This is a genomic window from Flavobacterium sp. (genome assembly GCF_046296355.1).
Classification (GTDB): domain Bacteria; phylum Bacteroidota; class Bacteroidia; order Flavobacteriales; family Flavobacteriaceae; genus Flavobacterium.
Window position 1 is genome coordinate 1 of record NZ_JBKBLM010000004.1, and the last position, 57,671, is coordinate 57,671.

Below are 57,671 nucleotides of genomic sequence, written 5' to 3' on the forward strand. Positions count from 1 at the left end.
CCACCAAACGAAACCGATAAATTGTGTATGTTTAACATAATGATTTGTTACAAAAGTTACAGGTAAAAAGATTGCTATAAAGTACCTTTGTAAACCCGAAGCCCGAGAGCCGTAACTTATAAATTTAAAATTTTTGCAAATGTTAAAAAAAGGATCCAAACTAAATAGTATTTTAACAGGAAGTTGTCCGAAATGTCAAGAAGAAAGCATGTATGTTGACCCAAATCCCTATAACCTGAAAAATATCTACACCATGCACGACAATTGTAGCCATTGCGGACTCCATTATCAAATAGAACCTTCCTTTTTTTATGGCGCTATGTATGTCAGTTATGGATTAACAGTTGGCATCGGTGTCGCGGCTTTTATCATTGCTAAAGTAATTATCGGTTTAACCCTTTTGCAATCTTTTGTAGCCATCATGGTGGCGCTGATTGCATTAATGCCTATAACGGCAAGACTTTCACGCAATATTTACATTAATATTTTTGTGCATTTTGATAAGAATGCGGTTAAGAAGTAGAAGCGAAAGGCTTGGGCATTTTAGGAGTCCATATTCCCGCTGTTCGCGCTACAAGGTAGCTAGCTACCATCTGGGCTAACTAGGTTTTGTCTTCTGCAAAATCAGGATTTCTAACATTTACTTTTCGTCAAACACCGTAGCTGTTTAATCTCGATAAACAACCCATCATGCACAAACCACCCAACCCTTTGTCATTCTGAACGCAGAGAAGAATCACATCATCCTTTGCAAAATCAAAATCCTAAACAATCTCTTTGCGGCAAACACCATAGGTGTTAAATATCGGTAGAAAAAAAATAACGCAATCAATCAAAATCCCGTAGGGATGATATAACAACAATAAAAACCCAATCTCAATCATACCATCCCTAACGGGATTCCCCTATCAATTGTCAAACGGTTTTTACCAACATAAAATCCCTAACGGGATTATTCTAAAAAGAAAACCCCAACTTTCTCAAGTTAGGGTTAAATGGTCTTGTCTAAAAAAATTAATCTTTGATGACTTTAAATACTTTTCTAGCACCTAATTTTGTTTGTATAGTAACAAAATAAACCCCCGATTGACCAACGATAGGTATCTGAAGAGTGCTTAGATTAGAAAAATCATCTTTACTGATGTTCTGTCCTAAAAGGTTACTCACAGTAACAGTAAAATTATCCACTAATGATTCAAAATCAATCGTTATAATTCCATAGGTAGGATTAGGATATAAATTAGCATTTTGCAACACTTCAAAACCGGTTGTAGCCAAATTTTCAGGGTTTAATTTCACTACCCATATATCGTTTTGTCCATGATTCGTTTCAGTAATATCAAAAGAATTTGATGAGTTAGAACCTCCTCCAAGAATAAATGAACCATCAGCTAATTGTGTGACCCACTCTAACCCATCATAGTTGCTACCTCCAATATCTTTTTGCCATTGTATGTTGCCGTTTTCATCAACCTTAACAACCCAAGCGTCATAATCTCCTTTTGTAGCTTCTGTTTTATCCCCCGAAATAGGAGATAAGGTAGTACCTGTGATAATATATCCATTGTCTATACACTGATGTATCTGTGTCAAAGTATCATCATTACTGCCTCCAATTGTTTTCTGCCACATTATTTCACCGGTAGCCGTTAATTTAACAATCCAAAAATCATAAAGCCCTCTGGAATTTTCTGTTTTCAATCCTGATATTGAGGAATTAGACCTACCTCCAACAATATAACCTCCATCGACTGTTTTAATGATAGAAAATGGGCTATCAACACCACTTCCTCCCAAGGTTTTTTGCCATTGTATTACACCATTGACATCAAGTTTAATAATCCAAAAATCACCGGCACCATAACTGTTCTCTGTCTTTTCCCCTGATATATTTGATGTTGACGAGCTAGCAACGATAAAACCATTATCAACGGTTGGTACAATTTTAGTCAAAATATCAAACCCCGAACCTCCGATGGCCTTTTGCCAAATAATATTTCCAGAAATATTCAATTTTAAAATCCATAAATCGGCTCCTCCTCTTGAGGCTTCTGTTTTGTCTCCAGTAATAGAAGATTGAGAGGTCCCTGCAACAACATAGTTACCATCGGTAGTTTCAAAAAAATCAGTTACTGTATCTAATCCTTCTCCTCCCAAGGTTTTATCCCATTGGATGTCTCCATCAGAATTTAAATTTAAAATCCAATAATCATAATCTCCTCTACTGACTTCCGTCTTTTCTCCAGATATATTAGATTCTGAAAATCCTCCAACTAAAACCCTCCCATCAGAGCTTTCAAAAACAGAACTTACTATATCCGTATCAGGACCGAACGTTGTAACAGCCCCTGCACCCATAGTCTTATCCCAGGTAATAGCTCCGTTGACATCTGCTTTTACCATCCAATAGTCATACGACCCTCTAGAGTTTTCGGTTTTATCCCCTGAAATATTAGAATTTGAACTAGCAACTAAAAATAGATTACCATTCTTATAATTAAAGGAATAAAAAGCATCTTCCATATTATTGCCTCCAATCAATTTCTGCCACGCAATCATAGGTGCTTGTGAAAAAGAATGTAAAGAATACAAACATAAAAATAAGGAGATTACTTTTTTCATATCGTAAATCTATTAAATATAAATAGTAAGAGAAGGTCTTTTGATAGCCGCAATTACAAACGCAGTCATACTATACTGTATTGCTTTTTGCCATATCTACAAGCTTATAAACCAATTACGTATAAAACAAAGCTAAAGAAAAAAACCAAAACTTTAACAAAACTTTAAAACTTATCTCACAAACTTTGGCAAACCATTTGCAAAGGGTTTTGTGCGAAATAGTTCGCATGTAATCTATTAATACCTTAAAATTATGAGTTCAAATTCAGAAGTAAGTTACGGAGCACGTATCGGTAACGCAGAAAAATTAGTAGCTGCATTACAAAATTTCAACGGCTATGTTCCGGTAAAACCGGAGTACAGTATCAACAATTACAGTACGCTAATCACTGAAATCAAAAGTGAAAACAACACCGTAGCCACCAACAAGCAAAGCTATTCCCTAGCGGTTGACAATAGGCAAAGAATATTTGACACAGGGGATGATTCCATCAAAAAATTGTTATCTCCTATAAACGGCGCCATTAAAGTGATCTACGGCAGAACCGCCAAAGAAGCCACCGATGCAGCTGCCATCATCGCCAAAATAAGAGGAGCCAATATCAAAAAATCTGCTTCCACTACTCCCAACGAAGAAACCGTAAGCCAGTCTTACCAGTCCTATAACTCCAAAGTACAATTCTTCTCCGACTTAATCGTAAACCTTACCAATTTCGGAAACAATTATACCCCGGCAAACACCACACTTACAGTACCGGCCCTAACAGCCAAATACAACAGTGCCGTTACCGCCAATGCCGAAGTAATGAACACCTTCACCCAATTCGCCCAGGCAAACACCGTCCGTATTACAAAATACGACCTCCTCTCCCAAACAGCCATAAGAATAAAAAGACAGCGTAAAAGCCCAATACGGCTTCAACTCCACAGAATACTTACTAATAAAAGGGTTGAAAATATAGCCAGATGGCGCGGATTTAAAATCCGTGCCCATTTAAAAACAAAAAGCCTGATATAAACAATCAGGCTTTTTTATTATTCATTTTTCCCCTCTCAAAAAGTAAATCCCGAAACTTTGCAACGCTGCGACCCTTGCGTAAAAAACTTTGCGCTCTTTGCGGTTAAAAAAATTGTAATCACCATAAGAAACAACTCTTACTTATTGTTAAGCCTATCTTGTCTATTGTTAAGCCTATCTTGCTTATTGTTAAACCTATCTTGTCTATTGTTAAGCCTATCTTGCTTATTGTTGAGCCTATCTTGTCTATTGTTAAGCCTATCTTGTCAATTGTTGAACCTATCTTGCTTATTGTTAAGCCTATCTTGTCGATTGTTGAACCAATCTTGCTTATTGTTAAGCCTATCCCTGCCTGCCGGCAGGCAGGTTGTCGATTGTTGAGTCACCCAAATGCCTTTTGCCTGTTGCCTTATGCCTAGTTAACCCTACATTGTCGATTGCACAGTCATACAAGCCAGTCTCAATACCACACTAATGCCTATTGCCTATTGCCTTATGCCTAGTTAAAAAGAAAAACTACTTGGCTAAACCATACCTTCTAATATCAGCCGACTTATCCAAAGCCTTTCCGTTTTCAATATAATCATATAAATCCAAAGCCATTGCCGGTGCCAGCATTACACCTCGTGTGCCAAGACCATTCAAAATATGTAGATTTTTATGCAAATGATGTGTTCCCAAAAGAGGTCTTCTGTCTTTCACCGTTGGTCGCACTCCTGCAAAATGGTCAATAATTTCAAAATCACAAGTCAGGATTTCTTTGATTCGGTCAATGAGTTCTTGTTTGCCTTCTTCAGTTGGCAAATCGGTTTTGTCTCCCCAGTTATAAGTAGCACCCACTTTAAAAAGGTCATTCCCCAATGGCAAAATAAACACGCTTGTATTCACAATCACATCCAAATCTAATTTGGGTGCTTTAATGATGAATAATTCCCCTTTCGTACCATCAAGCGGCAAATGTTTAAAAAACGGATTAGCGTGCATCCCAAAGCCTTCAGCAAAGACAATATGTTTCGCTTTTAAGTTTTGGTACCGAAGATTGTCGTCTAAAACTTCTAATTCGCTGTAATCAAAAGCACTTTCAACTAATAAATCAAGATTTCTCAAATAAGCATGATACTGATTTAATAACACTTCGGTATCTACATAACCAGTATGCAAAACTTCGCCATAACCAAAAGGAGCATCAATGCCTGAATATTGCTTATGCACAATTTCCGTCGAAAGAAATGGTGTCAAAGCCGGCTTATCCGAAGCAGCAAACCAATTGTTTTGCTCTTCTATTGAGAAAAACTTTCTGTAAATGGGCAATTTAAAATCAACTTGAGTATTTAGTTTAGCTTCTATTCTTTGATAAAAGATATCAGCTAATTCTAATTGTTCATTGGCATTCCAAACTTGACTAAATCTTTTTAAGATAACCGGATTATACAAACCACCGGCAATTTTGGAAGAGTTCTGCGAATGGTTGTCAAAAACCACAAAGGATTTATGGTTTTGCAAAAGGGTTTCTGCAAAAGCAATTCCCGCCAAACCTGAACCAACTATGATATAATCAAGCATAATGATAAACTAAAAAAAACTCTCACCGTAAAGATGAGAGTTTTTATATTGTAATAGAAATTATTTCTTAGTAATTCCACATATCCGATTCAAAGCTACGAATCTTTTCTTTTATACGCTCTGCTTCCAAAAGTTGCATTTGAGAATTGTCTTTCATGTACTGTTGAATTTCTCTGTCACCGTATACATTCTCTTCCTTGTAAATCTCACCGCTAAACCTACGGGAATTCAACAAGTGATCAAAGGTAATCGGCATCGCGGAATTCTTATCATTGAAAGCTTTGGCCTCATGCAAAATATCTCTTACCGCAGGGAAATAAACCCAGAATAAATCAATAACGTCTGCATTTTCATTACCTGCTTCTTTTGCCTCAGGTGTTACAGGACAAAGCGCTAAAAGTCTATATTTCAATTCACCTTGACGTTTGTCAAAATACCAATAGCCTTTAATTTTGTAACCTGAAATATAACTGGCATCCAACTCTTTTTTATTGATATACTGTGGATCTAATACTTTTGCACCAGATTTATATTCATCAATAAAGTTGTTATACTCATCTATACCGGCTGGAATAGTATCAATATATGTAAAAGAAGACTCCATATCTTTAAATGATTTTTTCGAATTGAAATAATCATCACCATATACTTCGGTAATCTTACCGCTTTTGATATTTTTAACCAAAACATCAAATAGTGATCTTCTTTCTTTTCCAACAAAATTAGTGTCTATTGGATAATACAATGGAAAATTAATTCTTTCATCAACATCCACAAACTCCCAAATGGTTTTACCCATCAATACATCTCTGTCGTGCACATAACCATAAGGTAATGGTTTGTCGTTGTCAGAAATTAACTGAGCAGGCGTTTTCTTTCCAATCTCATCCGGAGTTTTGGAATTCAACAAGTTTGACTGAGCAAAAGTTGAAGCACTAATTGCTACTGCAAAAACTACTGATAAAAGATTTCTAATTTTCATAATTATTATAATATAAGTTATTTAAGTAGGTTTTTATCAACTTAAATTATTGTATTTCGTAAATTACCGGTGCAGCTGTTTGGGTCTTAATAGACTGACCAGATATTTTAGACTTAATATCTGAAATAGTTACTTGATCTCCTTTTGCTGCTCTGGTCAAAGCTGCGGCACATTGAGCATTAACTCTGTTTCCGTTTACAATGATTGCTGGTTGACCTGGCACTTTAAAAGTAAACTGAGTTACTTCAAAGGTTAAGTCGTATAAGAAATCAGGTAAAACAGCTGTAATTTGTGATACTTGTAAACGTTGTTTTGCACCTTTAGTTACTCCAGTTGATCCTGCAATTGCACCAAGTGGAGCTGGGATATTCTTAATTCTGAATACTTTTTTGTCTGAAACAGATTTACCGTCAGCCATTTTACCGGTTGCAGTTACAATAACTTCAGTACCTGAACCAGGATTTAAGTTGTATTTGCCTTTCCCTGCAGGAGATAATCCAGGAGCAGAAGCAGTAACATCACTTTCAGGAATACCTGCGAATGAGATTGTCATTGGGTTTGGTAAACCTCTATATACTACATTCATTTTATCAGCAGAAATATTAGCTGAATTTGGACGAGGGACTACAACATATTTTCCTTCGAATTTCAATGGCACCGGTTTTCCGTCTTCCATGAATGAGAACGTACCGTTAATGGTTTTTTCTCCAACACCACCAGCCGTCATGGAGATAACTGCTTGACCGTTTTCGATTTTACCCGGACCAGAGAAACTGGTTGGTACTGTGTTAGCGTCATATTTACCTAATACCACTTTACCTTTAACTGTTTCACCTTCAAAGAATACATTCTTTTCTAAAATTACCATTGCTTGGAAATTTTTCAAAGAAGCCGCTTGTGCTATAGTGTTTCCAATTAATGCATTGTAGATGTCTTGCTCAGTAGCTTGAACATCATTTTGCATACTAGTCAACTTTGCAATAGAAGCAATTGCAGGGAAACCTTCAAAGTGGTAAGATAAGTATTTCTTTGAAACACCATCTTGATCTTTAACATCTCCTAAATTAAACTTCTCGTTGATTTTATTAACGATAATTTGGTATTTCACATCATTACCAAAAACTGCCGTTACATCTTTTTTATATTTTTCAATTTTTGAGATGATTTCATTTCCTTTTGCAGAGTATTTATCACCTTCAAACCAATTTTCATCGATGTAACCACCTTTGTCCATTGCTTCGTATGGCAACTTGCCATTCTCTTCTCTATCAAATTCTTTAGAAACATCATTCTTGATGGCACCTAAATAATCATAAAGTTCTTTCGAAATAGCTTTAACTTGATTTGCTTTGTCTAAAGGACCTTTGAAACGAGTAGGATCATCTTCAGCTTTTTGCTCTAACGTTCCTAATAAACTTGTATTATACTCTTCAGAGAATTTATTTACGCCTTCAAATTTTTCGTTCATCAAACCAAAAGCCGTTAATACTTCTTTCGACATGTTTAATGCCAACATCGCGATGAAAACCAAGTACATTAGGTTAATCATCTTCTGTCTAGGGGTTAGTTTTCCTCCTGCCATTTTTTCTAATTAGTTAGTGTTTTGTTAATAAAAATATAGTTCAAAAACTAATTATCCTTTGTTACTCATAGCAGATAACATACCACCGTATACATTGTTTAATGTAGACAAGTTAGATGTTAAAGATTGCATTTGATCTTTTAATTTTAGGTTGTTTTCAGCAACTTCGTTGTTGATTTGAGCGTTTCTTTCAGCACTTTGTAACTGCACTTGGTATAAACCATTTAAAGTTTCCATGTTGGCAGCTGCCTTTGTCATCTCTTCAGCATATTTCTTTTGTCCTGCCATAGCATCTACCGTTGGAGAAATTGATTTGGCTGCACCTTCGAAGTTTTTAATACTGTTTCCTAAGCTTTCCATTAATTGGCCATCAATTTTAGCTTCTTTCAACATAGCGTCTAATTTTTGAGACAATAAACCTTGAGCATCCTTTGCCTCTTCTTTTTTACCTCTTTCTTTTGCTTCTCCCCCTGCTAATTCTGGATATACTAATGACCAGTCTAATTCTTTATCTACCGGATCAAAAGCTGACAAACCGAAGATTAATGCCTCAACTGAAAGCCCAATGATAAGCATTAAACTTGCTCCAGTCCAGTGTTGTATTTTGAATAGTGCTCCGATGATTACAACCGCCGCTCCCATCCCGTAAGCGAAATTCATTGCTTTTTTGCTTAATAATGCCATAATAATAAAAATTTTAGTTAGTTAAGTTAAATATAATTAAGTTGGTTTTGAAATTACTTTTTAGGTGCTTTACCATTTTTAGTTACTTGAGTTCCCATGTAATCTTGTACAGTTCTGAAACCGATATAACTTCTTGCAGTATCAGCATATTCAAAATCTCTAGTTCCTACTTGTAAAAAGTAAGCTACGTCTTTCCAAGATCCACCACGAACAACTTTTCTCATGTTTTTTGAATCACCAACAGTAGGGTTCATCGTAGAAACATATTCGTAAGCAGCAGCATCATAAGATGAATCTGTCCATTCTGCAACGTTTCCAGACATGTTATACAAATTGTATCCGTTAGGCTCGTATGATTTTGCTTCAACTGTATATAAAGCTTGATCAGCTGCATAATCTCCTCTGTTTGGTTTGAAGTTTGCCAAGAAACAACCTCTGTCATTTTTAGCATATGGACCACCCCAAGGATAAGTTGCTGATTCTAAACCACCTCTGGCGGCATATTCCCATTCTGCCTCTGTCGGCAATCTGAATGAGTTGATTAAATCAGGTCTGTTTTTCTTCTTTTTTGACTTAATGTATGAATTCTTGTTTAATGTTCTCCATGCACAAAACGCTTTAGCTTGTTTCCAAGTAACCCCTACTACAGGATATTCGCCATAAGCTTGGTGCCAGAAATAATCATTATGCATTGGCTCGTTGTAAGAATATGCAAAGTCTTTAATCCAAACAGTTGTGTCAGGATAAACTTCTTGTTGCTCAGTTCTGATGAACGAACTTCTTTTTCCTACTTTTGCTTTAGCTGCAGCTTGAATATCCATCCAAGAATATCTGAACTTTAATTTTCTCACATCAACAGTTCTAAGACCATTAAATGATTCCGCTACCGGCAAATACATGGTATCCATTACTTCTGAATAGTATTCATCAGGATATTTGCTGGTATCTTTAATAAGTTTAACTTTTTTATTCAATCTTCTACCTGCATATGGATCATCATCAGTCCCAACACTGTAATAATTCTCATACATGTATTTATCATAAGGCGTCATCTTTGCAGGATCTTTGTCATCAAAGGCAAAATCACCAATACTACCACCTTTTCCGCCTTTACCACCCTTACCTGTTGAAGTTTGTCCAACTTCATCGGCAAGTATAGCCAAACGAACTCTGATTGTAGAATCTTTAACCCACTCCACAAACTGACGATATTCACTGTTAGTTATTTCAGTTTCATCCATGTAGAATGATCTAACCGTTACTGTTTTAGTTGGGGCGTCTTGTACATTAGCTAAATCATCATCAGATTTACCCATAATGTATGCTCCACCCGGAATTAAAGTCATACCAAATGGCTTCTCAGGATGCCATTTCTTTCCTTTAACTCCTACTAACTCACCTTTGTCGCTTGACCGTCCACAGCTCGTTAATAAAGCTAAAACTGATGCGAATGCAATGACCTTCTTCATATAAATTGGGGTTATTTGAATGTTTTATTTTTAAGGGCGTAAACCTATTTATTATTTTTCAAAAAAGCAATTAAATAGTATTAAATTTTACCATACTATTTTTAAACATAGACTTTCACTTTCCAAAAATAGAATTTAAAATGCTATTAAAAAAATATTTTATCGACAAAATACACTTTTTATCTGATAAAATACACTTTTTAATACATTTTGTAAGTATTTGTGTATGTATGTGCTTCTTTTTTTATTTATTTTTTAAAATTAAATACTGTTTTTTCGTTGTGCTTTCCACCATCTTTCCGGTATTTCATGATTACAAGCAGCTAAATATTCATCATGCGAACAAGGTAATAACGTATTTTTTTTCAATTTATTGTGTTGCCCCGAAAAAAAGTTTATTTCTATCCACCATCTGTCGGTTTTATTGCTTTTATAAAAAACCAATTCTTCATTTTCCAAAGGAACGATATATTTTAAATAATGCTCTTTGGTACCAAATGGATATTCATTAGAACGATAATTAACACCTTCTGTAAAATACCAAATCATTTGAGCAATCAACACTGCTTCTTCTTTAATATTGTTGTGATTAAATATACCTAATGAACTTACTTTATCACTTATACCGGCATATCTAGATAGGCTACAGATTTCTTTTCCATCAAAGCCGTTTGGAGTAAAGTTAATTAAATTTCCTGAATCTGAGGACTTTACAGAATTTAAATCTATACTAACAATGTCTGCATCGCGGAAAACAGGCTCAGACAAAGCAATATTGTTGGAAATTTCTCCCAATCTGTAAGCATCAAAATACAATTTTTCGATCAAATCGATCTCTTCCTGCGAGTTATAATAGGTTTGGAAACCAATATTACTAAAGTTAAACAGGTTATTCGGCTCGTCTAAGATGATTTTAGACAAATAAGAACCTGAAGAAATACCTTCTTCTTGTTTACCAATATCGAACTTCTTGTCAATAGAAACCAAATTGACCATTTGCTCCAAACTGTCGTAAGCTCTGTACAAAGGATAAGTCAAGTCTTGTGTTCCGCCAATAATTACCGGAATTACTCCTTTGCGAATTAATTTGGCAGCAACCTTTTGCAAGGCAAAAAAAGTGTCTTCTAAGGAATTACCTGGAAGTATATCACCTAAATCTGCCATAGAGCTTTGCCAATTGCCCGGAAACAAACTGTACAATTCTTTGCGAATGGCATTCAGATTGACTTCCTCAAAAACTTTTACATCACCTCTGTTTTCTAAAACGCCAACAATAGCAATCTTAATCTTATCGGTATCCGGAAATTCTTTATCTGTATGAAATGCAACTTTACTGCCCAAGTGTTGAGATGACAATGCCTTTACATATTGTATAATCTCAGAATCAACGGGTGAAAGAAAATCGAATTCCATAGTTTATTTCTTTTTAGCAGGTGATTTTTTTGCAGTAGTTTTTTTAGCAGCCGGTTTTTTTGCAGCAGTTTTCTTTTCAGGTGTTTTCTTGGCAATCATTTCCTGAACTTGTTCCAAAGTCAATTTGGAAGCATCAATATCTTTATTCAATTCGATTTTGATTTTACCTTTAGTAATCACCGATTTTCCCCAACGGGCTTTTTCCACCAAAATTCCTTCTTCCTTCCAATTGTGGATTACTTTATCGATGTCTTTTTGCAACTTCTCTTCAATCAATTCGGCCACATCTGATTGTGACAAATTATCAAAGTTGTATTTTTTATTAACATTGATAAATATGCCGTTCCATTTTAAGAATGGTCCAAAACGACCTACGCCTTTTTGAACATCCATGTCTTTATAAACCGCAATTGGCGCATCGGCTTTGGCTTTGTCATCAATTAATTCCTGTGCACGAACCATGGTTACATCCAAAGGATCTTCGCCTCTAGGCAAGGAAATAAATTGTTTTCCGAAACGAACATACGGTCCGAAACGACCATTGCTCACTTCTATTTCTTCGCCTTTGTATTCGCCCAAGTTCTTTGGTAACAAGAATAAATTCAACGCTTCTTCTAAAGTAATATTACCAATATTTTGCTCCTGACGCAAACTCGCAAATTGCTTTTCTTCATCTTCGGCATCGCCAATTTGAGCCATCGGACCAAATTTCCCTAAACGAACCGATACCGGTTTGCCTGTTTTTGGGTCGGTACCCAATATTCTCTCTCCGCTTTCACGGTCAGCATTTTTCTCTACTTCAACCACATTAGGATGGAACTTATTGTAGAAATCCTGCATCATTTTGGCCCAATCGATATTTCCTTCGGCGATTTCGTCAAAATCTTGCTCCACTTTCGCTGTGAAATTATAATCTAAAATTGCCGCAAAGTTTTTAACCAAAAAGTCATTTACAATGGTTCCAATATCTGTTGGTACCAATTTTCCTTTATCGGAACCGGTGTTCTCCTTTAAAATCTTTTCGTCCACTTTGCTTTCTTTCAACGTCAGCTGAACATATTTTCTTTCTACACCTTCTAGGTTTCCTTTTTCAACATAGTTTCTATTGATGATAGTAGAAATCGTTGGTGCATACGTTGAAGGACGACCAATACCCAATTCTTCCAATTTCTTTACCAAAGAAGCTTCTGTATATCTTGATGCCGGACGAGTATATCTCTCGGTTGCTGTAATATTGTTGTTGGCCAATTTTTCATTGACTTTCAACGCCGGCAACATGCCTTCTTGTTCTTCATCGTCATCGTCGCTTCCTTCTAAGTATACTTTTAAGAAACCTTCAAATTTGATTACTTCTCCTGTAGCTTGGAAAACTTCTGAATGGTTATTGGCTTCAATTTTTACGTTGGTTCTTTCCAATTCAGCATCGCTCATTTGTGACGCCAAAGTTCTTTTCCAAATCAATTCGTATAAACGGGCTTGGTCTCTTTCTACATTCACAGTGTGACGCGACATGTCTGTTGGACGGATTGCTTCGTGGGCTTCTTGAGCGCCTTTTGATTTGGTATTGAAATTTCTCGGTTTGCTGAATTCCGCTCCGTAGTAACTGGTGATTTCTGCTTGAGCCGCGGCTTGTGCTTCTTGCGAAAGGTTCACACTATCCGTTCTCATATAAGTAATGAGTCCCGCTTCGTACAAACGTTGCGCGATTTGCATGGTAATACCAACGGGTAAATATAATTTTCTGGCTGCTTCCTGTTGCAACGTTGATGTTGTAAACGGTGCGGCCGGTGTTTTCTTGGTGGGTTTGGTTTCTAAATCGGCTACTTTATAAGCAGAACCGATGTTTTTTTGCAAAAAGTCTTCTGCTTCTTTTTTGGTGGCGAAGTTTTTCGGCAGTTTGGCTTTCAACACTTTTCCGGCTTCATTCGTGAATTCGGCTGTAACGGAATAAGAAGCTACGGCTTTGAACTCTTGGATCTCTCTTTCGCGTTCAACAATTAATCTAACCGATACGGATTGAACACGTCCGGCAGACAAACCGCCTTTTACTTTTTTCCATAAGACCGGAGACAATTCGTAACCAACTAAACGGTCTAAAACTCTTCGGGCTTGTTGGGCATTGACTAAATTATAATCAATTCCGCGTGGGTTTTCAATCGCTTTTTGAATCGCGGTTTTGGTGATTTCGTGGAAAACAATTCTTTTGGTTTTGTTTTTGTCTAATTTTAATTCTTCCGCCAAGTGCCAAGAAATGGCTTCTCCTTCGCGGTCCTCATCGGAAGCCAGCCAAACCATTTCGGCATTTTTGGCTAATCCTTTTAATTTGGTGACCAAAGCTTTTTTATCGGAGGAGACTTCATATTTAGGTTTAAAACCATTCTCAACATCTACTCCAATTTCTTTGGAAGGCAAGTCGGCAATGTGCCCGTAACTCGACTCTACTTGGTAATCACTACCCAGAAATTTTTCGATTGTTTTTGCCTTTGCCGGCGACTCCACGATAACTAAATTCTTTGCCATATCCCGTTTGTTTCTGCGGACAAAAGTAAACGTTTTTTTTAAAATACCGATTTAGTGTAATTTTTTAACGATGATTGACTCAAAAAAGTTGGATTTACACCTTAATATAATATGCTGTTTTTTACCATTATTTTGAATTAAAATTCCCAACACAAAAGACGCCAACTCATTAGCCCCGATTGCAGAGGAAATCAACTTTGTCAAAGTTTTGAACTTTGACAAAGTTATTGCAACGGAAAGCGGGAACACGGATTCCAAGCGCGCCCAAACCTCTCGCTCCAAAACTTTTGTTAAACCATCTCTGCCATCTTGTCATATTTTATAATTTAGTATTATCTTTGCTCTCCCGAAAGCGAAACATTAGATATGGAAAAGGAAATTGACGAGAAAAAACAAGGTACCAGTATGGTGCTGGAATATAAAGAAGGCAATACTAAAAAACTATTTATAGAAAGCTATGGCTGTGCGATGAATTTTTCGGACAGTGAGATTGTGGCTTCTATTTTGACCGAACAAGGTTATAATACGACTCAGAATTTGGAGGAAGCCGACTTGGTTTTGGTAAACACTTGTTCCATCCGAGACAAAGCAGAGCAAACCGTGAGAAAGCGTTTGGAGAAATACAATGCGGTAAAACGCAGTATCAATCCGGGCATGAAAGTGGGTGTTTTGGGTTGCATGGCGGAACGTTTGAAAGACCAATTTTTGGTTCAGGAAAAAATAGTAGACATGGTCGTTGGCCCTGATGCTTACAAGGATTTACCGAATCTTTTGAAAGAAGTAGACGAAGGTCGAGATGCGATTAATGTTATCCTTTCTAAAGATGAAACTTATGGCGATATTTCACCGGTTCGTTTGAACAGTAACGGCGTGAATGCTTTTGTTTCGATTACGCGTGGCTGTGACAATATGTGTACGTTTTGCGTAGTGCCTTTTACCCGCGGACGTGAGCGTAGCCGTGAGCCACAAAGCATTTTAGAAGAAATCCAAGATTTGTGGAACAGAGGTTTTAAAGAAGTTTGTCTTTTGGGTCAAAATGTCGACAGTTACCTTTGGTATGGCGGCGGTTTGAAAAAAGATTTCGACAAAGCCACTGAAATGCAAAAAGCGACAGCCACTGATTTTGCGCAATTATTAGAACAATGTGCGATTGCTTTCCCGAAAATGCGTTTCCGTTTTTCGACATCGAATCCTCAAGATATGCATGAAGAAGTGTTACATGTGATTGCAAAATATGACAACGTTTGCAATTATATTCACTTACCTGTTCAGAGCGGAAGTACCAGAATTTTAAAAGAAATGAACCGCCAACACACCCGTGAAGAATACATGGCGTTGGTGGATAAAATCAAAAGAATTATACCGGATTGTTCGATTTCTCAAGATATGATTTCAGGTTTCCCAACCGAAACCGAAGAAGATCACCAAGATACATTGAGTTTGATGGAATATGTCGAATATGATTTCGGTTATATGTTTGCTTATTCAGAAAGACCCGGAACTTTGGCAGCAAGAAAAATGGAAGACGATGTTCCGGAAGAAGTAAAGAAAAGACGTTTACAAGACATAGTAGACTTACAACAAATACTAAGCGAAAAGCGAACCAAACGTTTCTTGGGACAAACAGTAGAAATTTTGATTGAAAAAGAATCGAAGAAATCCGATAAACATTGGAGCGGGAGAAACTCTGAAAATATGGTGACCGTTTTCCCGAAAGGTGATTACAAAGTTGGTGATTTCGTTATGGTTAAAATAAGCGATTGTACAACAGCCACTTTGATTGGTGAAGCGGTTGGATACAGCGAAATGAATTAATAATTATAAATGGAATCAGTTCAAAACATAAAACAACGCTTTGAGATTATCGGGAATGACCCGAAACTCAATCGCGCCATAGAAAAAGCGATTCAGGTTGCTCCTACTGATATTTCTGTATTGGTTGTGGGTGAAAGTGGTGTTGGTAAAGAAAGCATTCCTAGAATTATCCATTCGCTTTCACATAGAAAACACGGGAAATACATCGCGGTAAACTGTGGTGCGATTCCCGAAGGAACCATTGACAGTGAATTATTCGGACACGAAAAAGGTGCTTTTACCGGTGCCAATAACGCCCGTGAAGGTTATTTTGAAGTAGCCGATGGCGGAACGATTTTCCTGGATGAAGTAGGTGAATTACCGCTGACAACACAAGTGCGTTTGTTGCGTGTTTTGGAAAATGGAGAGTTTATTAAAGTCGGTTCCTCGCAAGTGCAAAAAACGAATGTTAGAATTGTAGCTGCGACGAATGTGAATATGTTTGATGCCATTGAAAAAGGCAAATTCCGTGAGGATTTGTATTATAGATTGAGTACTGTTGATATTCCTTTGCCGCCGTTGCGCGACAGAAAAGACGATATTCATTTATTGTTTAGAAAATTTGCTGCTGATTTTGCACACAAATACAAAATGCCACCGATAAGATTGAGCGACGATGCCGTTCAATTTTTACAAAAATACCGTTGGAGTGGCAACATCCGCCAGTTGCGTAACGTTGCTGAACAGATTTCGGTTTTGGAAACCAACCGTGACATTTCGTTAGCAACTTTACAATCCTATCTTCCTGTAGAAGGCAGCAATTTGCCTTCGGTGATTAGCGGAAAGAAATCGGATACTGATTTTTCGACGGAAAGAGACATTTTGTACAAAGTCCTTTTCGACATGAAAAGCGATTTGAATGATTTGAAAAAACTGACTTTGGAACTGATGAAAAACGGCGCTAAATTACAGGATATCAATCCGAGTTTGATTCAAAAAGTCTATGGCGCCAAAGAAAACGAAAGCGAAATTTCGTTTGAAGAAACCCCGAGAGTCAATGTAATTCCGACGCAAAGTCAAGCACACCAAGAAGAATTCGAAGAGGATGATGATCAAAATTACCTTGATGCAGAAACGGTGGAAGAAGAAGAAATATTGAAATTAGAGCAAAAAGAAATTGAGCTCATCAAAAAATCATTGGAACGCCACAAAGGCAAACGAAAAGCGGCCGCAGATGAATTGGGAATTTCAGAAAGAACTTTGTACCGAAAAATTAAGCAGTTTGATTTGTAAAATAATTGGACAATAAAAACCGAAAAAGAATATCTTTGGAATCGAGATGAAAAACACAAAATACATTTTACTTTTAATAATCGCCATCAGCCTTAACAGTTGTTCGCACTATAACTTTACAGGAACCGGAAAGATTGATGCCAAGACATTTCAGGTAAATTATTTTCAAAATTCTGCCGAATTAGTCGAGCCGGGAATTGAAAGAACCTTCACTTTGCGATTGCAGGATTTGATTCAGAATCAAACCAATTTGAATTTGACGAATTCCAACGGCGATTTGATGTACGAAGGAGAAATTACCGATTACCGAATTACTCCAATGACCGCAACAGCCGATCAGAAAGCAGCCCAAAACCGCTTAACAGTTAGAGTAAATGTTCGTTTTACAAACAAAAATAAAGAAACGGATAACTTTGAAAAGTCATTCTCCTTTTTCTACGATTACAGCGGAGACAGCCAATTGGTTGGTTCGCAATTAACCGAAGCTTTAGACGTGATTTTTGAAAGAATTACCCAAGATATTTTTAATGAATCCTTGGCTAAATGGTAATTTACAAATGAATTTAACTGATTATACATACTTACTCAACAAACCCGATGCCATCAACGATAGGTATGCGGAAACCTTAGACAATGTGCTGAGTGCTTTTCCGTATTTTCAAAGTGCGCGTGTGTTGAAGTTAAAACATTTGTACAATCAGGATAGCTTCAATTACAATTATGCTTTGAAAGTTTCTGCTGCTTACACTACTGACAGGAGTATTTTATTCGACTTTATCACTTCGGATTCTTTTGTTTCAGTACAAAAAGGGTTGTATGAAAAAAAACTCGAAGAGTTGATGAATATGAATGTGGTGGGCATGGAAGAAGTGGTTGTAACCTACAAACCGGTTGCTATTGACCCATTGGAACAATCGATTTTAACTTCCATTAAAGAAGCAACAACTTCTGAAGAGCAAAAAGTGGAAGAAAAACTAGGCGTTGGCAAACCTTTAGAATTCTCCAAAGACGAAAAACACTCTTTTCAGGAATGGTTACAATTGTCACGCTTAAAACCCATTGTTCGCGAAGAAACCACAAAAAGTATTACTCCTGAGGAAGAAGAAAAGAAGAAAAAACAGGAATTAATCAATAAGTTCATAGAAAATAATCCAAAGATTACACCTATTGCCAAAGATGCTATTGTACCTGTAATAGAGCCAATTACAGATGACGCTTCTTATTTGATGACCGAAACTTTGGCCCGAGTTTATTTGGAACAAAAAAAATATTCCAAAGCGATACAAGCTTATGAAATATTAATTTTGAAATATCCGGAAAAAAGTAGTTTCTTTGCAAACCGAATTTCGGATATTAAAATTTTACAAGAGAATAACAATTAATTACAATATATCATGTTTACCATTTTTCTAGCATTAATAACTTTAGTTTGTTTCTTATTGATTATTGCCGTTATGGTTCAAAATCCTAAAGGTGGCGGTTTATCTTCTTCTTTGGGTGGATCTCAAATGTTGGGTGGCGTTCAAAAAACTACCGACTTTTTAGATAAAAGTACTTGGACATTAGCCGCTGCATTAATCATTTTGATTTTGTTATCAAGCTTAAGTTTCCCAAGTATGGTTGGACAATCTGATTCAAAAGTGATTGACCAAACAGAAGTAGCTCCAAAAACAGCTGCGCCAACAACACCGGCAACTACTGCTCCGGCTACTCCGACAGAAGAGAAAAAATAATAAAGAGATATCTTTATCCCAATGCCAGCGCTGACATGCTGGCATTTTTTTTAGGAAAAAATGGCAGATGCATTGGCTTGGCATAATTTCTGAAAAATTGAAAACAACATTATAATAACACAAAATATAAAATACTATGGCATTAAACATTAAACCTCTTTCAGACAGAGTGATTGTGGAACCGGCTGCTGCTGAAACGCAAACGGCTTCCGGAATTATTATTCCCGATACGGCAAAAGAAAAACCGCAAAAAGGAAAAGTGGTAGCGGTTGGAAACGGTAAAAAAGATGAACCCATAACGGTTAAAGTCGGCGATACTGTTTTATACGGAAAATATGCCGGAACCGATTTAAAATTCGATGGCAAAGATTATCTGATCATGCGTGAGGATGATATACTTGCAATTATCTAATTAGTATTAAGATTTGAGAATTAAGTATTAAGACTAAAAACAAACACAAAACATTATGGCAAAAGATATAAAATTCGACATTGAAGCACGCGACGGTTTAAAACGTGGTGTTGATGCCTTAGCGAATGCAGTAAAAGTGACTTTAGGACCCAAAGGAAGAAACGTAATCATTTCAAAATCATTTGGTGGACCAACCGTAACCAAAGATGGTGTTTCGGTAGCTAAAGAAGTAGAATTGAAAGATCCTTTGGAAAACATGGGTGCGCAAATGGTGAAAGAAGTAGCTTCTAAAACCAATGATTTAGCCGGAGACGGAACAACAACCGCTACTGTTTTGGCACAAGCTATCGTAAAAGAAGGTTTGAAAAACGTGGCTGCTGGAGCCAATCCAATGGATTTAAAAAGAGGAATTGACAAAGCAGTTGAAGCTATTGTGGCTGACCTTGGCAAACAAGCCCAAGTGGTCGGTAGCGATTCTGAAAAAATAAAACAAATCGCCTCAATTTCGGCAAATAATGACGAAGTAATTGGGGAATTGATTGCAACGGCTTTCGCCAAAGTAGGGAAAGAAGGTGTAATTACAGTAGAAGAAGCTAAAGGAACCGACACTTATGTAGATGTTGTTGAAGGTATGCAATTCGACAGAGGTTATTTGTCACCCTATTTTGTAACCAATCCGGAAAAAATGGAGGTGGAATTAGAAAGACCATACATTTTATTATACGACAAAAAAGTATCTTCTTTAAAAGAATTACTCCCTGTTTTAGAACCGGTAGCCCAATCCGGAAAACCATTATTGATTATAGCAGAAGATGTGGACGGAGAAGCTTTATCAACTTTAGTAGTAAACAAATTGCGAGGTGCTTTGAAAATTGCAGCCGTAAAAGCGCCTGGATTCGGTGACCGAAGAAAAGCCATGTTGGAAGACATCGCTATCTTAACCGGAGGAACGGTAATCGCTGAAGAAAGCGGTTATACTTTAGAAAATGCTACTTTGGAAATGTTGGGAACAGCCGAAAAAGTAACTATCGACAAAGACAATACAACAGTAGTAAACGGTGCCGGAAATGCGGACATGATTAAAAATCGTGTGAACCAAATCAAAGCCCAAATGGACACTACAACTTCTGATTACGACAAAGAAAAATTACAAGAACGCTTGGCTAAATTGGCCGGTGGTGTTGCTGTACTTTATGTTGGCGCCGCTTCTGAAGTAGAAATGAAAGAGAAAAAAGACCGTGTAGACGATGCTTTACACGCCACTAGAGCAGCTGTAGAAGAAGGAATTGTTGCCGGCGGCGGTGTGGCGCTTTTAAGAGCAAAAAGTGTTTTAACCGATTTGAAATCGGAAAATGCCGACGAAGCTACCGGAATCCAAATTGTTTCTCGTGCGATTGAATCTCCGTTGAGGACTATCGTCGAAAATGCAGGTTTAGAAGGTTCAGTAGTCGTAGCAAAAGTATCCGAAGGAAAAGGAAATTATGGATACAATGCCAAAACAGACGAATACGTTGACATGCTAAAAGCCGGCATCATCGATCCTAAAAAAGTAACTCGTGTAGCCCTTGAAAATGCGGCTTCAGTTGCCGGAATGATTTTAACTACCGAATGTGCTTTAGTAGAAATCAAAGAAGAAAACGCCGGTGGCGGAATGCCAATGGGCGGCGGAATGCCGGGAATGATGTAAAATCTCCTTTGGAAATAAATTCCACTATTTAAAATACGAATACCAAAAACGTCTCGAAAAATCGGGGCGTTTTTGGTATTTATTTTGTAAACAAAATTTTATATTTTTGAACAACAAACCAGATTTGTCTTGCCATGCCGAAAAACACTTTCTTCCTTTTTATCCTAATGATGTCCAACATCATTTTCAGTCAAGAAGCAATTGATGAGAATAGATCAAGAATTATTTCGGCTCTTGAAAATTATTTTTTCTTAGAAAGAGAAGCTATTCATCTTCATTTGGATAAAACAACCTTCCTTACCAATGAAAAAATTTGGTATCAAGGTTATATCATTAATCGCAAAACCAAGAAACCCTTTTTTACCACCAATGTTTTTGTCGTACTTTATGATGAAAAAGGGAAACAGGTTTCGGAAAAATTAATTTATGCCTATAACGGTATTTTTTCAGGTGTCATCGATTTAGATGCCAAGATGACTTCGGGCAATTATTACATCCAAGTGTACACTAATTGGATGAATAATTTTAGCGAAGATGAATCGGGTATTTTTAAAATCAACATCATTAATCCAAGTGAAGGAGTCAAAAATGACAAAAAAATAGACGATGACTCCTTGGAATTATATCTGACGCCCGAAGGAAAAAACTTGGTAGCCAATGTCAGCAATACCATTGGCATTAGAGTAAAAGATTGCCGTGGCAATTCGCCTGAAAATCTCGAAGCAACACTACAAAATGCCAAAGGGGAAACCCTCAAAAACATTCATATCAATGCTGCCGGTTTTGGAAAGTTTGAAGTCAATCCTGAAGACGATTTTGACAAAGTTGTCCTAAAACACAATGATAAAACAATTGTCAAAACACTACCATACAAACAGAGCGTCGGATTTGGTTTAGAGGTTAATAATTTTTCTTTTGAAACAAAGACCATTATTAAAATTAAAACCAATCTTGCTACAATAGAATCCTTTAAAGCCCAAAAAGCCTATCTGATTGTCCACCAAGACAGCAAACATTTTATCTATGACCTTGTTATGGACAAAAACAGTTTAGAACAAACCATCTCTCTACAAAATACCGATTTATTTTCGGGAATTAATACCATACGAATTGTAGATAGCAATCTCAAAGAATGGGCAAATCGTGTGATTTATAATGCCCCAAAAAAAGAAACGCCAATCAGTATCACAAAAAATTACCGCAAGGAAGATAAAATTGGATTTGTAGGCTACAGTAGTGCGCCTAATACAAGCTTCAGTATAACAATTGTTCCGACAGAAACCAAATCATTAAAAGAAAACTATAGTATTTTAGCTGGTCTTGGCATAAATCCCTATATCACAGAATCTTTACCAAATGCCAATTATTACCTCTTTGAGCCTAAGAGAATTAAAAATTATGAATTGGATTTATTTCTATTGAATCAAGCGGTTCCCAAATACGATTGGGAGAACATCAAGACGACAAAACCCGCTACTAACTTTAGTTTTGATATCGGACTTACTTTAAAAGGAAACATCAATAAAAACGTCAAAAACTACAGCGATTACAAAGTCAAAATAACTTCTTTTAAAGACCAAATTATAAAGTCGACTGAAATCAATGAAAAAGGAGAATATGTTTTCGAAAATTTAATACTGACCGATTCTACCACACTAGCCATGACTTTGCTCAAACTACCTAACTTTGAAATTATTGACACTAAAATAGGACACCAGGTTTTAAACCGAAAAAAACCATTTTATAAACCGTTTAAGCCAAACATGAGCCAAGTATGTCCCGAAATTAAAGCGGAAAACACCATCGTCGACCTTGACCTCCCGAAATTTTCCTCTCAAGCCATACAATTGGAAGAAATTAAAGTGGAAAAAAAATTAACCTATCAAAGATCCATTGGAAATGGCCATCTTATGGGTTATAAAGTAGATGAAATAATGGAGAATATCGATTTGCTCAGTTTTATCGAACGAAATGGTTTTACAGTCATCAGAAGATTTGGCGATGCCACGATTTACAGTCGGGTCATAAACACCTTAAACGCCGAAAGACCAACACCACAAATTATCATAGACGGAAGAGTACTTATGAATCAGTTTGAATTTACTACCATGCGAATGTCAGACTTTGACGAAATCTACATCAGTTCGAATGCCTTGGTTCCAGGAATGCTTAACCGTTCAGGAATTATAAAGGCTTATACAAAAAAGAATTTTAAACCAAACCATATCAAAGCAGACCCAAATAATGTACTAATCAAAGAAGCCTTTTCATTGTATCCGATTTTTAAAAATGCCGACTACAAAAACACAAATAATTTGGGATTTGACCATTTTGGGTTAATAGAATGGGCATCATTATTAAACAGCGGTGAAGAAGGACAATTTCTTTTTAAAATAACAGATTACAACAAACCCACAGTAAAAGCCATTATCGAAGGAATGACTCAGGAAGGCAAACTAATACACGATGAAATAATTATTGAAATGAAATAAAAAAAGCCTAAATTTCTTGAGGCTTTTTTTATTCTTCAGTTTCCGTTTTCGGAGTCTTTTTAATCATTTTAAGAAAGACTGGAAAAGTGGAAATCAAGATGATGGCAATTACAATCTTTTCAATGTGATGTTTTAAATCGATATCAAACTTCTCTAAAAACATCCCGTACAAATAATGTCCGGAAAAGATTAAGATAAATGACCAAAGGAAAGAACTAACCACATTGTAGAACATAAATTTCTTTTTGTCCATGGTTACAATTCCGGCCACTATTGGAGCAAAAGTTCTCACAATCGGTAAAAAACGCGCAAAAATGATGGCCTTTCCACCATATCTTTCAAAAAAATCTTTAGACTGAATTAAATATTTTTTCTTGAACCAAAAACTATCTTCTTTTTTATACAAATAGTAACCACTCTTAGAGCCAAACCAATAGCCAACCATATTCCCGACAATTCCGGCTATGGCAACTAAAACAGACAATAATGTAACATTAATCAAATCGCTTTCAATGAAAGTAAAATTCTCAACTAAATCACGGCTGTAAATTCCGGCTAAAAATAACAAACTGTCACCAGGCAAAAAGAAACCTGCAAACAAACCGGTTTCGGCAAATACAATAAACAACACAATCCAAAGTCCAACTCTCACACCGCCAAGTGTCATGGTTATGTAGAATTCAGGATTAAGGAGTTGCATCCAATCAAAATCACTCATGAATTATAAAATTAAATAGGTAAAAAATCGAGCGTGAAATTAGTGCTTTTTTTTGGGATTCCTCATGCTTTTAACTTAAAACTAAGCATCTTTTTAAACCAAAAAAAAACTCCTTAAAAGTTAAGGAGTTTTTAAAATTATTTTCTTTCATACAGACAACAACCATGAAGTTTTTCATACTCTTCTTCCGTTGCTTTAACATCTTCAGTATCATGACCAACTTTGGCAATGGCTTTCTTAACATCAACCAAAGAACATTTTTCTTCATTAATAATCAAATGCAACATATGGTCGTCAATATGCCAATCTGCACTCTTTACACCCGAGACGGAAAAAGCCGCTTTCTCTATTCGTTTTTTACACATTTCACAATTGCCATTGACTTCAATAGTATGTTTGGCATTTTTATTTTTTTTCTCTTGAGCTTGAGTTGTAAAAGCTACAAAAAGCAACATCATTCCTAAAACTATATTTTTCATAATCTATATTTTAAATTGTTATTTTATTTTAAATCTTAATCCGGCATAATACATGGCGCCGAAAACAGGCGCATACACAATTGATGTATCAAAAGTAGATCCAAAAGGATTATCTGCACCCAAAACCGCTTGGTCTTGTGTATAATTTCCAATGTTTTCGCCACCAACATATACCTCAAATGTGCTTGAAAAAGTGCGTGTAATTTGTGCATTCATTAAGCTAAAGGTAGGCGAAAATTCAGGAAAACTGTCCGCTACAGCATTACTTCTTGTATTGGGCAATTGTTGTTTGCCTAACCAATTCCATGTATAATCAAATTTCCATTGCTGTCCTTTTTCTTTGATATGTGTTTCAAATTCTAAGTTTCCAAAGAAACGATGTTTCGCTTGCAAAGGTCTTTGATAACTACCTGAAAGATAATCGGTAGAAATGTCATAGTATTTATAAGCCGTTCTCAAATTCAAGTGTTTGATAATTTCTAAGTTAAAATCCATTTGCAAACTGTTGGCATAAGATTTTCCATCTAAATTATAAAACAAAACTTCTTGAGGCGAATTCATCACATCAACCACCGCTTGATTTTGAAAATCAGTTCGGTAAAAGTCAATGGTTGAGTCGGCTTTCATTCCGAAAAGCATAAAATTTTGTGTAAAACTCAATCCGTAATTCCATGCAATTTCGGGATCTAAACCATATATTTTCCCATTGGTATCCAAGACTGAAAAAGTTCTTGAACTGGCAAAAAGGTTTTGATTTTCGGCAAAAATATTGGCGGCACGCTTGCCTCTTCCGGCAGAGAATCTAATCACTGATTTGTCTCCGGGATTATATTTAACGTGTAATCTTGGGGTGAAAAATGCCCCTAACCTATTGTGGTAATCCATTCTTCCTCCTAAAATGTAACTGAACTTGTCGTTGTCATCATAAGTATATTCGAAGAAAGCACCAACCGAATTGTCTATTCTGCTAACGTCATTCGAGTTCACAAATTCAGCATATTTATCATAAGAAAAGTTCAATCCTGTGGCGAATTTGTGCATCGTGTTACTAATAATCGAATTAAAAATCAGGTTCGAATAATAACTTTGCTGTTTGATATCATATTGGTTCAAACCGAAATACGATTCTTGATTGTGGGTGGTAAACGCATTTTGAAAACCGATACTTTGGTATGGCATATCTTTAAAAACATAGCCAATTTTAGAAGTGAAATCCAAACGCTCGGTATTGATTTCAGAACCCCAATAATTGGTGGTCAATCTATCTCTGTCGGGATCAAATTCAAGTTGTCCGGTTTGCTTTTCGTCGTTCATATAACGAACATTCAAAAACGAAACCCAACCCGATTCCGGATCATAATACTGCCAACGATTCGCGATATTCAATTGTTTTCCCAAAGGATTGTCCATAAAACCATCATCATTCATATCGTTTTTGGAAACGCGAGTATTGCCGTGAACGAATAAACTCGTCGACCATTTATCAGAAACTTTTTTATTAAAATGGGTATTGATTTCGAAACGACTTCCGGTATCGCCATAAGCATTTAAAAAGAATGGAATATCGCCCAAAGGTTTGATTAACTCGGTATTGATTTGACCCGAAATGCTTTCGTAGCCGTTAACAACACTTCCGGCGCCTTTGGTAATTTGAATACTTTCTACCCAAGTTCCAGGTGTAAAAGACAAGCCATAAGCTTGCGAAGCGCCACGAACTGAAGGAATATTTTCCTCGGTAATCATGATATACGGACTGGTTAATCCAAGCATTTTGATTTGCTTAGTTCCGGTCAAAGCATCCGAAAAATTCACATCTATTGACGGATTGGTTTCGAAGCTTTCGGCCAAGTTACAACAAGCAGCTTTTAGTAGTTCTTTGCTCGTGACCAAAGTAGTATTGGCCGCGCCTTTTATTGATTTTTTTATTCCTTTTCGGTTGCCTTCTACGGTCACGGTTTTCAAAGTGTCTTGTTTCAAAGATTCCTGTGAAAATCCCAAAGTAGAAAATAACAACGTTAGGAATAACGGTATATTTTTCATTTTGTTGATTTAAAATTAATTCTATTTCAAATGATTCTCAGTAGAAATAATGAGAACCTGAACGGAATTCAAAATAAATCAGGCGTAAAAAGTGTATTGGCAGTAGAGTTGGTAGAGCGGCGGCGCATTAGAATCGCAGTAAAATGCCACTTTTTCATCCACAAATTGGGGAGCATCAGCTACCGAAAAAAAGTGATTTTTGTATTCAGAGAAATAAGCCGGTTCAAAATCAAGAGAAATGGTCTTGATGATGATTTTTTCGGTCTTGTTTTTTAAGTCAACTTTCTTATCAGAACAACAGTCTTTGTGAGTCGTTTCAACATTGGCACAGCAGGTTTTTTCAACCACAACCGGCATTTCGCAAACTTCTTCCTTAGAAAAAACAGAAGAGATAGAAGCTATTTTCCCTTCGCAATAATGCACACTAAACGCCAAGCCTGAATTGGAAACCAATATCAGCAAAGCGGTTAAAATACTAATGTGCTTTTTAAAGTTCATGACGCAAAGTTAGTAATAATCAATTACCCAAAACTTAAAATGTTCTTAAAACTTACAAATCAAACTCTTGTCCCATCAAAGGAACTGAGCAATCAATCCCATATTTTTCTTGAATTTTGATGCGCAATTCATCTGCCGGTTCGTTTTCGCCATGGACTAAAAACACTTTCTTTGGTTTAGGGTTTAGTTCCGAAAGCCAATTAAGCAAATCATTTTGGTCACCATGTGCTGATAATCCTTCGATTTCTAAAGTTTTGCCCAAAACCGGGTAATATTTGCCATAGATTTTAATGTCTGTTGCGCCTTCGAGTAGTTTTCTTCCGCGAGTTCCTTCCGCTTGATAGCCAACAATGATTACTGTAGTTTCGGGCAAACAGATGTAGCGTTCTAAATAACTCAATACTCTTCCACCGGTAATCATTCCACTGGCAGCGATAATTACTTTGGGTTGTTTGTCAAAAATAGTCGCAATGGTTTCCTGATATTCTGAGTTCATGGTAAACATTTTACACATATCAACGCATTCCTGTTCGGATAATTTGTGCCAATTTCGGTTTTCCATAAAGACCTCTAAAACACTAATGCCCATTGGCGTATCAATCACATAAGGAATATTGGGAATCCTATCTTCTTTTTTAAGTTGCCAAAGTAGGAACATCAAAGTCTGCGCACGTTCAACCGCAAAACTCGGAATAATAACTGTTCCCCCATTTTCAACTGTATTGTTGATGTAGGTTTCCAATAACAATTTCACATCTTCTTCGGGATGAATTCGATTGCCGTAAGTGCTTTCTAAAAAAACATAATCTGCTTTCTTTGGTTTTACCGGTGCATACATCAACACATCATCATCTCGACCGATATCACCCGAGAATACTAAAGCTTTATTTTCTAAAGTCAATTCAATACTACAAGCACCTATAATATGTCCGGCATTAGTAAACTTGGCCGTGATTTCTGCATCCAAAGCCACTTCTTCATTAGGTTTAACAACTCGAAACAGCGGAAAGACTTTTTCGGCTTGGGCTAAATCGTATAAAGGTTCGGCTTTTTCGTGTTTGGAAAAATGCTCTTTGTTGGCTCGCTCAGCTTCTTCTTCTTGTATTTTGGCACTGTCTAACAAAATTAATTTGGTGATGTCTTTTGTCGGACTCGTGCAATAAATTTTGCCTTCGAATCCTTGATTGACTAATCTTGGCAACCAACCGCAATGGTCTAAATGGCCGTGTGTCAACAACACAAAATCGATGGTATTGGATAAAATCGGTAAAGGTTCCCAATTGAGTTCACGTAAAGGTTTAATCCCTTGAAACAATCCACAATCTATCAAAATTCGGATGCCGTTACTTTCGATTAATGTTTTGGAACCGGTTACTGTTCCTGCGCCGCCTAAGAATTTAATTTTCATTTTAAATATATTTACAAAGCTCGGAAGCTTCTTTAATCACATTTTTGATTCGAATCGGACTAAGTCCGATTTTTTCCAAAGTTTCAACATTATCGACAACTTCCTTTGCCAAGATAATATCAAGGACTAATAATTTGTCTTTTTCCGCCAAAGTCAAAGTGGTCAGGCAAGTGACCGGATACAATTGTCCTTCATCAATTCTTTTTCGCAAACTCATTTTTTCAGGATAATCCCAACTCAGCAATTGTAATCCGGAGCAATGCGCAAAAGTCAGTGCATCACCTGTAAATCGATTATTGGTTACAATCCAACAACCGGAAATTTTATCTTTTCGAGTAAAAATGATATGATTTCTGTCTTTTAAATCGTTAAAACGGGAAAGTATGTACATCGGCACTTTTACATCTGAATTGGTTTCACTTTTGGGATGAAATTTACATTCGACCATTTCTACCCAATCATTTTTCTTAATGGCAACGTCTATTTCATGTCCTACGCATTTTCCGGACAAAAGAAGGTTGGTTTGTGCCAAATAGCCTTCCGAGATAAATAATCGAGCGATATATTTTTCAAAGAAAAAACCAGCTGGACCAAGCATTTGAATGGCTGTTTTGAGATTATAGCGCGCGGCGTTTGCATTGGAAACTTTTTTCAACAATCCGAAAGCCAACTTGTAGATTTTTTTGGTAGAAATACCTTCGTAGATTTGTTTATCAATTTCTTGTAAAATATCTTCTACTACATGCTTATTGGCGCCCGATTTGAGCAGAGAATTTTTAAGTTTGTCCCGATTGAAATCAACGATATTCCCAGAATGCTTTACTATTTTCATGGTAAACGAAATTAAATTTCAGTTTAAACAACCTTAGTAAAGTTACGAAAAATCGCTTACTTTTTGGCTAGTTTTTGGTAATAAAACGCCGGAATAAAAAGCATTATAAAAATCGGCTGGATTAGAAATCTTCTGAGGTAGAATAGGGTCATTTTGTTTTCTTCACCAAAGAAAGTCAGCACAAAAATGAAGCTTATCATTAGCATTGACCCTAAAATCATATAAAGCAACATCGAGAACTTAACGATTTTGGTGTCTTTAAAAATCACATACAGCAAAAACAACGAAATCACCGAATTGAAATAAAACCGCATGCCCAAGCTGAAAAAAAGCTTAAAAACATTGAACTGCGGCAACTTCGCATGCGCATATTCGCTTTTGAAATAAGCCAAAAACGGATCATAAAACAAATTGTCTTCGAAAAGCCTGATGCAGATTAACAATCCAATCAGAAACAAAGACCAAAACACTTTCGATTTATTTTTTAGTAGCAGCTGTAGCATGTAATGAAAATTTATTGACCCAAACGACCCAAAGTAAAAATACAATTCCGTAAATAACTAGTGGAAAAACAATGCCGTGAAGTATGTGTTCGTATTCCGGGAAACTGTATAGTGCCATACAAAGTAAAGCGATTCTGGTGATATTTAAAACATGAATTAAAACACTTCCGAATAAAATAAAAAGAAGCGTTTGCTTCCATTTTCCGGTAAAAGCAATCACAAAAGAAATGAATAGAATAATTACACTCAAAGCGTTACAACCTTCAATAATTCGGGATATATATTGACCTTTGTAAATGATTTTTATGCTTGGTTCTGTTGGATGTGACTCAATGTAAGTTTCGGTATCAAATAAAGTTAGAACAGATTTAGTTTGATTAGCCACTAATTGTGAAAACGAATCGATTTCATTTTTCGCAGTATCAAATCGATTCAAATAAGTTTGATAAATGATGGTTAAGACCAAATACGTCAGCAAAAATTTCCCCAGAAAAATTAAAAACGGTTTGTATTGCTGTAGCAGATTCTTCAAAATGGAATTTTTAACAAATTTATATAAAATAAAAAAAGCGCAGTCGTTACTTTTGCATAAAAATTTGAAAATGAATTTCGAAAACTTAAAACCTCAAGTAATTACTATTCTTTCTGATGCGAATGCGGAAAGAGATACAAAATTAAAAACACTTTGTCAATTCTTATCGGACAATGTTGATTACTACAATTGGGTTGGTTTTTATTTTGCCAATCATGAAAACCGAACATTACATCTTGGACCTTACGTTGGTGCCGAAACGGATCATACGGTAATTCCGTTCGGAAAAGGCATTTGTGGACAAGTCGCGGAATCTAACGCGAACTTTGTTGTTCCCGATGTATCGGCTCAGGACAATTACATTGCTTGTAGCTTTACAGTGAAATCGGAAATCGTTGTCCCGCTTTTTGTTAACGGTGTAAACATAGGCCAAATCGATATCGACAGTCATGTGATTGATCCTTTTACCGAAGCCGATGAAAGATTTCTAGAGTTTGTAAATGAGGAAGTTGCCAAACTTTTTTAAGTTAGACTTATCTTTTTACTTGCCTAATCAAAAAAGAAGATTATCTTTGCACACGAATTGAGAAAACCTCAATTCATACATAATAATCATTTAAAATAATATTGGAATGTATTTAACTAAAGAAACAAAAGCTGAAATCTTCGCTAAACACGGAGGAAAAGCTGAAAACACTGGATCTGCTGAAGGGCAAATCGCTTTGTTTACTTTCAGAATCTCTCACTTAACAGAGCACTTGAAAAAAAATCGTCACGATTACAACACTGAGCGCTCGTTAGTACTTTTAGTAGGTAAAAGAAGAAGTCTTCTTGACTACTTGAAGAAAAAAGAGATTAACAGATATCGTGAGATTATCAAAGAATTAGGTATTAGAAAATAATACATATCTAAAGAGGTGCTTGCGCGCCTCTTTTTGTTTTATAAATAAAGAAGAAAAGTTTCGGTTTTTCATTGGGTTACACACAACAACTACTACAACACAACTAATTCTGTCGACAGGCGGAGACCAATGTAAAATTAAAAAAGAATAATTTATGATTCCACAATTATTTGTAGAAACTATCGATTTAGGTGATGGCAGAAGCATCACAATCGAGACAGGACGATTGGCAAAACAAGCTGACGGATCTGTAGTAGTAAGAATTGGAAAAACTGTTATTTTAGGAACAGTAGTATCCGCAAGAAAAGCAAGTCCGGGTATCGACTTTTTACCGTTAACGGTAGATTATCGCGAAAAATTTGCCGCAGCAGGTCGTTTCCCTGGTGGTTTCTTCAAAAGAGAAGCTCGTCCAAGTGACAACGAAGTATTAACCATGAGATTAGTTGACCGTGTTTTACGTCCGCTTTTCCCATCAGATTACCATGCAGAAGTTCAGGTTATGATTCAGTTAATGTCTCATGATGATGAAGTAATGCCGGATGCCTTAGCAGGATTAGCCGCTTCAGCAGCGCTAGCTTTGTCTGACATTCCATTTGAAACTCTAATTTCTGAAGCCAGAGTGGGAAGAATTGACGGTAAATTTATCATCAATCCATCTCGTGCCCAATTAGAATTGTCTGATATCGACATGATGATTGGTGCTTCTACTGATTCTATCGCGATGGTAGAAGGAGAAATGAAAGAGATTTCAGAAGCAGAAATGGTAGAAGCCATCAAATTTGCTCACGAACATATTAAAGTACAAATTGCAGCCCAAGAAAGATTGGCTCAAGCGTTTGGAAAAAAAGAAGTTCGTACCTATGAACAAGAAAAAGAAGACGAAGCTATTTACGCTAAAGTAAAAGCAGCGGCTTATGATAAAATTTACGCTATTGCTAGCAAAGGTTCAGCTAAACACGAACGTTCAGCTGCTTTTGATGCGGTAAAAGAAGAAGTAAAAGCATTATTTACTGAAGAAGAATTGGCAGAAAACGGAGATTTAGTTTCTAAATATTTCTACAAAACCAACAAAGAAGCAGTTCGTAACGTAACTTTAGATTTAGGAACTCGTTTAGACGGAAGAAAAACTACTGAAATTCGCCCAATCTGGTGTGAAGTAGATTATTTACCATCGGTACACGGTTCGGCTTTATTTACTCGTGGAGAAACTCAAGCTTTGGCTACAGCTACTTTAGGAACATCTAGAGAAGCCAACCAAATTGATTCCCCATCTGAACAAGGAGAAGAAAAATTCTATTTACACTATAACTTCCCACCATTTTCAACAGGAGAAGCTCGTCCGTTAAGAGGAACTTCAAGAAGAGAAGTTGGTCACGGAAACTTGGCTCAAAGAGCGTTAAAAAATATGATCCCTGCTGATTGTCCTTATACAATCCGTGTGGTTTCTGAAGTATTAGAATCGAATGGTTCGTCTTCTATGGCAACTGTTTGTGCCGGAACTTTATCATTAATGGACGCTGGTGTTCAAATGATTCGTCCTGTTTCAGGAATTGCTATGGGATTGATTACTGACGGTGATCGTTTTGCAGTTTTGTCTGATATCTTAGGTGATGAAGATCACTTAGGCGATATGGATTTCAAAGTAACCGGAACTTCAGAAGGAATTACGGCTTGTCAAATGGACATCAAAATTGACGGATTGAAATACGAAATTATGGAGCAAGCTTTGGCTCAAGCTCGTGATGGTCGTTTGCATATCTTAGGAAAATTGACTGAAACATTAGCCCAACCAAGAACTGACGTTAAAGTTCACGCTCCAAAAATCATTATGAGAACCATTCCTGGTAACTTCATTGGTGCTTTAATCGGACCTGGCGGAAAAGTGATTCAAGAATTACAAAAAGCTACGGGAACTACTATCGTTATAAACGAAGTAGATGAACAAGGTGTGGTTGAAATCTTAGGAACTGATCCGGACGGAATTGCAGCTGTATTAGCGAAAATTGATTCTATAATTTTCAAACCGACAGTTGGCGAATCTTACGAAGTGAAAGTAATTAAAATGTTAGACTTTGGCGCTGTTGTAGAATATACCGCTGCTCCAGGAAATGAAGTTTTATTACACGTTTCGGAATTGGCTTGGGAAAGAACAGAAAACGTTGCCGACGTTGTAAAAATGGGCGATGTGTTTATGGTAAAATACTTAGGTGTTGACCCTAAAACCAGAAAAGAAAAAGTGTCGAAAAAAGCACTTTTACCAAGACCTCCAAGAGAAGAGAAAAAAGACGCTCCACAAGGTTAATATTCTAAATATATTAATTCATAAAAAACCCCGATTCAGCAATGAGTTGGGGTTTTTATTTTAGATAAACAGAAAAATTAACAGTTTATCGATTATTCTTTTACTTGGCAAATATGTTAAATATCTTTAATACACTAACCAATAACATCTTATGTCATGAAAAAATTATTTTTTATCCTTCTCACGGTAGTTATAGCACTTTCCTGCTCAAGCGATGATTCCTCCGGTCCAGCTTTATCAGACACGCCACAAGCCAAGGCAGAATTTGACAACAGTGGCTTTGGGATTTATAAAGGCGTATTCGTTGGCTCTTCAGGAACTATTTTAATCAACATTAATAATGATGGAGAAGTATTTGCTGAACTTATCATTAATGGTAACAGTACAACTTATACAACTACAGAAACAATATATGAAGACTCTACAATAAATATAACTTTCACTAACGGCAGTTCATCTTTTGACTTTTATGTAGATTATACAGGATATTCTCCAGAAGTTTATAATTTATCAATTAGTGGGCATCCAAACGCAAACATTTTTATTGTCAAAGAATTCTCAAACACTTTGGTAGAATGTTTTCAAGGCACTTTCAATGGGGATGACTCAGGCGTTTTTAATCTGATTGTTTACAATGGTTCTATTAGAGGTTTAGCAAAATCTAACGATTCAACAGAATCAATATTCTTATATGGTTCAGTGACAAATAATAATTTGGCAGGATCATTTGAAGGTGGTGGATTTATAGGCTCTAGAAACGGAAATAACATCAGTGGTGATTGGGAAAATGATTTCGCTGAATCTGGCGGATGGTCAGGAAGAAGAAAACTTTAATTCTTTAAAAATATTACGCAATAAAACCCCAATTCAAATCCAGAATCGGGGTTTTTAAATTTATTATTAAAAAATTGTAACTTTTTTGGTTTTTTGCACGTACAACCAACTGAACACTTTAAAGTAAAGGAGATACATTAAATGAGACAACTCAAAATCACCAAGCAGGTAACTAACCGTGAAACTGCTTCCTTAGACAAGTACCTACAAGAAATTGGAAAAGTAGATTTAATTACTGCCGATGAAGAAGTTGAATTAGCCCAAAAGATTAAAGCCGGAGATCAAAGAGCTTTGGAAAAATTGACAAAAGCTAATTTACGTTTTGTCGTTTCTGTAGCAAAACAGTACCAAAATCAAGGTTTAACATTACCCGATTTGATTAACGAAGGAAATTTAGGTTTGATTAAAGCTGCTCAACGTTTTGATGAAACCCGTGGTTTTAAATTCATTTCATATGCCGTTTGGTGGATTCGTCAATCTATTCTACAAGCTCTAGCGGAACAATCTCGTATTGTACGTTTGCCTTTGAATAAAATTGGCTCTATCAATAAAATCAACAAAATGTACGCCTTATTAGAGCAATCTAACGAACGCGCACCTTCTGCTGAAGAAATTGCCAAAGAATTAGACATGACTGTAAATGATGTAAAAGAGTCTATGAAAAACTCAGGTCGTCATTTATCTATGGATGCGCCACTTGTTGAAGGAGAAGATTCTAACCTTTACGACGTTTTACGTTCAGGAGAATCACCAAATCCGGACAGAGAACTGATTCACGAATCATTGCGTACCGAAATTGAGCGTTCTTTAGAAACCTTAACCCCAAGAGAAGCCGACGTAGTTCGTTTGTATTTTGGTTTAGGTGACCAACACCCAATGACTTTAGAAGAAATTGGAGAAACTTTCGACTTAACCCGTGAGCGTGTGCGTCAAATTAAAGAAAAAGCCATTAGAAGATTAAAACATACTTCCAGAAGTAAAATTTTAAAAACATATTTAGGATAATCCTAATTACGACAACAACAGTCTGATTAACTGTTCGTTTTTTGATTGATGATTGAAACTCCGGCTGATTACCGGAGTTTTATTTTTTGCACGGCAAATAAAACTCCAGTCTGTTCGCTACGCTCGGGTTTCCGGAGTTTTACTTTTTTATTTCTTTTCTATTTGGGCGTTGCCTTCGGCCGGGCTATCCACTACAATCTTTTTGATTTCCCTTTGGGTAATCAAAAAGGATTTCCGTTCCTATCCCTAACGCAATCTCTTTAAAACAGAATCTTTTGTTATCTTTGCGCCAAACAACACACATAACTACAAACTACAAATGAAAAACACAATTATTGCACCATCAGTGCTCGCAGCCGATTTTGCCAATCTACAACGCGATATCGAAATGATCAATGCCAGTGAAGCCGATTGGTTCCACATCGACATTATGGATGGTGTTTTTGTTCCGAATATCTCTTTTGGAATGCCGGTTTTGGAAGCGATTTCAAAACACGCTAAAAAAACAATCGATGTTCACTTAATGATTGTTGACCCTGACCGATACATCAAAACTTTTGCCTCATTAAGCGCTAATATTTTAACGGTGCATTACGAAGCTTGTCCTCATTTACACAGAACGTTACAAGCCATCAAAGCCGAAGGCATGAAAGCTGGTGTAGCGTTGAATCCGCATACGAATGTGGCACTTTTGGAGGACATTATCAAAGACATTGATATGGTTTGCCTTATGAGTGTAAATCCCGGTTTTGGCGGACAATCTTTTATCGAAAACACTTACTCAAAAATTGAAAAGCTAAAAGAACTAATCATCCGCAAAAATGCATCAACTATCATCGAAATTGACGGTGGTGTTACCGATAAAAATGCCAAAAGATTAGTGCAAGCCGGAGCCGATGTTTTAGTCGCCGGAAACTTTGTTTTCAAAGCGGAAAATCCAATGCAGACTATCGTTGATTTGAAGAAAATCACAACGTTATAATCTTCTTAAATAGAATTTCTTAGTATTAATTTGGAGTTGTTCTTTACATGCAACTTCAAATTAGTATTAATCATTTCGGCCAAAATTTTACCCATTTCTTTAAAATCTGTAGAAATGGTTGTAATGCCGTTTTCTACTACTTTTTTAAGAGAAGTATCATTATAAGAAATGATTCCGTAATCAATTCCCAATGCCAAGTTTTGAATCTTAGCTTGTTCAATCACATTCACCAAATGTCGATCGCTCGGAATAATAAACAAACTACCTTTCTTAATCTCATCTTTTTCAAAAGTCGAAACAACGGAATGCTGACAATTATTTTCAGAACAAAATTTTTGAAATCCGGTAACCATTCCAATCGGTTCTTTATCTCCGGGAAAGATCAAAATCAACTCTTCGTACTTTTTGATTTTATCCAATCCATTCATTAAAGCATTATACATATCTGCCACAAAATCCTGATAAACCGCCGGATATTCCTTAAATGCTTCTGTGGTTTGGTCTAAAATATAAGTGTGGTTCAATGGCAATGACTTAATAATTTCCGTTGGAATTTCCAAATTAGACGGCATAATAATGTATTTCGAATAATTTCCTTTACTCTCGTTGACCAATTTTTTAAACATCTCCAAATTGAAATGGTGAAAGAAAATATCAATTTGAAAGTTCTTATTCACATGATATAAAAAGGACGTATACAAATCTTCTTTAAAAGCATTTAACTCATCAAAGAGCAGAAATATCCTTTGTTCCAAAGTAAATTCAATGCTTTTCACATAATACCCTTTGCCCAGAACCGCATAGATAATTCCGCGTTTCTTTAATTCGTCATAGGCTAACAAAACCGTATCGCGAGAAATAGAAAACTCCAAACTCACTTTATTCACCGAAGGTAATTTCTCATCGCGTTTCAATCGTTTTTCCGCAATAGCCATTTCAATCGACAACACAATTTGCTTGTATTTCGGTTGGGCCGAATTTGGATTTATATTGATGATTTTCATCTAAATACAATTAACTGGTGGTAAGTTACAAAAAAACCGGTAGGTAGTGGTATGTACAATAAGAATAAAACAATAATTTCGTTATCAGATTGATAAAAAAGTCATGATAAAAAATCATATTTCACAAATATACGATGCGTTAAATACGAAATTGTACGGTTTAATGCCTGACAACAAGGAGGTTTTATGCTATACTTTAAGCAACAAAAAAGGCATGGAATTCTCCATAATCAATTATGGTGCAACAATTACCTCAATAAAAATCCCAACTTCAAACGGACAAAAAACGGATGTAGTTCTGGGTTTTGACACTTTAGAAGATTATATCAATTCTTTTGATTTACCAAGTGCACCTTATCTCGGAACGGTTGTAGGAAGATATGCCGGACGAATCAACAACGCTTCTTTCAAATTAAATGGAGAAAAAGTACAACTAACCAAAAACCACAATTCCCATCAAATTCATGGTGGATTAGAAGGTTTTAGTCGAAAGTTTTGGGAAGTCACTTCAATCCATTCTGATAAAAACCCATCGATTACCTTAGAATATACAAGCATAGATAACGAAGAAAACTTTCCGGGAGAACTAAAGGTAAAAGTGACTTATACTTTAACTGAAAGTAATGAACTCAAAGTAACTTTTCAAGCCAAATCTACCGAAGACACTATAATCAATTTAACCCAACACAGTTATTTCAATCTTGACGGACATTCGAAAGATATCAAAATGCAAAAGCTCTTTATCAATGCCAAAAACCTATTAGAAACCACTCAAGAATTGATTCCAACCGGAAATTATACCAACTTAAAAAATCATGCTTTCGATTTTTCTAACCCAAAAAATTGTCCAACATCCATAGACAACACTTTTGTTTTAGAAAGCAAAGAAGCGGTAACACTTTACAGCGAAAACACTAAAATAAAAATGACGATTTTAACCAATCAACCCGGAGTTCATATTTATGTCGGCGGTAATTGTTTTGGCCAAATCAAAGGAAAAGAAAACGCCGATTACCATACAACCAGCGCCATTTGCTTTGAAACACAGAACTTTCCGGACGCACCTAATCACAATCATTTCCCAAGTGCAATCCTGAAAAAGAATGAAGAGTATTTACACCAAACCACATTCAAATTTGAAAATTTATGATCATGAAGAAGCTGTTTTTTATTTTATTGTCAATCTTATTATTTTCATGTTCTTCAGACAGTAATTCTGAAAACGAACCAATAATAGAAGACGAATTTATTCGTGGTGCCGATATGTCTTACTTACCTTTAATTGAAAGCGAAGGCACCGTTTACAAACACGATGGCGCAAATCAAGACCCAATTGTAACCTTAAAAAATGCGGGCTGCAATACTATTCGAATGAGGCTTTGGCAAAATCCATCCAACGCACATTCCGGAATGGTCGAAGTAAAAGCCTTTGCTCAGAGAGTGAAAGCTGCCGGATTAAAAGTGTGGCTAACCGTTCATTATTCAGACACTTGGGCTGATCCGGTAAACCAAACCAAACCTGCTGCTTGGCAAACCATGAGTTTTACAGCCTTAAAAACAGCAGTTTCAGATTACACAAATTTGGTAATGACCGAAATCAACCCGGATATTTTTCAAATCGGAAACGAAACCAACGACGGCATGCTTTGGCCTGAAGGCAGATTGTCTACTAATGAAACCCAATATTTAGAACTGGTTTCAAGTGCGACTGCAGCCATCAGAGGCCAATCTACCACAACCAAAATCATGTTACACCACGCCGGAACATCAGGCGCAGATTGGTATTACAGCAAAGTAGCCAACATCGATTATGACTATATCGGTCTTTCCTATTATCCGATTTGGCACGGAACTGATTTGGTGGCTTTGCAAAACACAATGAACACTTTGGGACAATTGTATGACAAAAAAGTGATTATAGCCGAAACAGCTTATCCGTTCACTTTTGGATACAACGACTACACTAATAATATAATTGGTTTGTCCAACCAAATTCTCCCTGCTTTTCCTGCTACAGAAATCGGTCAGAAAGCATTTCTTTCCACAATAAAAAACACCATAAACCAGAGCACTCACGGCATTGGATTTTGCTATTGGGGTGCTGAATGGGTAGCTTTCAGAGGACCAACATCAACCAACGGTTCGCCATGGGAAAACCAATCGCTTTGGGATTTTAATAACAATTCACTTCCTGTTTTGGAGGTTTTTAATGCTGAATAATTATGAAACTAAAATCAATCATCTTTTTGATACTTCTGATAACTGAAGTAAGCTTTGGACAAAATAAAAAAGCCGCTTTTTCAAAAGGTGCCGATGTCGGTTGGTTACCCCAAATGGAAGCCACAGGCTATAAATTCTACGATTCAGATGGCAGTGAAAAAGATTGTCTGCAACTGTTAAAAGACCGTGGCATGAACTCTATTCGGCTTCGTGTTTGGGTTAATCCCAGTGATGACAAAGCCAGTGGACATTGTAGTAAAGAAGAAACCGTTACCATGGCATTGCGCGCCCAAAAAATGGGATTCCGAATCATGATTAACTTTCACTACTCTGATTCTTGGGCTGATCCGGCGAAACAGTTCAAACCCAAAGCTTGGGAAAAACATTCTTTTCCTGAATTACTTAACGATGTTTATAATCATACTTTTGACGTAATCAATGCTCTAAAAGTAGCTGGCGTTACTCCGGAATGGGTACAAGTAGGGAACGAAATTCCGGGCGGTATGATGTGGCCGGATGGAAGCACAGAAAATTGGCCTCAACTCGGACAACTTTTAAACAAAGGTTACGATGCGGTAAAAGCCGTGGACAAAAACATCAAAGTAATTGTTCATGTCGATGAAGGAAACAATAACGCTAAATTCAGAAAGTTTTTCGATAACGCAACGGAACAAAAGGTGAGATACGACGTAATTGGATTATCTTACTATCCGTATTGGATTAAAAAAGATTATTCTGAAACCATAGCCGATTTACAATTCAACCTAAACGATATGGCCAAACGCTACGATAAAGAAGTCATGGTAGTTGAAGTTGGTGGTGAAGATGACAAAGTGCAAAATACTTACGAACTTTTAGCCGCAACCATTAAAGCCGTAAAAAGTGTTCCAAACAACAAAGGAATTGGCGTTCACTACTGGGAGCCACAAGGCGCCAGAAGTTGGAGTCATTATGCTTTGAGCGCTTGGCAAGCCGACGGAAAACCTTCTCCTGCTTTGGACGCTTTTAAAGAAAATTAAGATATGAAAAAAACACCATACCAATTTATTCTTGTCCTCTTTTTAATCGTTGACCTTTCAGCGAATGCACAAGAAAAAATAAGTCTCGACGAAGATTGGAAGTTCCATTTCGGGCATGCCGCTAATCCTGAAAAAGATTTTGATTATAGCAAAACCGCCTTGCTTCATAAATCAAATGTATTTGCTACTACAGTGGTCAACCCAAAATTTGTGGATACTGCTTGGGCATCCGTAAACATTCCTCATGATTGGGTTGTCGAACTTCCTTTTGTCAATTCTCCACAAGTAGAAATGGACAGTCACGGTTACAAACCGGTTGGCGGAATGTATCCTGAAACGAGTATTGGTTGGTATCGCAAACATTTCACAGTAGACAAATTAAAAAGCAACAAGCGCTTCGAACTTCAATTCGATGGCATCTACAGAAATGCTGAAATTTGGATTAACGGGTTTTATGTAGGCACCAATTTCAGCGGCTATGTTGGCAATTCTTATGATGTTACCGATTACATCAATTTTGAAGGAGAAAATGTAATGGTCGTTCGCGTTGATGCCACACAATATGAAGGTTGGTTTTATGAAGGCGCCGGAATTTACCGCCACGTTTGGCTAAACATAACCGATAAAGTATTTATTCCGAATGATGGCATTTTTGTACATGCTGAAGTAAAAGGGAAAAATGCCACTGTAAACATTGAAACTACAGTTCAAAACAACAATTTACAAACTTCCAATGGTTCTGTCTACAGTTATATTACGGATAGAAGCGGAAAGGTTTTGGCCAAAACTGCTGAACAAAAAATTACTTTGGGTATCCGAAAAGACGTTACGGTTAAGCAAAAATTAAATTTGAACAACGCTCACCTTTGGTCATTAGACGATCCTTACTTATACCGAGTAATATCTGTGGTAAAATCCGGAAATCAAATAGTGCATCAAACCAAAACACGTTTCGGAATCAAAACCGTAAAATTCGACGCCAATAAAGGGTTTTTCTTGAATGGCAAAAAAATCAAGATTCAAGGCACCAACAACCACCAAGATCACGCCGGAATTGGCAGTGCATTACCAGATTACATGCAATATTATCGCGTAAAATTGTTGAAAGAAATGGGATCAAACAGCTACAGAGCAAGCCATAATGCGCCCACTTCCGAACTTTTAGACGCATGTGATAGCTTAGGCATGTTAGTTTTAGATGAACAACGTTTGTTAAACAGTAGTCCGGAATATATTGACCAATTCAAACGATTAATCAAACGCGACAGGAATCATCCGTCCGTATTCTTGTGGTCGATAGGCAATGAAGAACAAAACATTCAAGGTAACGATTATGGCAAAAAAATTGCCCAAACCCTTTTGGCGATTCAACAAGATTTAGACCCAAGCAGAACCAGCACTTATGCCGCTGATATGGCCAATGCTTACAAAGGCGTAAACGAAGTTATTCCGATTCGCGGCTTCAATTATCGGGAATATGCAGTAGCTGATTACCATCGAGATCATCCTAACCAACCTTTGTTGGGAACCGAAATGGGAAGTACAGTAACGACTCGCGGCATCTATGAAAAAGACAGCATACGAGCTTATGTTCCCGACCAAGACATTACCCATCCATGGTGGGCAAGCAAAGCAGAGACTTGGTGGAAACTCGCTGCCGAAAATGATTTTTGGCTTGGTGGTTATGTGTGGACCGGATTCGATTATCGCGGTGAACCAACGCCTTACAAATGGCCGAATATCAGTTCGCATTTCGGGATTATGGATGTTTGCGGTTTCCCGAAAAACATTTATTACTACTATCAAAGTTGGTGGACAGATAAAGATGTATTACACATTTCTCCGCATTGGAACTGGCCGGAAAAAGTAGGTAAACCAATCGAAGTTTGGGTAAATTCGAATGCAGACGAAGTAGAGTTGTTTCTAAACGGAAAAACTTTAGGCAAAAAAACAATGCCGAGAAACAGTCATTTGAAATGGCAAGTCGATTACGAACCGGGAATACTGGAAGCCATTGGTTACAAAAAAGGCAAAAAAATAACTTCCAAAGTCGAAACCACCGGAACAGCTTACAATGTAGTACTGTCACCTGACAAAACCACTTTAACCGCCGACGGAAAAGATGCTTCTGTCGTCAATATTTCTATCAAAGATGAAAAAGGACTTGAAGTACCGACTGCGGATAATATGGTGAAATTCTATCTTTCGGGCGATGCCAAAATCATTGGCGTCGGTAATGGCGATCCAAGTTCGCACGAACCGGATAAATGTCGTGATGGTGCTTGGCAAAGAAGTGCGTTCAACGGAAAATGCCAAGTGATAATTCAAGCCGGAAAAACGTCAGGCTCCATAAAATTAGAAGCAAAAGCTAGCGGATTGGTTTCAGCTTCAACAATTATACTTTCCAAATAATGAAGAAGAAACTCATCCAACATACAACGGAACATTTTGAAAAAATCTTTCAAAAAACACCCGAAACTATTTTCCTTTCACCGGGAAGAATCAATATCATTGGCGAGCACGTTGACTACAATGATGGTTTTGTAATGCCTGCCGCTATTAACAAATACATCTGTTTTGCCATTTCGAAAAACGACAATTCAGAATGTACATTAGTGGCCAAAGATTTAAACGAAACTTACAAATTTGATTTAAACGAAGAATTAAAACCAATAGACAAAATGTGGGTCAACTACATTTTAGGCGTGTTGCACCAATTGAAAGACAAAGGTCTAATCAATGGTTTCAACATCGTTTTCAGCAGTACAATTCCAATGGGCGCCGGACTTTCTTCTTCAGCCGCATTAGAATGTGGCATTGGTTATGCCATGAACAAGCTATTTAATTTGGGTTTAACTAAAGAAGAAATTGCCTTGATTGGTCAAAAATCCGAACATACTTTTGTGGGTGTTAATTGTGGCATAATGGATCAATTTGCCTCGGTTTTCGGGAAGAAAAATAGCGTTATTAAACTCGATTGCAATACTTTGGAATATCAATATTACAAAGCCGATTTCAAGAAATATTCGTTACTTTTATTAGACAGTAATGTAAAACATACCCATTTGACTTCAGGCTACAATGTCAGAAGGCAAGAAGTAGAACAAGGTTTAGCGATAATAAAAAACCATTTTCCACAGGTGAAAACTTTCAGAGATTGTAATGAAAACATGGTTTTAGGATTGAAAGAAACTTTGGGTGATGTTATTTTCAGACGTTGTCATTTTGTGGTAAAAGAAATCCAACGCGTCTTAGATGCTGCGGATGCTTTGACCATTTCTGATTTCAAAAAATTGGGCCAATTGATGTCGGAAACGCATGAAGGTTTGTCCAAAGAATACGAAGTAAGTTGTGCCGAAATTGATTTTCTAGTGGATGCCGTACAGCATGAAAAATCAGTGCTCGGCTCCAGAATGATGGGCGGCGGATTTGGGGGTTGTTCCATCAATTTGATTGAAAAAGGAACAGAAAATGACTTAATCGAACGCATTTCATTACAATACCGAAACGCCTTTGGTATCGAATTAAAAGCTTACAAAGTAAAAATTTCAAAAGGCACAACGCTATACAAAACCAACAATGACATCATTCAACAATAACGAACATCCACATAGAAGATACAATCCTTTGCTCGACGAATGGATTTTGGTTTCCCCACATCGCGCCAAGCGTCCGTGGCAAGGTCAAAAAGAAACGGTTCATGAAGACAATCGTCCGGAACACGACAAAGATTGCTATTTATGCGCCGGAAATGTTCGTGCCAATGGCGTAAAAAATCCCGATTATACCGATTGCTATGTCTTTGAAAATGACTTTTCGGCTTTGCTGAAAGAAGAAGTAACTTTTGAAAGTAAAGCACAATCACTGTTCCAATTAAAACCGGAACGCGGTATTAATAAAGTGGTTTGCTTTTCACCCAAACACAATCTCACGCTGCCTGAAATGGAAGTTTCAGACATCGAAAAAGTAGTCCAAACTTGGGCAGCGCAATACATCGAATTGGGCAGTCATGATTTTATCAATTATGTCCAAATTTTCGAAAACAAAGGCAGCGTTATGGGTTGCAGTAATCCACATCCGCATGGGCAAATTTGGGCGCAATCTTCGTTACCAACACAAGTCGATAAAACGCAAAAAAACCTTCGCGCGTATTACGAAAAAAACAAAACCAGCTTGCTGAAAGATTATTTGGACCAAGAATTAAAAAAGGAAGAACGCATCGTTTTAGAAAACGAGCACTTTGTGGTTTTAGTTCCGTTTTGGGCGACTTGGCCTTATGAAACGATTATTATCAGCAAAAGACATTTTGGCAATATCATCGCAATGAGCAATGAAGAAACCAAAGCTTTTGCGGAAATCATCAAAGGCATAACGATGAAATACGACAATCTTTTCGAAACGTCTTTCCCCTATTCTTCCGGAATTCACCAAGCACCGACTGACAGGGTTTCGCATCCTGAATGGCATTTCCACATGCATTTTTATCCACCGTTATTGAGAAACGCTACTGTGAAAAAATTCATGGTTGGCTACGAAATGCTGGGCGAAGCACAACGCGATATTTCACCTGAACAAAGTGCCAAAATTTTAAGAGACTTACCAAACCAACATTACAAAACTAAAACCACCTAGTATGCAAACTTTAGCCACCCAAGATTATATTGTTTTCTTCGCGTATTTCGTCATTATTGTCGGCTACGGATTTTGGATTTACAACCGAAAAAAGAAAGCACAAACCAGCAGTAACGATTATTTCCTGGCTGAAGGTTCGCTGACTTGGTGGGCGATTGGCGCATCATTGATTGCGAGTAACATTAGTGCGGAACAATTTATTGGGATGAGCGGAAGCGGTTTCAAAATGGGATTGGCAATTGCGACTTACGAATGGATGGCAGCGGCTACGTTAGTAATTGTTGCGATTTTCTTTATGCCGGTGTATTTGAAGAATAAAATCTTCACGATGCCTCAATATCTCAATAAGCGATACAACAGCAATGTGGCGATGATTATGGCGGTATTTTGGTTGTTGCTTTATGTCTTGGTAAACTTGACTTCTATTCTGTATTTAGGTGCTTTGGCGATTAGCAGTATTTCAGGGTTGAACATTACTTTTTGTATGATATTCTTAGCTTTCTTTGCCGTGATGATTACGTTGGGCGGCATGAAAGTAATTGGTTATACCGATGTGATTCAGGTGTTCTTTTTGATTTTGGGTGGATTGGTAACGACTTATTTGGCTTTGAATTTAGTGGCTACCGAATTTGGTTCCGAAGGCGTAATCAACGGATTTAATTTAATGCGAGAGAAAGCGGATGACCATTTCCACATGATTTTCGACAAATCGAATGCAAATTACATGGATTTACCGGGATTGTCGGTGTTGATTGGCGGAATGTTGATTATCAATTTGAATTATTGGGGTTGTAACCAATACATCACGCAAAGAGCTTTGGGCGCCGATTTAAAAACGGCTCGTGGCGGCATCTTATTCGCAGCTTTCTTAAAACTATTAATGCCTGTCATCGTGGTTTTACCGGGAATCGCCGCTTATGTTTTATACCAAAACGGGCATTTCCAAACCGAAATGTTACAAGATGGCAGTGTAAATCCTGATAGAGCGTATCCTATTTTATTGAACTTATTACCGGTTGGTTTAAAAGGATTGTCGTTTGCGGCTTTAACCGCTGCGATTGTGGCTTCGTTAGCCGGAAAAGCCAATAGCATTGCGACGATTTTTACTTTAGACGTTTATAAAACCAAATTGAATGTCGATGCCGATGAGAAAAAATTAGTCAACATTGGAAAACTGACCATCATAACGGCAATGATAATTGCAGTAGTGGTTGCACCGTTTTTAGGGATTGACAAAAAAGGAGGTTTCCAATACATTCAGGAATATACCGGTTTTGTGAGTCCGGGTGTTTTTGCGATGTTTATTCTTGGTTTCTTCTGGAAAAAAACGACTTCTAATGCGGCACTTTTTGCTACCATTGGCGGTTTCTTATTCTCTATTCTATTCAAGTTTATGCCGGCTTTTGTCGATTTGTCATTCTTGAATCCGATGGGATTTGCGGTGCCAAATGCCGATGGCGTTTACGAAATTCCGTTTATTGACCGTATGGGATTTGTATTTGCGATTTGTGTGATTGGAATGTACTTTATCAGTATGTATGAAACTCGCAAAGGCGTTAAACCAAACGGTTTAGAAGTTGATAAAACGATGTTTAAAATGTCGCCAAGTTTTACCGTTGGAATGCTGGTAATCGTATCTATTTTAGCGGCTTTGTATACAATGTTCTGGTAGGAATTAGTGTTTGTGATTCAGCATTTTGCTGACATTCTCAAACAGTTCCGGGAATTGTGTTTTAAATTCATTAGGCGTTTCAAAATAATGCTCAATGATGACTGAAATGAATTCGAAATGATTGGTATAAGCATAAATCCGAAAATACTCGGAATCGATTAGCTTTTGTCTGTTGGGCGCATGATTAACTTCTTTGTGAAGTCGGTCATGTTGCTTCCGAAAAGCCAACGAACTGCCGTCATCGCTGCGCAAACTATGGTGATGGATGACATGAGAAAACTCGTGAATGCCTAAGTTTAAGTTGTCATTACCGATTTCATATCCGGCTATAAAATCTTTCCACGAAAAGACCACAGCTTTCATTCTCGGATTGAATTCGCCTTTGTGGTATTGCTCGGTATGGCTGGAATAATATTCTTCGGGGTAAATAATGATTTTGTCAAAAGAATTTATCAGATAACGTCGCATACCGAAGGTTAACATCACATAAGTACCGGCAATCAGGGTTTGTACTTCTCTGTCGATTTGAAAATCCTCTCTTGGGATAAATTGATAGGTTTCTTTAAAACTCGCCAACCTATGGTGAAAATATACTTTGTGTTTCTCTGAAAGTTTTTGGTAAAAAGGGAATTTTTGTCTGAGAAAAGATTCTTCTTCAAGGCTTATTTTTTTTGGATTCAAATACAGATGAATATAAAGTGGTCTGTGGAGAAGAGCGATTGAGATATCATCGAGCACACTCATGATGAACATAAAAAAGAAGAAGAAAAAAGCGCCCAAAAGAAGTAGGCCAACCACTATGATAAAAATAACTTCCATTGGCTAAAGATATAAAAAAAGCCCAAGTAATTCTTGAGCTTTGTGTGACCCTGAAAGGAGTCGAACCTTCAACCGCTGGAGCCGAAATCCAGTGCTCTATCCAATTGAGCTACAGAGCCATTTTAAAGTTTGAAGTACGAAGTACAGAGTTTGAAGATAAATCTACTTCGTACTTCGTACTTCCAACTTCGCACTTTGTACTTTTAATTATGTCAATAATTTTTTAACAATAGTCGAAATGGTTTTACCATCGGTTTTACCGGCTAAGGCAGCTGAAGCTTTCCCCATAACTTGTCCCATGGATGCCATACCTGAGAAACCGCCTTCAGTGATAATTTTTGCAACCGTAGTTTCTACTTCTGCTTCAGATAATTGTGCCGGCAAAAACTTTTCGATTACGGCTACTTGAGCCAATTCGGGTGCGGCTAAGTCGGCACGGTTTTGCTCGGTATAAATGTTGGCGCTGTCTTTTCTTTGCTTAACCAAACGTTGCAACAATTTAATTTCATCTTCAGAAGATAAAGTATCGCTGGCACCGGCTTCGGTTTTGGCTAAAATGATGCCTGATTTTATGGCTCTTAAAGCTTCTAAAGCAACGGTGTCTTTGGCTCTCATGGCGTTTTTCATTTCGTCCATGATTTGTGTTTCTAAACTCATCTTGATATTAGATTTTAAATATTAGATATTAAATATGATTGGCTTTTAAGCCCCGATGGGAGCAAGTATCCTCGAAGAGATACTGCGGACAGCGGGAAAATGGATTACTGAAACTGCCCGAACCTTTCGCTTCCCAAACTAAATTTGGGACTAGCCTAAAAAGCACTGCGAAGTTAAAAAAAATAACCCGAAAATCTCAGTGAAATTTTCGGGTTATGCATTAAGGGCAAAAACTGTAGATTAGTCTACATTATCATGCAAGAAGGAATTATTGGTTCTGATTTGTAAATCATCGTTACTATCAGTTCCCAATGACATTCTTGAGTTTGAGCTATTGTCGGCGTTGTTTGACAGTTCAACTCCTAATCTTTTGTAAGCCGGTTCTTTTTCCATTTCCTCAATTCTTGACGGATTGTTGTGGAATTTGTAATTGAACTCTTTTAATTTTCTTCTGCGCTCGTCGGCTCTGTGTTTCAACGTTTCTTCGATAGTCATTTCTACCGGAGAAGCGTCGTCGAAGTAATTAACTGAAGTGGTTTGAGGTTTCTCGGTTTCCACAACTTGTTTCATGGTGATGTTTAACTCTTCAGCGATTGGCTCTTCTACGATTTTTGCGACCGGTTTAGAATTCAATAAGTCGTTTTCTAACTCCATGTACTCTTCCAAAGAATATTTGATTACGCCACCTTCGTTCAATTCCGTTACCGGAACGAATTGTACAGGCTCGTTTACCACTATTTCATTGGCCTCAGACAAATCGAAAACGATTCTGCTTTCTTCCACTTCTTGAACCACTTCTATCGTTTCCACTTTTTCAAATACAGGCGTTGCAGCCGGCATATCAAAAGTAAAAGTGATTTGCTCTTCTTCGATGATGTCTTGTGGTTCAACCACTTTCATTTCACGAACTTCAGGTGTGGTTACTTTGTAATCGATGTCCATGATAGGCGATACGATTTCGAAAGTCACGTCTAAATTGCGGATGAATTGGTTCATCGCGATTAATTCGTTGTCATTGATAGCCGTTGGAGCTGCTACTATGGTTTCAATTTCTTCTTCGATTAATTCGAATACGATTTTTTCTTCTTTAACTTCTGCTTTAGGTGTATCAACAATAGTTTGGAAAACTTCTACCGGTTTTTGGGTTAAGTCGCGCACCAATTTTTGATCGTCTTCTAAAGCGTGAACTATTTTCTTGGCTTCAATGTTTAAAAGTCCGTTTTGTTGTTCTTGATTAAAACCTGTAGCAATTATAGTTACTGCGATAGAATCTCCTAACGTTTCGTCTTCACCAACTCCCATGATGATGTTGGCATTGTGACCGGCTTCCGATTGGATATGGTCGTTGATTTCTCCAATTTCGTCAATGGTGATTTCGTTATTACCAGAAACGATAAGCAACAATACGTTTTTGGCACCAGAGATTTTATTATCATTTAACAATGGAGAATCTAAGGCAGAAATGATAGCATCTTTTGCTCTATTTTCGCCATTAGCCGTAGCAGAACCCATGATGGCTCTTCCGCTATTTTCCAATACTGTTTTCGCGTCTTTTAAGTCAATGTTTTGCGTGTAGTGGTGTGTAATTACTTCCGCGATACCACGAGAAGCAGTCGCCAACACTTCATCAGCTTTTGAGAAACCGGCTTTGAAACCTAAGTTTCCGTACACTTCTCTCAACTTATTGTTATTGATAACAATCAAAGAATCTACTTGTTTTCTTAATTTTTCAACACCCAACAAGGCTTGTTCCGAACGAACTTTTCCTTCAAACTGGAAAGGAATCGTGACGATACCAACGGTAAGAATGTCTCTTTCTTTGGCCAATTGCGCAATTACGGGAGCCGCACCAGTTCCTGTTCCACCGCCCATACCGGCAGTGATGAACACCATTTTGGTATTGCTGTCCAACATTTTTTCGATGTCGCCCACACTTTCCAAAGCGGATTGTTGTCCAACATCCGGGTTAGCGCCTGCGCCAAGACCTTCGGTTAAGTTCACACCCAACTGAATTTTATTGGGTACCGGACTGTTTTGAAGTGCCTGTGAGTCGGTATTACAAACGATGAAATCTACACCTTTGATTCCCTGTTTGAACATGTGATTGATAGCGTTACTTCCGCCGCCACCAACACCGATTACTTTAATCACATTTGATTGATTCTTTGGTAAATCAAATGAGATGCTTCCAAATTCTGAGTTGCTTATCATACTATTTTGGTGTTAGGTATTTATTCTGTTTAATCTATTCTGCGTTATCTAAAAAATCTTTAATCTTGTCCACATAGCGGTCAAAAAACGAGCGTCTGATTTTGTCTTCTGTAGTTTCCGCTTTAGGCTTTTCTTCAACGGCTTCTTCATTAACAATTTCTTCTTCTTTGGGTTCAAAAACCGGTTGTTGTACTATTGGTTTTGGTGCTTCCGGCGCTACCTCTTTTAATTCAATTTTGTAAGCACTGTTCGAATTGTTTTCGATACTGTTCATTACCAATCCTACTGCGGTAGCATATAACGGACTCGAAATTTCTTCTCCCGAATTACCTGCCAAATGTTCGTTTGGATAGCCAATTCTCGTGTCCATTCCCGTGATGTATTCCACCAATTGCTTGATGTGTTTCAATTGTGAACCACCACCGGTTAATACGATTCCGGCAATTAATTTTTTGCGTGGATCTTCGTGTCCGTATGCTTTGATTTCGGTGAAAACCTGTTCGATAATCTCCACTACTCTGGCGTGAATGATTTTCGATAAATTCTTAAGCGAAATCTCTTTGGGATCTCTTCCGCGTAAACCCGGAATGGAAACAATCTCGTTGTCTTTATTTTCTCCCGGCCATGCTGAGCCGAATTTAACCTTCAATAACTCTGCCTGTTTTTCAATAATTGAACAACCTTCTTTAATATCATCCGTAATTACGTTTCCACCAAAAGGTACGACCGCTGTGTGACGAATGATACCATCTTTGAAAATGGCTAAATCTGTTGTTCCCCCACCGATGTCAATTAAGGCAACACCAGCTTCTTTTTCTTCCTGACTCAAAACCGCATCGGCTGAGGCTAATGGCTCTAAAGTCAATCCTGACAATTCAATGCCCGAACTTTGAATACATCTTCCAACATTTCTGATAGAAGAGGCCTGTCCGACTACCACGTGGAAACTTGCTTCCAATCTTCCACCATACATTCCGATAGGTTCTTTGATTTCAGATTGCCCGTCAATCTTGAATTCTTGTGGCAATACGTGGATAATTTCTTCTCCCGGTAGCATCGCCAATTTGTTTACTTGGTCGATTAACAATTGGATGTCTCTTCCGCTGATTACTTCTTCAGGGTTTGTTCTGATTACGTAATCGGTGTGTTGTATACTGCGAATGTGCTGTCCGGCAATGCCCACTACCACATCGTTTATTTTGTAACCTGAATTATTTTCTGCTTCAAGAACTGCCTGTTGAATGGATTGAATCGTTTGCGTGATATTGTTAACAACGCCACGAGCCACACCAAGACTTTTGGATTTTCCGACACCCAAAATTTCCAATTTTCCATACTCATTTTTCTTGCCAATCATGGCCACAATCTTGGTTGTCCCAATGTCTAATCCGACTGCAATATTCTCTTTTTCCATAATCTTCTATTTAATGCACACCACTTGCTTGGTAAACTTCAAATTAATTCTTCGGTACTTGTCCAAAGTGCTATCTAAAACCGCCTTCTGAAAAAAGGCTTTGTAATTCTTAAATTTTCTCTCGATGTTAATAGTTCTCCCGAAATCAATTTGATAATCGTAATTTCTGTTCGCCATAATTAAGCCACCGCTAGGCAAAACCTGTACACCAATGATATTTTTCTTCAAAAAATCATCTTCCGCAATCATCCCTAAAACTTCAGATAATTTTTCCTTTTTTACTGCTGTAATTTCCCCCGATAATAGTGGCACTCTGGCGGTGTAATTCTCCGATAACGGCATTTTATTCCCCTCATTATCAATATAAAAAGAACCCGTTTCGTCAAACACTCTGCCTACTGGTGTTTTTTGTTCCACTACTGCTTTTAAAACCCCATCAACACTGACAAATACATCTGCTTTTTGAATCATTTGATGACTACTGACGGATTTTTCCAATTTATTCAAATCTAAACCATCTTTATTGATAGTTTTTAGGTCCTGATTTTTTTCTATTAACAATTTATTAACCATTTCAGGTTTCAAAAAAAGACTGTTTTCACCTACAAAAACCACTTCGGTTTTCGATATTTTTCGCAGGGCATTTCGGTGCGAAGTGAACGAAAATAGGAAGATAACGACCGAAATCATTAGCACTAATCTGATATTTGTCCAAGTGAAAACCTTCATGATAAAGCCAATTTAATTTTTGGAACCAATTCACCAATATCTCCTGCGCCGATGGTGACAATTATTTTAGCGCTGCTTTCTAAAATTGACGGAATTAATTCACCTTTTGTAACCAATTTTTTATTGTTATTTTCCATTTTTGAAAGCAACCAACTTGAGGTAACTCCTTCCATCGGTAATTCTCTGGCGGGATAAATATCTAACAGTAAAACTTCATCGAATTGCGACAAACTTTTGGCGAAATCATCTGCAAAATCTTTGGTTCTACTGAACAAATGCGGTTGGAAAATCGCCAACACTTTTTGGTTCGGATACAACTCACGAACGGCTTGATGCACTGCGTTAATTTCTGTCGGATGATGCGCATAATCATCTATGTAAACCAAGTCATTTGTTTTGATTTGGTACGAAAATCTGCGCTGAATTCCTTTAAATGAAGCCAAGGCTTTAGCAATGGACTCGGTCGGGGTACCAAAAGTCTTAGACATTGCTAAAGCCATCAAGGCATTCATTAAATTGTGTCTTCCGGGTAAACCGAATTTCAAATCGGTAATTGTTTCAGATGGCGTTTGCACATTAAAAACATAGAATCCGTTTTCAATTCGGATGTTGAAAGCTTTATAGGTTGAATCTTCATTAATTCCGATGGTTAAACCTTCGAGCGGCAAACCTTTTGGAACGAATAAATTGTTTTTATCTTCTACTTTATGGGCAAATTCACGGAATGAATCTTCAATCGCGGTTGCATCGCCATAAATATCCAAATGATCTGCATCCATTGAGGTTACGCAAGCAATATTTGGATGCAAATGCAAAAATGAACGATCGAATTCGTCAGCTTCTACTACCGTAACTGTTTTTCCGTTTCCGATTAAGTTGGAATTATAATTTTCTACAATTCCGCCTAAGAAAGCGGTAACATCTGCGCCACTTTCGTAAAGAATATGTCCCAAAATACTGGATGTGGTTGTTTTTCCGTGCGTTCCGGCAACGGCGAAACAAAACGTGTCTTTGGTGATGATGCCTAAAACCTCGGCACGTTTTTTTACCGTATAATTTCTTTCCAAAAAGTAATTCCATTCCGAGTGCGACACAGGCACTGCAGGTGTGATGATTACTAAAGTGTTTTCGGTGTAATAATCGCTTGGAATTAAACCAATATTATCTTCAAAATGAATATTCATTCCGGCCGCAATCAATTCGTCGGTTAACATGGTTGGCGTTTTGTCATACCCTGAAACATTTTTGCCAATGTTTTGGAAATAACGCGCCAAAGCACTCATTCCGATGCCTCCGATGCCGATGAAATAGACGTTATGGATTTGGTTTAGGTTCATTTAGTTACTGAGTAGCTGAGTCACTGTGTGGCTGAGTTACTATGCTTTTATTAATTTAATTATTTCTTCTACTATATCTTTGGTGGCGTTGGGTTTGGCCAATTTTTTAATATTTTGACTCAAATCTTTCTGCAATTCTTCATTTGAAATCAAATCTGAAAACGTGGTTTCAAACTTTTCATCCAATTCGTTTTCTTTTAAAAGAATGGCGCCATTTTTATCTACTATGGCTTTGGCGTTTTTGGTTTGATGGTCTTCGGCCACATTGGGTGACGGAATGAAAATGGTTGGTTTCCCGACCAAACACAATTCCGAAACAGATGAAGCTCCGGCTCGTGAAATCACAAAATCGGCTGCGGCATAAATCAAATCCATTCTATCAACAAAGGCAACGACTTGGACATTTTCTCTTTCGTTGAAATGTTGGTATTCGTCGAAATACAATTTCCCGCATTGCCAAAAAACCTGAATACCGCTTTCCAAAAGAAAATCTAGTTCTTTCGCAATTAATTGATTTACTCTTCTGGCGCCTAAACTTCCGCCTAAAACCAACAAAGTTTTTTTATTGGTGTCTAATTTAAAGTAGGCTTTACCTTCTTCTGTTTTAGTTGCCACATCAAGCAAATCCTGACGAACGGGATTTCCGGTGAATACTATTTTCTCTTTTGGAAAAAATCTTTCTAAATTTTCATAGGCCACACAAATGGCATTGGCTTTTTTGCTCAACAGTTTATTCGTAATTCCCGGATAGGAATTTTGTTCCTGAATGACGGTAGGTATGTTCAAGCTATTCGCCATTTGCAATAACGGTCCGCTGGCAAAACCACCGGTTCCGATTACCACATCGGGTTGGAAACTTTTTAATATTTGACGTGACGTCCACAAACTGCTTACTAATTTTAAGGGAAACATGGCATTTTGCAACGTCAATTTTCTTTGCAAACCGGTTATCCAAAGTCCGTTGATTTGGTAACCGGCTTGTGGTACTTTTTGCATTTCCATTTTGTCTTTGGCGCCAACAAAAAGGAACTCTGCTTCCGGGAAACGAGACTTTAATTCATTGGCAATCGCAACCGCCGGATAGATATGTCCGCCTGTTCCACCACCGCTTAATATGAATTTTAATTTGCTCATTTTTTATTTTCCTTTCAAAATTGGTTCCAATGGATTGGCTTTATCTTCGATAGAATAGCTTTCCAATTCGGCTTGTAATGCTGCTTTTTCTGCTTCTTCCTCTTCTTGTAATTGTTTGTCAATCATTCGTTGCAAAGCGTCTTCGCGTTTTTGCTTGTCGGCTAATTCTTCAGCGATTTCTTCTTCTTTTTTCGTCACACTTAAAATAATGCCGAGTGCGATACAAGTCATCCAAATGGAGCTTCCACCAGAACTAATCAAGGGTAACGTTTGTCCGGTTACGGGTAATAATTCTACCGCTACTGCCATATTGGTCATCGCTTGAAAAATAATTGGGAAGCCTAAACCGATGACGACGAGTTTGCCAAAAAGCGAATTGGATTTATGAGCTGCGACAACGAATCGGAACAACAAAAGTAAGTACATAAACAAAACTAAAATCCCTCCGAACAATCCGTATTCTTCAACAATAATCGCATAAATGAAATCGGAAGATGATTGTGGCAAGAAATTTTTCTGCACACTTTTTCCCGGACCTAAACCGTAAACACCGCCTGATGCGATGGCGATTTTGGCTTTTTCGATTTGGTAATCATCTTCATCGGGCTTATCGCTGGTGAAATTATCGATACGGTTTATCCAAGTGTCTACACGATTAGGGAAAGCTTCCGGAAATGCTTTGGCTACTAAGATGAAAAATGTCAGTCCTATAATTCCGGCACCGATTATGATTCCAATATATTTCAATGGATATTTTCCAATAAAAGCCAACATCAAAACCATTGAAAATATCAACGCTGCAGTGGATAAATTGGCCGGTAGAATTAGGATTACCGTGATAAAAACCGGTGTCCATAAATCCCATAAAGAGGATTGAAAAGTGATGGGTGTTTCTCTCGTTTTGGATAAATATCTCGCTACAAAAACGTATAAAACAATAGAAGCCAAAGCTGATGTTTGGAATGTAATTCCGATGAACGGAATCTGAATCCAACGGCTGGCATTGGCACCATCGATAATCGTTCCTTTGAGTAATGTATAAATCAACAATACCCAAACGACAGGCAATAACAAACGTGAAATCGTTCGGAAATAGTGATACGGTACTTTGTGGATTTTGTAAAGAATAAAAAATCCAACTAATACTTGCGCGCCGTGTTTTAATAAATACGTCAACGCATTTCCTGAACCGTGACGCATGTAAGCCAAATTACTACTCGCACTAAACACCGGCATAAACGAAAACAACGCCAACAAGGCCACGAATGCCCAGATGACTTTATCTCCTTTTAAGCTGTGAATTAGTTCTTTCATTTTAATATTAAATTTTAGATTTTAGATTTTAGATATTAAATATTTATATGTTTTGTTGTTCAATCTGTTGTTTACTGTTTTTAAGGTTGAAACGAAAATTGCCACTAGTTCACTTGATTCTTTTAGAGGAAATGCTAATTCAGATTTACTTATCCAGTTCATTTCGGCTATAATTTCAAGCCAAAATTGAGCTTCATCAACTTCTTCTAAAACAATATTCAACTTTGCTACAAACTCTTTATCACTTCTTGCTCTACAAACCGCTCTATAATTTGCTCCAACAGAAGTTGAGCTCTTGGCCAATTGATTAATGACAACTCTTGATGAAATTGAATTCGGCATTTTCTCGACTAAATTTAAAATCAGTAAAGAGAATTGCTTAGTTCTATTTTTTAACTCATCGTTTGTCATATTTGATATTTAATATCTAATATTTTATATTATAAATTCTGTACGGCTACTTTAAACTGGTTTCCTCTGTCTTCGTAGTTTTGGAACAAATCAAAACTCGCGCAAGCCGGAGATAATAAAACCGCGTCACCTTTTTCGGTTAAATGTTTGGCTGTGTTAACTGCGTCACGCATGTTGTCTACTTCTACCATCATATCGACTACATCACTGAACGCGTCGATGATTTTTTTGTTGTCTAAACCAAGGCAAATAATGGCTTTTACTTTTTCGCGAACTAACGGCATCAACTCGCTGTAATCGTTTCCTTTATCAACTCCGCCGACAATCCAAACGGTTGGAACCGTCATGCTGTCTAAAGCAAAGAAAGTCGCGTTGACATTGGTCGCTTTGCTATCGTTGATGTACTGCACATTTTGAATTTTGAGTACTTTTTCCAAACGGTGTTCTACGCCTTGGAAATTGGACAAACTCTCGCGAATGGTTTGCTTTCTGATTTTCATCAATTGGGCGACAGAAGTGGCAGCCATAGCGTTTTTCATGTTGTGTTTTCCTTCCAAAGAAATGTCCGCTGTTTTCATTTCAAATTCCTCGTTGTTGATGATGATGTCCATAGTATCGTTTTTTATAAAGGCTCCGTTTTCAAAAGTTTGTAATAGTGAAAATGGAATTAATTGTGCTTTTGTTTTGTTGTTTTGAAACCATTCTGAAATCGCTTCTTCATCGGCGTCATAGATGAAGAAATCGTCTTCAGTTTGGTTCATTGTTATTCTAAATTTTGATGCGATATAATTTTCATATT

At 37.2% G+C, this 57,671-nt stretch carries 50 protein-coding genes and 1 tRNA gene (1 of these 51 running past the window's edge); 23 read left to right on the forward strand and 28 right to left on the reverse strand.

Annotation, left to right across the window (positions count from 1 at the left end):
- Positions 1-139 precede the first annotated feature (139 nt).
- Positions 140-523, forward strand: coding sequence for a DUF983 domain-containing protein (locus tag ACK4HO_RS03420; RefSeq protein WP_409662590.1), 384 nt, complete (start codon positions 140-142; stop codon positions 521-523).
- 491 nt (positions 524-1,014) lie between these two features.
- On the opposite strand, the gene ACK4HO_RS03425 is transcribed toward ACK4HO_RS03420, so the two are convergent.
- Complete coding sequence (locus ACK4HO_RS03425; RefSeq protein WP_409662593.1) at positions 1,015-2,622, reverse strand: T9SS type A sorting domain-containing protein; 1,608 nt, start codon at positions 2,620-2,622, stop codon at positions 1,015-1,017.
- 253 nt (positions 2,623-2,875) lie between these two features.
- Here ACK4HO_RS03425 and ACK4HO_RS03430 point away from each other — a divergent pair, with 253 nt between their 5' ends.
- A complete protein-coding gene (locus ACK4HO_RS03430; protein WP_409662595.1) occupies positions 2,876-3,640 on the forward strand; it encodes a hypothetical protein in 765 nt (254 codons plus the stop codon).
- Positions 3,641-4,156: 516 nt separating this feature from the next.
- Here ACK4HO_RS03430 and ACK4HO_RS03435 read toward each other — a convergent pair.
- From ACK4HO_RS03435 to topA, 7 genes are all read right to left on the reverse strand, one after another.
- Positions 4,157-5,203: an NAD(P)/FAD-dependent oxidoreductase gene (locus ACK4HO_RS03435; RefSeq protein WP_409662598.1), complete on the reverse strand. Its 1,047-nt coding sequence runs from the start codon at positions 5,201-5,203 to the stop codon at positions 4,157-4,159.
- 67 nt (positions 5,204-5,270) lie between these two features.
- Entirely contained in the window at positions 5,271-6,185 is a 915-nt protein-coding gene (gene gldN, locus ACK4HO_RS03440) for a gliding motility protein GldN (protein WP_409662601.1), read from the reverse strand.
- Positions 6,186-6,231: 46 nt separating this feature from the next.
- A complete protein-coding gene (gene gldM / locus ACK4HO_RS03445) occupies positions 6,232-7,767 on the reverse strand; it encodes a gliding motility protein GldM (RefSeq protein ID WP_409662604.1) in 1,536 nt (511 codons plus the stop codon).
- A 51-nt stretch (positions 7,768-7,818) separates the two neighbouring features.
- Positions 7,819-8,451: a gliding motility protein GldL gene (gene gldL, locus ACK4HO_RS03450; RefSeq protein WP_409662607.1), complete on the reverse strand. Its 633-nt coding sequence runs from the start codon at positions 8,449-8,451 to the stop codon at positions 7,819-7,821.
- Between the two features lie 53 nt (positions 8,452-8,504).
- Positions 8,505-9,920 (reverse strand): gliding motility lipoprotein GldK, encoded by a 1,416-nt coding sequence (gene gldK / locus ACK4HO_RS03455; protein ID WP_409662610.1) that lies wholly within the window; start codon positions 9,918-9,920, stop codon positions 8,505-8,507.
- Positions 9,921-10,181: 261 nt separating this feature from the next.
- Positions 10,182-11,333 (reverse strand): formimidoylglutamase, encoded by a 1,152-nt coding sequence (locus ACK4HO_RS03460; protein WP_409662613.1) that lies wholly within the window; start codon positions 11,331-11,333, stop codon positions 10,182-10,184.
- A 3-nt stretch (positions 11,334-11,336) separates the two neighbouring features.
- Positions 11,337-13,853 carry a type I DNA topoisomerase gene (gene topA / locus ACK4HO_RS03465; protein WP_409662616.1) on the reverse strand — a complete coding sequence of 839 codons (2,517 nt, stop codon included), beginning with the start codon at positions 13,851-13,853 and terminating at the stop codon, positions 11,337-11,339.
- A 366-nt stretch (positions 13,854-14,219) separates the two neighbouring features.
- On the opposite strand from topA, the gene miaB reads away from it, so the two are divergent.
- The 8 genes from miaB to ACK4HO_RS03505 all read left to right on the forward strand — a co-directional run bounded on the left by miaB (position 14,220) and on the right by ACK4HO_RS03505 (position 23,264).
- A complete protein-coding gene (miaB, locus tag ACK4HO_RS03470) occupies positions 14,220-15,668 on the forward strand; it encodes a tRNA (N6-isopentenyl adenosine(37)-C2)-methylthiotransferase MiaB (protein WP_409662619.1) in 1,449 nt (482 codons plus the stop codon).
- A 9-nt stretch (positions 15,669-15,677) separates the two neighbouring features.
- Complete coding sequence (locus ACK4HO_RS03475; RefSeq protein WP_409662621.1) at positions 15,678-16,940, forward strand: sigma-54 interaction domain-containing protein; 1,263 nt, start codon at positions 15,678-15,680, stop codon at positions 16,938-16,940.
- Positions 16,941-16,986: 46 nt separating this feature from the next.
- Positions 16,987-17,490, forward strand: a complete 504-nt coding sequence (locus tag ACK4HO_RS03480; RefSeq protein WP_409662624.1) for an LptE family protein — start codon at positions 16,987-16,989, stop codon at positions 17,488-17,490.
- 7 nt (positions 17,491-17,497) lie between these two features.
- Positions 17,498-18,322, forward strand: a complete 825-nt coding sequence (locus ACK4HO_RS03485) for a tetratricopeptide repeat protein (RefSeq protein ID WP_409662918.1) — start codon at positions 17,498-17,500, stop codon at positions 18,320-18,322.
- A gap of 12 nt (positions 18,323-18,334) precedes the next feature.
- The gene (gene secG, locus ACK4HO_RS03490; protein WP_409662626.1) at positions 18,335-18,673 is read left to right on the forward strand and encodes a preprotein translocase subunit SecG; all 339 of its coding nucleotides are present in this window, start codon (positions 18,335-18,337) and stop codon (positions 18,671-18,673) included.
- A gap of 136 nt (positions 18,674-18,809) precedes the next feature.
- Positions 18,810-19,085 (forward strand): co-chaperone GroES, encoded by a 276-nt coding sequence (gene groES, locus ACK4HO_RS03495; RefSeq protein WP_409662629.1) that lies wholly within the window; start codon positions 18,810-18,812, stop codon positions 19,083-19,085.
- A gap of 55 nt (positions 19,086-19,140) precedes the next feature.
- A complete protein-coding gene (gene groL, locus ACK4HO_RS03500) occupies positions 19,141-20,772 on the forward strand; it encodes a chaperonin GroEL (RefSeq protein ID WP_409662631.1) in 1,632 nt (543 codons plus the stop codon).
- A 134-nt stretch (positions 20,773-20,906) separates the two neighbouring features.
- The gene (locus ACK4HO_RS03505) at positions 20,907-23,264 is read left to right on the forward strand and encodes a hypothetical protein (protein WP_409662633.1); all 2,358 of its coding nucleotides are present in this window, start codon (positions 20,907-20,909) and stop codon (positions 23,262-23,264) included.
- A gap of 28 nt (positions 23,265-23,292) precedes the next feature.
- Here the strand turns inward: ACK4HO_RS03505 and ACK4HO_RS03510 are convergent, their stop codons facing one another.
- From ACK4HO_RS03510 to xrtF, 8 genes are all read right to left on the reverse strand, one after another.
- Positions 23,293-23,982 carry a DedA family protein gene (locus ACK4HO_RS03510; protein WP_409662635.1) on the reverse strand — a complete coding sequence of 230 codons (690 nt, stop codon included), beginning with the start codon at positions 23,980-23,982 and terminating at the stop codon, positions 23,293-23,295.
- Positions 23,983-24,119: 137 nt separating this feature from the next.
- Positions 24,120-24,461, reverse strand: a complete 342-nt coding sequence (locus tag ACK4HO_RS03515; protein WP_409662638.1) for a heavy-metal-associated domain-containing protein — start codon at positions 24,459-24,461, stop codon at positions 24,120-24,122.
- Between the two features lie 18 nt (positions 24,462-24,479).
- Complete coding sequence (locus ACK4HO_RS03520) at positions 24,480-26,501, reverse strand: TonB-dependent receptor plug domain-containing protein (protein WP_409662641.1); 2,022 nt, start codon at positions 26,499-26,501, stop codon at positions 24,480-24,482.
- A 78-nt stretch (positions 26,502-26,579) separates the two neighbouring features.
- Positions 26,580-26,999 (reverse strand): HYC_CC_PP family protein, encoded by a 420-nt coding sequence (locus tag ACK4HO_RS03525; RefSeq protein WP_409662644.1) that lies wholly within the window; start codon positions 26,997-26,999, stop codon positions 26,580-26,582.
- A 52-nt stretch (positions 27,000-27,051) separates the two neighbouring features.
- Positions 27,052-28,407 (reverse strand): MBL fold metallo-hydrolase RNA specificity domain-containing protein, encoded by a 1,356-nt coding sequence (locus tag ACK4HO_RS03530; protein ID WP_409662647.1) that lies wholly within the window; start codon positions 28,405-28,407, stop codon positions 27,052-27,054.
- Position 28,408: 1 nt separating this feature from the next.
- The gene (locus ACK4HO_RS03535; RefSeq protein WP_409662651.1) at positions 28,409-29,239 is read right to left on the reverse strand and encodes an ATP cone domain-containing protein; all 831 of its coding nucleotides are present in this window, start codon (positions 29,237-29,239) and stop codon (positions 28,409-28,411) included.
- 56 nt (positions 29,240-29,295) lie between these two features.
- Positions 29,296-29,742, reverse strand: coding sequence for an exosortase F system-associated membrane protein (locus tag ACK4HO_RS03540; RefSeq protein WP_409662654.1), 447 nt, complete (start codon positions 29,740-29,742; stop codon positions 29,296-29,298).
- Positions 29,717-30,274, reverse strand: a complete 558-nt coding sequence (gene xrtF / locus ACK4HO_RS03545; protein WP_409662657.1) for an exosortase family protein XrtF — start codon at positions 30,272-30,274, stop codon at positions 29,717-29,719. The genes ACK4HO_RS03540 and xrtF overlap by 26 nt, the downstream gene beginning before the upstream one ends.
- A 70-nt stretch (positions 30,275-30,344) precedes the next feature.
- On the opposite strand from xrtF, the gene ACK4HO_RS03550 reads away from it, so the two are divergent.
- The 6 genes from ACK4HO_RS03550 to rpe all read left to right on the forward strand — a co-directional run bounded on the left by ACK4HO_RS03550 (position 30,345) and on the right by rpe (position 36,299).
- A complete protein-coding gene (locus tag ACK4HO_RS03550; protein WP_409662659.1) occupies positions 30,345-30,800 on the forward strand; it encodes a GAF domain-containing protein in 456 nt (151 codons plus the stop codon).
- Between the two features lie 106 nt (positions 30,801-30,906).
- A complete protein-coding gene (rpsO, locus tag ACK4HO_RS03555) occupies positions 30,907-31,176 on the forward strand; it encodes a 30S ribosomal protein S15 (protein WP_187659741.1) in 270 nt (89 codons plus the stop codon).
- Positions 31,177-31,330: 154 nt separating this feature from the next.
- A complete protein-coding gene (locus ACK4HO_RS03560; protein ID WP_409662662.1) occupies positions 31,331-33,478 on the forward strand; it encodes a polyribonucleotide nucleotidyltransferase in 2,148 nt (715 codons plus the stop codon).
- A gap of 156 nt (positions 33,479-33,634) precedes the next feature.
- Positions 33,635-34,312, forward strand: coding sequence for a hypothetical protein (locus ACK4HO_RS03565; RefSeq protein WP_409662665.1), 678 nt, complete (start codon positions 33,635-33,637; stop codon positions 34,310-34,312).
- Between the two features lie 141 nt (positions 34,313-34,453).
- Complete coding sequence (locus tag ACK4HO_RS03570; RefSeq protein WP_121311792.1) at positions 34,454-35,317, forward strand: RNA polymerase sigma factor RpoD/SigA; 864 nt, start codon at positions 34,454-34,456, stop codon at positions 35,315-35,317.
- A gap of 319 nt (positions 35,318-35,636) precedes the next feature.
- Complete coding sequence (gene rpe / locus ACK4HO_RS03575) at positions 35,637-36,299, forward strand: ribulose-phosphate 3-epimerase (RefSeq protein ID WP_409662668.1); 663 nt, start codon at positions 35,637-35,639, stop codon at positions 36,297-36,299.
- Between the two features lie 5 nt (positions 36,300-36,304).
- Here the strand turns inward: rpe and ACK4HO_RS03580 are convergent, their stop codons facing one another.
- Positions 36,305-37,303 carry a GntR family transcriptional regulator gene (locus ACK4HO_RS03580; protein WP_409662671.1) on the reverse strand — a complete coding sequence of 333 codons (999 nt, stop codon included), beginning with the start codon at positions 37,301-37,303 and terminating at the stop codon, positions 36,305-36,307.
- A gap of 103 nt (positions 37,304-37,406) precedes the next feature.
- Here ACK4HO_RS03580 and ACK4HO_RS03585 point away from each other — a divergent pair, with 103 nt between their 5' ends.
- From ACK4HO_RS03585 to ACK4HO_RS03615, 7 genes are read left to right on the forward strand one after another with little or no spacing between them, the layout of a single operon-like run.
- A complete protein-coding gene (locus ACK4HO_RS03585; protein WP_409662674.1) occupies positions 37,407-38,453 on the forward strand; it encodes an aldose epimerase family protein in 1,047 nt (348 codons plus the stop codon).
- A gap of 2 nt (positions 38,454-38,455) precedes the next feature.
- Positions 38,456-39,523 carry an arabinogalactan endo-beta-1,4-galactanase gene (locus ACK4HO_RS03590; protein WP_409662677.1) on the forward strand — a complete coding sequence of 356 codons (1,068 nt, stop codon included), beginning with the start codon at positions 38,456-38,458 and terminating at the stop codon, positions 39,521-39,523.
- 2 nt (positions 39,524-39,525) lie between these two features.
- On the forward strand, positions 39,526-40,542 hold the full coding sequence (locus ACK4HO_RS03595) for an arabinogalactan endo-beta-1,4-galactanase (RefSeq protein WP_409662680.1): 1,017 nt from the start codon (positions 39,526-39,528) through the stop codon (positions 40,540-40,542).
- 3 nt (positions 40,543-40,545) lie between these two features.
- Positions 40,546-42,954 carry a beta-galactosidase GalA gene (gene galA / locus ACK4HO_RS03600; protein WP_409662683.1) on the forward strand — a complete coding sequence of 803 codons (2,409 nt, stop codon included), beginning with the start codon at positions 40,546-40,548 and terminating at the stop codon, positions 42,952-42,954.
- A complete protein-coding gene (galK, locus tag ACK4HO_RS03605; RefSeq protein WP_409662685.1) occupies positions 42,954-44,141 on the forward strand; it encodes a galactokinase in 1,188 nt (395 codons plus the stop codon). Before galA ends, galK begins: the two co-directional genes overlap by 1 nt.
- Positions 44,122-45,174, forward strand: coding sequence for a UDP-glucose--hexose-1-phosphate uridylyltransferase (locus tag ACK4HO_RS03610; RefSeq protein ID WP_409662688.1), 1,053 nt, complete (start codon positions 44,122-44,124; stop codon positions 45,172-45,174). Before galK ends, ACK4HO_RS03610 begins: the two co-directional genes overlap by 20 nt.
- Before the next feature lies 1 nt (position 45,175).
- On the forward strand, positions 45,176-46,846 hold the full coding sequence (locus ACK4HO_RS03615; RefSeq protein ID WP_409662690.1) for a sodium/sugar symporter: 1,671 nt from the start codon (positions 45,176-45,178) through the stop codon (positions 46,844-46,846).
- Positions 46,847-46,849: 3 nt separating this feature from the next.
- Here the strand turns inward: ACK4HO_RS03615 and ACK4HO_RS03620 are convergent, their stop codons facing one another.
- From ACK4HO_RS03620 to murD, 11 genes are all read right to left on the reverse strand, one after another.
- A complete protein-coding gene (locus tag ACK4HO_RS03620; RefSeq protein WP_409662693.1) occupies positions 46,850-47,665 on the reverse strand; it encodes a zinc-dependent peptidase in 816 nt (271 codons plus the stop codon).
- Positions 47,666-47,710: 45 nt separating this feature from the next.
- Positions 47,711-47,784: transfer RNA gene (locus ACK4HO_RS03625), tRNA-Arg, on the reverse strand.
- Between the two features lie 88 nt (positions 47,785-47,872).
- Positions 47,873-48,322: a GatB/YqeY domain-containing protein gene (locus ACK4HO_RS03630; protein WP_409662696.1), complete on the reverse strand. Its 450-nt coding sequence runs from the start codon at positions 48,320-48,322 to the stop codon at positions 47,873-47,875.
- A 240-nt stretch (positions 48,323-48,562) separates the two neighbouring features.
- Entirely contained in the window at positions 48,563-50,533 is a 1,971-nt protein-coding gene (gene ftsZ, locus ACK4HO_RS03635) for a cell division protein FtsZ (protein WP_409662699.1), read from the reverse strand.
- Between the two features lie 34 nt (positions 50,534-50,567).
- A complete protein-coding gene (gene ftsA, locus ACK4HO_RS03640) occupies positions 50,568-51,947 on the reverse strand; it encodes a cell division protein FtsA (RefSeq protein WP_409662702.1) in 1,380 nt (459 codons plus the stop codon).
- Positions 51,948-51,953: 6 nt separating this feature from the next.
- A complete protein-coding gene (locus tag ACK4HO_RS03645; RefSeq protein WP_409662706.1) occupies positions 51,954-52,676 on the reverse strand; it encodes a cell division protein FtsQ/DivIB in 723 nt (240 codons plus the stop codon).
- Complete coding sequence (murC, locus tag ACK4HO_RS03650) at positions 52,673-54,013, reverse strand: UDP-N-acetylmuramate--L-alanine ligase (RefSeq protein ID WP_409662709.1); 1,341 nt, start codon at positions 54,011-54,013, stop codon at positions 52,673-52,675. The genes ACK4HO_RS03645 and murC overlap by 4 nt, the downstream gene beginning before the upstream one ends.
- Before the next feature lie 39 nt (positions 54,014-54,052).
- Positions 54,053-55,147, reverse strand: a complete 1,095-nt coding sequence (gene murG, locus ACK4HO_RS03655) for an undecaprenyldiphospho-muramoylpentapeptide beta-N-acetylglucosaminyltransferase (protein ID WP_409662712.1) — start codon at positions 55,145-55,147, stop codon at positions 54,053-54,055.
- Positions 55,148-55,150: 3 nt separating this feature from the next.
- Positions 55,151-56,461: an FtsW/RodA/SpoVE family cell cycle protein gene (locus ACK4HO_RS03660; protein ID WP_409662714.1), complete on the reverse strand. Its 1,311-nt coding sequence runs from the start codon at positions 56,459-56,461 to the stop codon at positions 55,151-55,153.
- 21 nt (positions 56,462-56,482) lie between these two features.
- Positions 56,483-56,872: a four helix bundle protein gene (locus ACK4HO_RS03665; RefSeq protein WP_409662717.1), complete on the reverse strand. Its 390-nt coding sequence runs from the start codon at positions 56,870-56,872 to the stop codon at positions 56,483-56,485.
- Positions 56,873-56,901: 29 nt separating this feature from the next.
- Positions 56,902-57,671 carry the 3' portion of a UDP-N-acetylmuramoyl-L-alanine--D-glutamate ligase gene (gene murD, locus ACK4HO_RS03670; protein ID WP_409662719.1) on the reverse strand. It continues 565 nt past the right edge of the window, so the window shows 770 of its 1,335 coding nt (coding positions 566-1,335); its start codon lies beyond the right edge, outside the window — the gene reads right to left on this strand; it ends in the stop codon at positions 56,902-56,904.

What these genes read in the sequence shown, in the direction of transcription:
- ACK4HO_RS03420 (WP_409662590.1), top strand. Translation starts at nt 140, where the DNA reads ATGTTAAAAAAAGGATCCAAACTAAATAGTATTTTAACAGGAAGTTGT.
- ACK4HO_RS03425 (WP_409662593.1), bottom strand. Translation starts at nt 2,622, where the DNA reads ATGAAAAAAGTAATCTCCTTATTTTTATGTTTGTATTCTTTACATTCT.
- ACK4HO_RS03430 (WP_409662595.1), top strand. Translation starts at nt 2,876, where the DNA reads ATGAGTTCAAATTCAGAAGTAAGTTACGGAGCACGTATCGGTAACGCA.
- ACK4HO_RS03435 (WP_409662598.1), bottom strand. Translation starts at nt 5,203, where the DNA reads ATGCTTGATTATATCATAGTTGGTTCAGGTTTGGCGGGAATTGCTTTT.
- gldN (WP_409662601.1), bottom strand. Translation starts at nt 6,185, where the DNA reads ATGAAAATTAGAAATCTTTTATCAGTAGTTTTTGCAGTAGCAATTAGT.
- gldM (WP_409662604.1), bottom strand. Translation starts at nt 7,767, where the DNA reads ATGGCAGGAGGAAAACTAACCCCTAGACAGAAGATGATTAACCTAATG.
- gldL (WP_409662607.1), bottom strand. Translation starts at nt 8,451, where the DNA reads ATGGCATTATTAAGCAAAAAAGCAATGAATTTCGCTTACGGGATGGGA.
- gldK (WP_409662610.1), bottom strand. Translation starts at nt 9,920, where the DNA reads ATGAAGAAGGTCATTGCATTCGCATCAGTTTTAGCTTTATTAACGAGC.
- ACK4HO_RS03460 (WP_409662613.1), bottom strand. Translation starts at nt 11,333, where the DNA reads ATGGAATTCGATTTTCTTTCACCCGTTGATTCTGAGATTATACAATAT.
- topA (WP_409662616.1), bottom strand. Translation starts at nt 13,853, where the DNA reads ATGGCAAAGAATTTAGTTATCGTGGAGTCGCCGGCAAAGGCAAAAACA.
- miaB (WP_409662619.1), top strand. Translation starts at nt 14,220, where the DNA reads ATGGAAAAGGAAATTGACGAGAAAAAACAAGGTACCAGTATGGTGCTG.
- ACK4HO_RS03475 (WP_409662621.1), top strand. Translation starts at nt 15,678, where the DNA reads ATGGAATCAGTTCAAAACATAAAACAACGCTTTGAGATTATCGGGAAT.
- ACK4HO_RS03480 (WP_409662624.1), top strand. Translation starts at nt 16,987, where the DNA reads ATGAAAAACACAAAATACATTTTACTTTTAATAATCGCCATCAGCCTT.
- ACK4HO_RS03485 (WP_409662918.1), top strand. Translation starts at nt 17,498, where the DNA reads ATGAATTTAACTGATTATACATACTTACTCAACAAACCCGATGCCATC.
- secG (WP_409662626.1), top strand. Translation starts at nt 18,335, where the DNA reads ATGTTTACCATTTTTCTAGCATTAATAACTTTAGTTTGTTTCTTATTG.
- groES (WP_409662629.1), top strand. Translation starts at nt 18,810, where the DNA reads ATGGCATTAAACATTAAACCTCTTTCAGACAGAGTGATTGTGGAACCG.
- groL (WP_409662631.1), top strand. Translation starts at nt 19,141, where the DNA reads ATGGCAAAAGATATAAAATTCGACATTGAAGCACGCGACGGTTTAAAA.
- ACK4HO_RS03505 (WP_409662633.1), top strand. Translation starts at nt 20,907, where the DNA reads ATGCCGAAAAACACTTTCTTCCTTTTTATCCTAATGATGTCCAACATC.
- ACK4HO_RS03510 (WP_409662635.1), bottom strand. Translation starts at nt 23,982, where the DNA reads ATGAGTGATTTTGATTGGATGCAACTCCTTAATCCTGAATTCTACATA.
- ACK4HO_RS03515 (WP_409662638.1), bottom strand. Translation starts at nt 24,461, where the DNA reads ATGAAAAATATAGTTTTAGGAATGATGTTGCTTTTTGTAGCTTTTACA.
- ACK4HO_RS03520 (WP_409662641.1), bottom strand. Translation starts at nt 26,501, where the DNA reads ATGAAAAATATACCGTTATTCCTAACGTTGTTATTTTCTACTTTGGGA.
- ACK4HO_RS03525 (WP_409662644.1), bottom strand. Translation starts at nt 26,999, where the DNA reads ATGAACTTTAAAAAGCACATTAGTATTTTAACCGCTTTGCTGATATTG.
- ACK4HO_RS03530 (WP_409662647.1), bottom strand. Translation starts at nt 28,407, where the DNA reads ATGAAAATTAAATTCTTAGGCGGCGCAGGAACAGTAACCGGTTCCAAA.
- ACK4HO_RS03535 (WP_409662651.1), bottom strand. Translation starts at nt 29,239, where the DNA reads ATGAAAATAGTAAAGCATTCTGGGAATATCGTTGATTTCAATCGGGAC.
- ACK4HO_RS03540 (WP_409662654.1), bottom strand. Translation starts at nt 29,742, where the DNA reads ATGCTACAGCTGCTACTAAAAAATAAATCGAAAGTGTTTTGGTCTTTG.
- ACK4HO_RS03550 (WP_409662659.1), top strand. Translation starts at nt 30,345, where the DNA reads ATGAATTTCGAAAACTTAAAACCTCAAGTAATTACTATTCTTTCTGAT.
- rpsO (WP_187659741.1), top strand. Translation starts at nt 30,907, where the DNA reads ATGTATTTAACTAAAGAAACAAAAGCTGAAATCTTCGCTAAACACGGA.
- ACK4HO_RS03560 (WP_409662662.1), top strand. Translation starts at nt 31,331, where the DNA reads ATGATTCCACAATTATTTGTAGAAACTATCGATTTAGGTGATGGCAGA.
- ACK4HO_RS03565 (WP_409662665.1), top strand. Translation starts at nt 33,635, where the DNA reads ATGAAAAAATTATTTTTTATCCTTCTCACGGTAGTTATAGCACTTTCC.
- ACK4HO_RS03570 (WP_121311792.1), top strand. Translation starts at nt 34,454, where the DNA reads ATGAGACAACTCAAAATCACCAAGCAGGTAACTAACCGTGAAACTGCT.
- rpe (WP_409662668.1), top strand. Translation starts at nt 35,637, where the DNA reads ATGAAAAACACAATTATTGCACCATCAGTGCTCGCAGCCGATTTTGCC.
- ACK4HO_RS03580 (WP_409662671.1), bottom strand. Translation starts at nt 37,303, where the DNA reads ATGAAAATCATCAATATAAATCCAAATTCGGCCCAACCGAAATACAAG.
- ACK4HO_RS03585 (WP_409662674.1), top strand. Translation starts at nt 37,407, where the DNA reads ATGATAAAAAATCATATTTCACAAATATACGATGCGTTAAATACGAAA.
- ACK4HO_RS03590 (WP_409662677.1), top strand. Translation starts at nt 38,456, where the DNA reads ATGAAGAAGCTGTTTTTTATTTTATTGTCAATCTTATTATTTTCATGT.
- ACK4HO_RS03595 (WP_409662680.1), top strand. Translation starts at nt 39,526, where the DNA reads ATGAAACTAAAATCAATCATCTTTTTGATACTTCTGATAACTGAAGTA.
- galA (WP_409662683.1), top strand. Translation starts at nt 40,546, where the DNA reads ATGAAAAAAACACCATACCAATTTATTCTTGTCCTCTTTTTAATCGTT.
- galK (WP_409662685.1), top strand. Translation starts at nt 42,954, where the DNA reads ATGAAGAAGAAACTCATCCAACATACAACGGAACATTTTGAAAAAATC.
- ACK4HO_RS03610 (WP_409662688.1), top strand. Translation starts at nt 44,122, where the DNA reads ATGACATCATTCAACAATAACGAACATCCACATAGAAGATACAATCCT.
- ACK4HO_RS03615 (WP_409662690.1), top strand. Translation starts at nt 45,176, where the DNA reads ATGCAAACTTTAGCCACCCAAGATTATATTGTTTTCTTCGCGTATTTC.
- ACK4HO_RS03620 (WP_409662693.1), bottom strand. Translation starts at nt 47,665, where the DNA reads ATGGAAGTTATTTTTATCATAGTGGTTGGCCTACTTCTTTTGGGCGCT.
- ACK4HO_RS03630 (WP_409662696.1), bottom strand. Translation starts at nt 48,322, where the DNA reads ATGAGTTTAGAAACACAAATCATGGACGAAATGAAAAACGCCATGAGA.
- ftsZ (WP_409662699.1), bottom strand. Translation starts at nt 50,533, where the DNA reads ATGATAAGCAACTCAGAATTTGGAAGCATCTCATTTGATTTACCAAAG.
- ftsA (WP_409662702.1), bottom strand. Translation starts at nt 51,947, where the DNA reads ATGGAAAAAGAGAATATTGCAGTCGGATTAGACATTGGGACAACCAAG.
- ACK4HO_RS03645 (WP_409662706.1), bottom strand. Translation starts at nt 52,676, where the DNA reads ATGAAGGTTTTCACTTGGACAAATATCAGATTAGTGCTAATGATTTCG.
- murC (WP_409662709.1), bottom strand. Translation starts at nt 54,013, where the DNA reads ATGAACCTAAACCAAATCCATAACGTCTATTTCATCGGCATCGGAGGC.
- murG (WP_409662712.1), bottom strand. Translation starts at nt 55,147, where the DNA reads ATGAGCAAATTAAAATTCATATTAAGCGGTGGTGGAACAGGCGGACAT.
- ACK4HO_RS03660 (WP_409662714.1), bottom strand. Translation starts at nt 56,461, where the DNA reads ATGAAAGAACTAATTCACAGCTTAAAAGGAGATAAAGTCATCTGGGCA.
- ACK4HO_RS03665 (WP_409662717.1), bottom strand. Translation starts at nt 56,872, where the DNA reads ATGACAAACGATGAGTTAAAAAATAGAACTAAGCAATTCTCTTTACTG.